The organism is Neobacillus sp. NPDC093182 (assembly GCF_044754045.1).
On the sequence record NZ_JBIVOI010000027.1, the window covers coordinates 1 to 57,671 of the forward strand.

Consider the following 57,671-nt stretch of genomic DNA (forward strand, 5'->3'; position numbering starts at 1 on the left):
TGGGTTCATTAAGGTAAACTGTTGATTCTTATTTGTCGAAATCTGTTTATCCTTATTTGTGGAAAACTGTTGATTCTAGTTTATCGTTTACACTGAGGCTCAGGATAATTCCACAGCAATGGAAACTGTTGTAACTGCTAGAATATATTTAACAGTTTCCGCCAACGGTTTGTTTTCCCCTAATTACAACGGTAAAAAATTCCCCAATTTCAGGGTTCAACCTTAAGTTGGTTGAACGCCTGCCCGTTGTTTTTTCTCTTAATCTATATGATTGCCCTTTAATATTAAACGATGTAGATTGATGAAATAAACGGTCGAGGAAGGCCATTACTAAAACGTCATCTCAAAATATCTTTCCCCATTCAACGTAGGATTTATTGGATGTAGCGATGATTGATTCATGCTCATATCTTTTTGAATGATTTGAAACAATAAGTTTGTACTAAGTTCATCAAATGGAAAGTATCCCATTTCATCAATAATTAAAACATCAGGGGTTGATAATTTATTTACCAAGCGACAGTAGTTCCTCGCTGCTTTACCTTTCTACACGATAAAATAAAATCATCGCATCTTGTGTAATAGGCTGTATTTCCTTGTTCAATTGCTTCTATGGTTAAACCAATTGCTAAGTGAGTTTTGCCGTTATGGAAAGCTTTCCATAAGGGGAAGTCTCATCTGGTAACGGGACTCGTCATTTAAACGACTATAAGGTTAAGTTTTTCTCGGCTGCAGAATTAGTAGAAGAACTCCTTTTGGCTAATGAACACAAGCTAGGTGCATTGGATAAAAGGTGGCTCAAATTTGATTTGATCATCATAGACGAACTCGGCTACGTGCAATTCTCAAAAATTGAATCTGAGCCCTTGTTCCAATTCTTTGCCGGACGTTACGAACGAGCGGCTAGCGTTATTGATAACTACTAATCTTAAATTTACGGAATGCACGTCGATATTGGAGATGAAAAAATGACTGCATCCTCCTAGTCGACCAACCCCTAAGGCTCATATCCTCCTTAATGGAGAATCGTATCGATTTAGTCAAAGTATCGAAATAAAAATTAATATTGACAAATACAGGTGATGTATCAATTATGGCAGCGTTAATTTTATGAATGTAACTATTCTTATTAAAATTGTTTTTTATTTAACTTATATTTATTAAGGTAATAATTTCCCATCAACTATGTTATTTTGGATTATTTCCTTTCCATTAGTACTAATAGTAGATTTTTGTAAAATGTTATTTCTAATTACTATTAATGGATTATTTATAGTAGAGTTCTGTATACCAACCTGATTGGAATTTTTTGTAGTAAAAGTGTTACTTTCGATATTGATTAAATTCCCGGAAAAACTAGGCTCTAGTAGAACTATTGGTCTTGTTAAAGTATTATTGATTACTTTAAAATTGTTATTGATTAGTTGTAATTCATCTGTGATGTTTTGTATTTTTATTAATGTATTATTTGGTTTTTCTATATAACAATTTTTTATTATTAAAGATTTAATATTATTTACTGTAATTAAGCTATTATTCAGATCTTTACTAATAATATTACAACTTGAAAGTTCAAGAATATCGGAATCCTTTGAGAAAACTGTAAGCAAATCTATATCCTTAAAAGTACAACTTCTATAAAATCCTGCGAGTAATGCAGGATTTTTCACGTTTTGAAAAGTTGTATTCTCAAATATCCATCCACCATTAAATGTAGTATTCGTGGTATAAGTTAAATAGTATACATCTAGTCCTTGAAAAGAACAATTTAAGATACTTTGGGGCTTATTCTTAAGTTCCAAAGTCCATTGGAGATTAGAAAATGCATTTAATTTATCAGAATCATTGTAAAATCTACACCCATTGATTTGTACTAGATAAGAGAATGGATTGTCAATAATTAACTTACAATTATGAAATAAATTATCAGTTACATTTATTGGTCTATTGTTGTATTCTCCCAAAATACTTACCTGAGTTGCATAAAGGTTATTATTTGAGAACAGGATATTGCCAGCCAGTATTACTTTAGCTATATGAAAGTCATTATTATACACTGTAACTTTGTCAGCTCCTGCATTTACAGCTAATGAAGCTCCACCACTTAGAGTATTAGAAAATCTATTATTTTCTATAAAAATTTTTTTTCCATTAACAACAATTACATTATAAGAGCGATTATCATGAAAGTTATTTTGTGAGATATAAATATATTGATTTAAATCATATCCATCTTCAATATCAATTGCTGCTTGTGGCGGTGTGCCATCAATATGATGAACGTGATTATTTCGTAAATATATATTTTTTGCACCTGCTATTGTAATCCCTTGCCTTCTGCAGTGGTGTAAATTACATTTTTCAATAAAAACATACTGGGAAAACGATGGAACTCTTACGTTTATTAGACAATTATTACTTCCTGGTAGATTACTTTGATGTAAAACAATTCTTGCAAAGTTTGCCCCAATGGGAACTTCAACTTCTTCAAAAAACTGCACTTGAGCTCTAGTTGAAAGGAAAGAGTTGTCACTTTTGTAAAAAATAATATCATAAAAATCAGAAATAATGTCTGAACCAAGGTTTCCAAATCCATTTCCGTATAATCCGAAATAGCCATACTTAATAATAGCAGGTTGGTTCATTTCAATTTTTAGCTTTGACCTAATTTTATTTGGGTTATTCGTCAAGGTACCATTAGTAGTGCTAATACCACCTGTTTCCCATGAATTAGCAAGGCTTACAGGGGTAGGGAAAATTTGACCAAAAGTACTATTCAAAGATATAGCATCACCAGTACAATTGAAAATTTCCAGGTTATCAATGGATATATATTTAGTATTATTTCCTCCATTTGCTGGGGGAGTAAAGCTACCTATTTGAATACCATACCCACCTTCATGAGTTCCTCCTATAGAATAATCATGTGTATATCTATCGCCTTCGATTTTACCATTGGTTATCCTTGAATATTGTTGATTGTTTTGGAAGGATATCACCGAATACCCTTGTAAACTATTATCTCTTATTCTTAAGGTTGATCCGCCTAAATTTAACGTCATATTGCTTTGTGGTTTGATTGGATTATTCTCATCTATTAAATATTTACCTTTAGGAAATATTACTTCTAAATATCCTTCGTGAGAAGCCCAATCCAAAGCATTGTTTATGCCAAGTGAAGTGTTAATTGCATCAGTTCCATTATTATTAATTTTCCAACGATCTAGTTCAAGAACGTATGAACCTCCTACCATATTGGCTCACGAAATTTTCTGAAATATGAAAAATCAACAAAAACAAGTGTTAAGGTACTAATTTTCATATAAGTAAAACCTCCATTTAGTAAAATTTTTAATCCAAGTATATTTTTTGAATAGGCTTGTACTCGAGTATGATAATAATTTCGGACTGAAATAGCATAGTGATTAAATGTCCTTTTGAATTTATTCCTATGGTATAAGTTATTCATTAATATTAGTTACGGAAGGGCAAGTATCTATGCATAATAATTAAAGATTGAATAAACGAAGGGGTTATTATTAAACGAGATGAAGAGTTGGATTGTGATCTTCAATGAGACTATAATATCAAAACTATTATTCGAATTCGGTCAATTACGGGCATTTATTGCAGGCAGTGAAGCAGTTACTTTGTTTTTTGTACCCATTGGTAAATACGTTGGCGTAGCTTGGTAAATTCTTGGAAAACAGTGGTAAAAAACATGGCGAGTGTGGTAAAATCTCTTGGCCGTAATCAGATTGGACAAGTTTACTAAAAAATAATTATTTGAACTTCTACTTTTACGTAAATTTATAATTTAGGTGGATTGAGCCAGATTTTATAGATTTATGAATAAATGTTCTTTAAAAAGAACATTATTTGTATTATAATATTTAATTAGAAGAGAATATTTACCTTATTTATTTAACTTGTATTTTTTTTGATTATAAAGTTCTTTATTAGGAACGATTTTGAGGAGGTATTTTGTTTATGGCAATACTAGTTACAGGAGGCGCAGGCTATATTGGATCTTATACCTGTTTAGAATTATTGAATGCAGGACATGAAATTGTTGTGCTGGACAATTTCTTAAATAGTAAACCTGATTCATTAAAACGGATTTCCAAAATTACGGGAAAGGACTTCAAATCTTATGAAGTTGATCTACTTGATTACTCTGCAATAGAGTCTGTTTTTCTTGAAAATGATATTGAAGCTGTGATTCATTTTACGGATTAAAAGCAGTTGGAGAATCAGTGACATACCATTACATTACTATAATAACAATATAGTAGGAACTTTAAATTTATGCCGAATTATGGAGAAATATAAGGTATATAACTTAGTTTTTAGTTCTTCAGCAACTGTATATGGATTTCAAGAACAGGTTCCTTTAAGTGAAGATTTACCGCTTCAAGCAACGAATCCTTATGGGCGAACAAAACTTATGATTGAGGAAATATTACAGGATTTACATATTTCCAATAACAACTGGAGTATTGCCTTGTTACGTTATTTTCATCCTGTTGGTGCTCACAACAGTGGCCTTATTGGGGATGATCCTAATGGTATTCCAAATAACTTGGTTCCTTTTATAACTCAAGTAATAGTTGGGAAATTATCAGAACTTAAGGTGTTTGGTGGAGATTATCCTACGCCTGATGGGACAGGTATTAGGGATTATATTCATGTCGTGGATCTAGCAGCTGGACATTTAAAAGCACTCGAAAAAGTAATGTCAACAAAGGTTGTGAATGCCTATAACCTTGGTACTGGGGTTGGCTACAGTGTGTTAGACATGATTCATGCTTTTGAAAATGTGATTGGGATCATATTCCTCATAAAATTGTTAATCGAAGACAAGGAGATGTCGCAATTAGTTACGCTGATGCAACAAAAGCATACAAAGAATTGAATTGGTTCACTCAAAGCAGGAATTTATGAAATGTGTGAGGACTCATGGAGATGGCAGGTAAATAATCCTAATGGATATGAAGAGGATGGGGCATATAAGAAGTTTGAAACTATCAAATAATTAATAAATGTAAGGATTGGTACCAAGGATGTATATAATTGGTCGTTTTTTAATTTCTATTTTACCAGTCTTCTATATGTACCTGATATGGCTCCAAACAAGCCACTTTGACCCAGAATCTGTTAGTAGTTTATTAGAGGTATTAAACCCCTTTGTGATACTGGCGATTGGTGCTGTATTAGAACTAGGACATCTTTTTGAATTTGGTATTCTTTACTTTTTGCTTATACTGGCATTACTAAGTTATGGCCATTTGAAGAAGTGGAAGGAGATTATAGTTTTAATTTTTTCCCTTTCATATGGAGTGATGGATGAAATTCATCAACTTTATGTACCTTTTAGGTCTTTCTCAACCATAGATTTATTAAAAAATGCTATAGGTGTGTTTGTAGTTGCCATTCTTATTCATAAGAAATATTTTAATGGTAACCGATCAAGTATTGGATTATTTTTAAGAAGCAGCACTGCTTTTTTTAATAAGGATAAAAAAAGTTTGGTTTCTAATAATAAAAAGTTTTCACAGACTAAAGAGTAGATTTTTGTCGAATGGTTGTTCTTTAAAAAGAAATATTTTTGAATTATAATATTTTTAGGTAAGGACATATCTAAGTCTAGTGAGTATTTTAATCAGTTTTATATGTAGAGGCGGTTATATTTTTTTGAATACTACGTTCTTTATAATGAACAATTAGTTGGTAAGGAGGTGATAAGAGTGATTACAGAAAAAGTTTATACCCGTCCGATTGTTTTAAGTCATCAAATGATTCGCTTTGAAACAGCACAAAGTTGGAATCCAGGTAAAGGAAAACATGATCATCCTGGGACGGGAAACGACGGAATTAAATTTCCGGTAGAAACAAATCCAAATCCACAGCCATGTGGTGCGGGTACAGCAGGTAATGGAAACAACAACGGGAACGGAACTGGGAATGGAAATATTGGTGTAGGCCAATGTAATCCAAATGTAAACTAATTTTCGTTATACGACGGGAAGGTTAATGAGGAAAGATCATTGACTTTCCTTAAATAAAATTTTTTAGGAGACCAATATGAAAATGTTAAAAACGAAAATTGGCGACTTTTTCATTCATATCTTGTGTGAACCCAAAAATCTTCGGACCATGATTGGAAAAAATTTCCACTCATACATAGCATCTGAAAATATACAGCCTGATATTGTCATTAAAGTGGAAGATGGATTTGGTGTGTCCTTCCAAAATTATCATGTTGATATCAGTAAAGACAACAACCAAATTCTCTATCGTCGAGCTGATTACGAAATAAAGGTGGATTCAGATTATAAAACTGCTTCTATTTCTGTCCACGATGAGCTAGCCCTTAAACATGCTCTAATGAACCTATTTAGTTCCTTCATTGTTTATCATAATTGGGGTCTGTTGATCCATTCTTCCTGTGTAATTGAAAGTGGAAAGGCACATATTTTTGCAGGACAATCCGGAGCAGGTAAATCGACTGCGGCCAAACTATCCTATCCTCGTAATCTCCTCTCGGATGAAGCAACCCTTGTAAAAATCACGGAAGAGGATGTACAGATATATAATTCTCCGTTTCGTAGTGAAATTGAGGCAGACTCATTTAGCGGGAATCTTTCATTAGCCAGTGTACAAATTCTTTTTCAAGCACTTCAAAATAAGCGGGAAAAGGTTGCCAAATCCGACGCTCTTTTTCAATTAATGGATAAGGTTTTCTTTTGGCCCCAAAGCCAAGAAGAAACTAGTAGAATTATGAAGCTATTGACCCTTTTGGTAAAGCAAGTGCCAGTTTATGACCTTCATTTTCAAAAAAATAATTCATTTTGGGAGTTAATATCATGATGACTCATTTTATTCAAAAAGGAAATGTAGAAGCTACTGAATTAGATGGTGAATGGATCATCTTAAATACAGAACAATATACCATTACGAAATTAAATGGAGCGGGAGGGCTTTGCTGGTCCTTGCTTAATAAAATCCAAACTGTTGATACTCTTACAAATTCCTTGGTTAAGGAGTATAAAGCCGTCCAAAACAAAGAACAAATCAAACAGGATGTCGAAGAATTTCTGTCTAATCTTACCGAGTGTGGGTTGATTGAACATGTTAATCGACTATAGCACGTATCTATTGTTAAAAACCACGATTGAAAAGGATGGCTGTCTCGAGCTCCCTTCTGTTGGTAATAGTATGTATCCTTTTATTCAAGAAGGAAATCTTTGCCGGTTTGTTAACTGTCAAACGACACTCTTAAAAAAGGGTGATGTTATTTTATTCTATACAAAAACCGGTCAATTGATAGCCCATCGTCTAGTTTCTATAAATATAGTAAACAATCAACGATTCTTTCAGCTAAAGGGGGATACTAACCTCGGATTTGACCAATTAATAGGTGAGGATCAGATACTTGGTAAATTAGTGAGTGTCCAAAAGAAACATAAAATATTAACCCCAGAAGGTCGTTTTGCAAGGTTTTGGGGAAAAGTTATCCTTACCTTTCCCGCCCTTTCAGGTATTCTTCGAAGATATCTTAATAGAAAATTGCAATTTTAATAACGAAGTGTGGAGTGTACCTTATGAAAGCAAAGCTAGAATTGCTAATAAAACAATATATTACCATAAAGGATTTACGTAGGACTTTTTCATTTGTGAAGCCTTTTATCAGGAAACAGTGGAAGGCCTATTTGTTTATTATTCTTTTATTAGGGCTGGATATATACTTAACAATTGCCTTTGCAAAGTTCTTTGGTGAGATTACTGACTCCGCTATTCATGGGGGATATAAGGAAATCCTTTCATTCATTCCATATGGAGGACTGCTTATTGTATTAAGTATTTTCTCAAGTGTTTTCTATACTTACTGTGAAACTTTTGCAACCAATGGCGTGAAAATGGATATGAAAAACCATTTATTTAACCATGTACTCCGATTGCCGGCTGGTGATGTTTCTAATTATCGCTCTGGTGAATTAATGTCCCACTTTTCTAACGACATACATGGTGTTGACGGTGTAATTGGCAGCAATCTCATTAGTTTAATTAGATTACCGATTATTTATATTGTTGTCTTTGTATACTTAGCAAATATCAATATGACACTGTGTTTGATTAGTTTAATTGTTGCACCGATTGTGGCAATATCAGGTGTAGTGTTTGGTTTATTACTTCGGAAAAATGGGAGATTGATTCACAGTTTAATAGGTAATATTAATAGCCTCTTAAGTGAAACGTTTCACGGATTTCAGGTTATTCGTTCCTTTACATTGGAAAAGCTTTACTATCATAAGTATGTTAATCAGAACAAGGAACTGCTTGATTTAGAACTGCAAAACGCGAAGCTCAGATCTTGGTATAATACAGGCGGGCAAATCATAGGTTCGATTACTTTTATGGTAAATCTGTCTATTGGCGCCTTGTTCGTATCAAATGGTGAACTAACTGTTGGTGCTCTCTTGACATTTTTAAATTTAGTTAACCACTTGTTTTATCCCATTACCGGATTCGCGGGGCTTTGGGCTGGTTTTCAACGGTCTGTGGCTGCTCTTGAAAGAGTGCTAGACATATTAGAAAAATTACCAGATATAAAGGAACTTCCATCTTTTTCTCCAACAATAAAGGATGTTGATTCAATTGAATTTGATGATGTTACCTTTAGCTATGGAAATTATAATGTTTTAGATGAATTTAATCTAAATATACCGACTGGAAAAATGATCGCATTAGTCGGTCCAACTGGTGCAGGGAAGAGTACCCTTTTTAACCTATTGCAAGGTTTTTATAAGCCGCAAGCAGGGGAAATACGTCTATCGGGTAAATCCGTTAAAGAGTACTCTGTTTCCGAATTAAGAAGTTCGATTGCTCATGTTCCGCAAGATACTTTTTTATTTGCAGGCACTATCCGTGAAAATCTGCTGCTTGCACGCCCAGATGTGACGGAGAAAGAAATGGTTGAAGCGACAGTCAGTGCTGAGATACATGATTTTATCCTATCACTGCCAAAAGGGTATGACACTCAAATTGGTGAAAATGGTGTCAAACTTTCTGGTGGTCAAAAACAAAGAATTGCAATCGCGCGGGCTATTATTAAAGATGCCCCAATCCTCTTACTAGACGAGGCAACATCAGCCTTGGATGGGGAAACGGAGTTTCATGTTAAGGAAGCACTCGAGGAATTGATGAAAGGCAGAACAACGATTGTTATTGCACACCGATTGTCTACCATTCAAAATGCAGACCTTATTTTAGTTATGAAAAATGGGAAAATTGTTCAAAGAGGGACTCATAATGAGTTAATGAATCAGAATGGACTATATCAGAAGCTCAATAAAGCATCATATAACTCAAAAAAAGGAAGCCCATTAGCTTTGGTCTCAAAATCTTAAAGGGGAGGTGAGTGCCATGAGTTTTGATTTTGTTTCAGCCTTATATAAGTCTCAAGTACCAATGCCACTCGATGATCATTACTATCATAATGTTCTTAGAGATATTGAGCACGATGGAATCCAATCACAGGTTTACTTTTTATTAAAGCAGAATGGCATGCTCACACAAACTCCGACCTTTTTTCAAGCCTGTTTAAAAGAAAACTATGATACAGGACTTTTTCAAAACCTATATATAAAAAATCAGACAGATTTACTGTTAAAAAGGTTTGAAGAACAAGGTATTGATGTGATTCCGCTTAAAGGAGTTTATTTTGCTGAAAAATATTTTGGGCATATTGGGGCGAGAGCAACCTCCGATATCGATTTATTAGTCCGGTTTCAGGACTTAAATCATGCCATTGAGTCAGTAAAAGCTTTAGGGTTCTCGGTTGAAGAAGAGCCCATTCCTGGACATTTCCATTGCAGTTTTAGTAAAAGGCTCCCTCATTCTCCCATACCATTAGTAGTAGAATTGCATTGGGGGCTTGTAAAAGAAGAAACATCAAGATTTGATATTAATGACATTTGGAATGAATCTAAGGTCATTGGTCAATATTCACATATCAGAGATCTTTCGCATATACATTGCTTTTATATGATTTGCCTACACGGCTGGAGGCATAATTTAGAATCTCTGAAATATTTTATAGACATTATCCAAATGATTCACCAATATAGGGATGTATTAGAGTATGAAGAACTTTTTAAAATGGCTGAAACTCACCAAACGTTAAAAAGGCTGACTAGGACTTTGTCCATTGTTTATGAACAGTTTCCGCATTTAGATTATGTAGTAAAGCTTCCTTTTAAAAGAAAAACGTTATGGAGGCATAGTAAAGTCAAAGGCCTTAAACAATATATGGACTTCTTTGACTACCAATTTCTTAGCTATGATAGCCTCAAACACAGTATGATAGAAATCCGTCATTGGATATGGCCTTCAAAATTTGAACTCTCTTGTGAACTAGGGGAGATTCAGCAAGAAAGCTCTACCATTAAAATGTACATATCATTATACAAAAAAAGGATTACAGGACTGGTAAAGGTGATTTTTTAATATAAGTTCATAATCAAAAATAGAGCACATAAGGGATTAGTTCCCTTACGGTGCTCTATTTTATTTATAAAGGAAAACCTTTAAGTTGTCTTTTTGATCAATGGTTGCTAGCAGCACGTTTTTAATATTTGTATGATATAAATTTTCTAGCTTTTCAACAACCCAGACCTCATCTTTGTTCACTTGTTTTAATACGTTAGAATAAATGGTACCTTCCTTAATAATTGTTTTTGGAAGGTCAAATGGTTCAGTTTCCATTTTATATGTTGCAGGTGTAATAGGGTTATATTTTGGATCCAAAAAAACGGATACTTTCCCATCAGCTTCCCACAATGCTAATGCAACTTTTTTAATATCCTCAACTTTTTCTTCCCGTAATTCTTCTAACAAAATATCTATTGATATTCGAGCTTTATATAATCCTTTATAGATAATCTCTCCGTCCCTAACAAGTGTGATGGGAGGAGGAGTAATTAGGTTTCTTATTCGTGGAAATTTTAAAATGGTATAAACACTGCCTATATACAATACCACCAACACCACTGTAGTCGTAATAGAACCTTTTAGTCCAAGATGTTCATCTGATAATGGGTGAGCTATAATGTTTCCGATTATTAGAGCAATTGCGAAATCAATCAATCTTAGCTGTGCAATGGAACGCTGGCCCATCACCTTGGCTACAAGAATCAAAAAGAAATAGGCTACGACTGCTCGAAGTATCCACTCAAATGTTGTTAGTGTTTCCTGACTATGAAAGAAATCCACCGTTAACACATCCTTAGAGGTAAGTGCTAATTTCTTATAAACTTAACACAAACCGGGTGTGGTACCTTAATATCTGATTGTAAGAGAGTCAATCTTCCAGTGCTCTCATCCCTTGAATATAGAACTATATTGCTCGATTCTTGGTTTGAAGCCACAATGAATTTTTCAGAAGGGTCAATCTCAAAATCCCTTGGCCAATCCCCCTCTGTTGACGTGTGTTCCACAAAGCTTAGTTCACCTGACTCTTGATTAACTTGAAACAGGGCAATACTGTTGTGACCGCGGTTACCAGCATAAACAAAACGGCCGTCCGCTGAAATATGAATGGCACTTCCTTGGTTATTTTCTTTAAAATCTTCCGGGAGAGTTGAAACATATTGTATTTCCGTAAAATGACCGTTTTCCGGATGATAGTTTAACGCTATTACCTCTGAGCTAAACTCGGTCATAATATAAGCATATTTGCCATTAGGATGAAATGCGAGATGCCTAGGACCACTGCCAGCTTTTAATGGCAGCAGGTTAACCTTTTCAAGTGAGCCGTTTTCACCGACTTTATAGGTAATCAGCGCATCAATTCCCAATTCAACAACGGTTAAATATTTTTCGTCTGGTGTTAATCCTGCATAATGTGTATGCGCTTTTTCCTGTCTAGGGTCTGGACCTGAACCTTCGTGTTTAATAATCGAAACAGCAGGTTGCACGGAGCCGTCTTCTTTATTAAGCAAATAGGATTCAACGCTTCCTTTATGATAATTAGCGCTAAATACATATTTGTTTTTAGTGTCTACACTTACATGACATGGTGGTGATCCTTCTGAAAATTGACCGTCTACTGCTGTTAACTCGCCGTTATCATTAATAGAAAAAGCAGCTAATCCTCCTAATCCTCCTTCTTTTCCTACTGAATATAAGTATTGATTATCAGAGCTAATTGTTAAATAGGTTGGGTTTTCTAACCTAGCTGCCACCTTAACGTCAACGATCGTCCTTTCATCCGTGTCTAGTGTGAAAGAATAGATTCCTTCGCTTTCACCTTTTGTGTATGTTCCAATATAACCTGTAAAATGTTTTTTTTCAGTCATCATTTAAACTCCTTCAATGAAATATCATCATTTTATTTTATCAAACTACCCAAAAAATTATTAACCACTGTATCTGGAATAAAACATGTGGTTGTATGTTTTATGATTACAATAAAAGACAGAATAATACAAGTAATAAGTATCACTAGCCTATTTCAACTTTTAATCATTTTACTGTCTATCTCCGACCTTCTCCATGATATTTATTATCTAGAACCGTTTCCTATTAAACTGGAAACTATACTTTATAAAGAACTTTCCTGTAATATTAATATTTATATTATTAGGAACTTACTCATAGGTGAAGATAACTGTATTTTTGTATAATTTAACATTTTGATTATTCTTAATACCTAAATTTACTTTATTATGTTTCTTTTTTTTTTAATTGTAACAGACGTTTGGAAGAAATGTAAAAAAATGTCGATATTTTTAGAATTATTTATGTTCGATATAAAGAATAAATGTGGTACTATTTGCTTATGAGTTTTATAACTTTAATTAGATAAAGGCAAACCTATCGAAAGATTGGGACGCAAAGCTACAGGTCTAAAGTGCTAAACTATGACGGCTGAGCTGCCTAAAAACTAATATTTTAGGAGGACACCCAGTACCATGTTAACCACTCCATTAGATGAAAAAGAAGTAGATAAGGAATGGCTAGAACTCATTTTAGAAGCTCGAAATTTAGGAATTACTGTTGATGAAATTAAGGACTTCCTAAAAGACCCTTCTAATACATAACCATGTCCTCCTTTGATTAACCTGCGTCTTAGACTGCCTTCTGCCGCAAAGGGATTATGAAAAAAGAAATTGCCTAACAAAAAATGTCCATTAAAATGGGCCTTTTTTCGTTATTGGGATAATCTAATAATACGTGTTCTGTGCCTAGGCATTTTTATTTTCATTACAGTATAAGTTTAGTAAAATTTAATCTAACATTACAGATTCAAAGTTAAAACTATCACATAATTAAGGAGTTTGATTATGGCTCAACGAAAAAATAGTACTAAAAAAGGAACGACGAAACCGCAATCCTCTTCATCAAAATTTGTTTTTTGGATTATTGGATTGATTGCAATAGCTATTATCGGGTTTATCTTTCTAGCCAATAACCAGAAAGCTGATGATAGTGCTAAAGAAGAGATTGATTATTCAAATCAGCCTTTTCTCGGTGAAGAATCAGCCCCTGTTTCAATTGTAGAATTCGGCGATTATAAGTGTCCCAATTGTAAAAACTTTGCTGACAATGTGGTACCACTAATAGTAAAAGAATTTGTTGATACGGGCAAAGCTAAATTTTATTATTTCCATTATCCATTTATTAATGTTGATTCAGAGCGGACAGCTAAATTCTCAGAGGCAGTCTATCATGAGTTAGGCAACGAAAAATTTTGGGAGTTTCATGAACTTATTTATGATAAACAGCCGGAAGATACTCGATATGAAACGATTGATGTTTTTACAGAGGAATTTTTAACTGAAACATTAGAAGAAATGGCTAGTGAAGAAGAAGTTAAGAAGGTAGTTGCTTATTTTGGTACGAAAGCTCCAGAAGACGCTTGGGAAAGTGATGAGTCTCTTGGGGGGAAATTAGGAGTTAGTGGAACACCAACCATTTTTGTTAATGGAAAGCGATTTGATGGACAAACGATGGACGATTTAAACAAATTAGTAGAGGAAGCCGCTAAGGAGAAAGGGAATGAATAAACCATTACTGCTTGCATGGGTTGCAGCACTTATCGCGACCATTGGGAGTTTGTATTTCAGTGAAGTTCTCCACTATATTCCCTGTACGCTTTGCTGGTATCAGCGAATTTTTATGTATCCATTAGCGATCATTCTAGGAATTGCCTTTTACCGGAATGATGATGATATTGTGAAATACACATTACCATTGTCGATTATTGGAATGCTTATTTCAGGCTACCATACGGCTTTACAAAAGATTCCTTATTTGCAGCAATTTGAAATGTGTAAAAGTGGTGTACCTTGCTCAAAAGATTATATTAATTGGCTTGGATTTATCACGATTCCAATCTTGGCGTTTACCGCCTTCACGATTATTACCATCTGCTTAGTTTTCATTGCTCGATACCGAAATAAATAAGACTCAGCATTTGCTGAGTCTTATTTATTTCTATTACATTTAAATCGATTTGCCAAGGAATGCTGTTAACATCCATACATGTTTTTCTAAACCGGAATGAATGGCAAGGAGCATATCACCTGTGGTTTCATCGTCCTTTTCTTCGGCAAAGCTCATACCTTCTTTTAATTCACCAATAATAATTGAAAAATCATTTATAATGGTTTGAACCATTTCTTCAGCAGTTTCGCTTCCTTGTGCTTCTTGAATAGATGAAAGTTCAAGACATTCTCTCATCGTTGCAACTGGATTTCCACCGATTGCAAGTAATCGTTCTGCTAATTCATCGACATGCAATCCCGCTTCGTTATAGAATTCTTCAAATTTAGCGTGTAAGGTAAAAAACTGACCACCCTTCACATACCAATGGTAATTATGTAACTTGATATACAATACAGACCAGTTTGCAATTTGTTTGTTAAGTATGTTCACTAACTGACTATCCATTTAAAAAACCTCCATCATTTTGTCTTCTATTATATTATTACCAAAGATTTAGGGAGAAACCTGTGAAAAATTGAGGGATTTTTTGTCATTTTAGTGAAGATTGTCATTATTACATTGTTATTTCATGAAATAGGCCTGAAATAGTATGTAATAATTTTTCCACGGTTATCCATTAGTGGATTGATTATGGAAATGATAATTAGTTGGTTACTAATTCCATTTACTAGATAGATGCTTTCATAGCAGGAGCCATTTGTGTTATTTAAGCACTGGTTTTTTTTGGTTAATGATTAAGTATGTTACAACTGATAGCCTTATTAGTAGAGAAAACAACCAGAATACTAGGAGGCCATTAAACATGAATAAACTAAAAAAACTTGTTATTGCAGCAGGATTAATTTTGTCAATGTCAGCATTTACAGGTATCACTAAGTCCGAAGCAGCAACAACTCACAAAATTCAATACGGTGAGACATATTGGAAAATAGCTAAAGGATTTGGTATTCCTATTAATAGCTTAATGAGTGCAAACAATAGTAAACCTCTTATTGCAGGTCAAAATATGATTCTGCCAAACTCTCCAATTTCAGCGGCAGATGAAGAATTAATGGCGCGATTAGTTCGTGCAGAAGCAGTTGGCGAGCCATATGCTGGAAAGGTAGCTGTTGCGACTGTTATTCTTAACCGAGTGAAAAGTCCAGACTTCCCTAACACAGTTCGTGGAGTCATTTATCAAATCTCAAATGGACACTATGCATTTACACCTGTTGCAAATGGCGAAATCAATAAGCCAGCTGACGCAGAGTCTAAAAGAGCAGTTAATGAAGCAATCGCTTTGATGGGTAAAGGAAATGGTTCTTTATTTTTCTATAATCCAAAAACAGCTTCAAGTCAGTGGATTTTTTCACGTGAAGTAACGGTAACAATCGGAAATCATCGCTTTGCGCGGTAATTAGGGGACGCTTGGATACATATCCAAGCGTTTTTTCTTATGTAAATGGTAATTAATCATACGATTCTTTTTAAAATAAACCTTCATCATAGGATAGTGATTAAAAGAGCAAAATAGCTTTGTTAGACAAATTGCTAAAATAGTTAAGGAGGTTTAAGAATGGATCAAGAAATGTCCTATGGCGGTGATTATAAATTTATTCCAACAACTTCAATAGGAAGTGGTATTGGAATAGAGGTACTGCCCGATTTATATAGCCATACCATTCAAATTGTGAATATTTGTTTGGTTGGAAATCCAGAAACTAAGAATTTTGTTTTAGTTGACGCAGGGATGCCTGAATCAGCTAACGAAATAATTTCAGTTACTGAAGAACGTTTCGGTGCTAATAGGCGTCCTCAAGCAATCATTTTAACACATGGTCATTTTGACCACGTGGGAGCAATTATTGAATTAATTAATCATTGGAATGTTCCTGTATATGCACATGAGTTAGAGTTACCTTTCCTGACTGGAAAAATGAGTTATCCAGAGCCAGATCCTACTGTGGAAGGTGGTTTGGTTGCTAAAATGTCCCCAATGTTCCCAAATGAACCAATTAATTTGGGGAATCATATTCAAAAACTTCCTTCTGATAGAAGTGTACCGCATTTGCCAGGTTTTCGCTGGGTACATACCCCTGGGCATACTCCAGGACATGTGTCGCTATTTAGAGAAGAAGATCGGGCTCTACTAGCAGGAGATGCATTTGTTACCGTTAAACAAGATTCTCTTTATAAGGTTCTTACACAAGAAATGGAAATAAGTGGACCACCGAGATATCTTACAACAGATTGGCAAGCAGCTTGGGAATCAGTTAGAACAATAGAAACTCTGCAGCCAACAGTTGCTGTAACTGGTCACGGAATGCCTTTGTCAGGTGAAATACTGGCAAAAGGCCTTAAAAAGTTAGTTAGTGACTTTGAGCAAATTGCTATTCCAGACTACGGTAAGTACGTAAATAAAAATAAACATTAGCAAGGGACTATTTTCTAACTGAATAAATCACTAGCCGATTATTTATTATGGTTTTTATCAAAAAAGCAGTGGACTCGTAAATAAAGAGTACACTGCCTTTTAGGTTTATTTAATTTTTAGCGCAACGAGGCTGGCAAAATCATGGATGATAGTTGCAGCGAGTAAGGAGGTAATCTGGGTTGGGTCGTATGGCGGTAAAACCTCAACTAGATCAAAACCAATAAAATTAAAATCTGTTAGGGAACGAATGATTTGTAAGGTTTCAAAGCTGTTTAACCCGCCAACCTCAAGCGTCCCTGTTCCGGGAGCACAGGAGGGGTCAACAAAATCGATATCAAAACTGAGAAAACATGGTGTATCCCCAATTTTTTCTTTCATTTCCCTCACAACATTTTCATATCCGCGTTCCTTTAATTCAGGAGTTGTAATCACATGATATCCTAAATCACTACTTGAATCGATATCTCCAGGATGATTAAGGGTTCCGCGTATACCAACCTGAAAAACCTTATCGGGAATTAATAAATTTTCTTCATATGCACGAATGAATGGTGAGCCATGCCAATATTTTTCTTCATAATAAGTATCCCATGTATCTGTATGGGAATCAAAATGAATTAACGCTACAGGACCGTGGATTTTGGCCGCTGCTCTAAGATTTGCTAATGTGACGGAGTGGTCGCCGCCTAGCCCGATTGGGATAATCCCTTGCTCCATTAACTCCATCACCGCTTTTTCCATTACCTGATAACTTCGATGGATATTATGAGGAATAACCGATACGTCGCCAATATCAATGGCGTTGCATGCCTCAAATGGATACACCTTATGAATAGGATGGTAGGGGAATAACGTCATGGAAGCTTGACGTATTGCTTGAGGTGCAAAGCGGGCCCCTACTCGGAATGAAGCAGCTGTGTCAAACGGTAAGCCGACAATCGCTAATTTAGCATTCTCTCTGTTTGATGGTAACCTCATAAAGGTTCCTGTTGTACAAAATTCTGGTTTAACATCGGGTGTTAAAGGATATTGCATCGTTTTTTCCCTCATTTCCTATTTTCCTTTTTATTAATGCAATTTTTGTGCCATGAACAAAATCCTCATATGCCATTCCCTCGTGACAAGTAGCTATTTATTATGGAATAATGTATGCAAAGTTGAATAATTCCCAAGATTCGAAACCTTCTATCATTCTTCTTTATCGCCATTATTTTTTTAAGAAACAGATAAACACAACGCTGTTTTTATGAAAATAAATTTTGGCATATTAATTGCATAAATACAGAGTGAATTTAGAAAGTAGAGGGGGAATAAAAAATTTATTGTAGACAAAGGGGTACCATCAGAATGAAAACGCTTTAATTTAAGAGGGGGAATGATATGTGGAAAATGGCGTAAAGTTGAAAAGATCGTTAAAGTTATGGCAGGTTGTCATTATGGGTTTAGCATATATGACACCCATGGTAGTATTTGATACATTTGGAATTGTTTCTGGTGAAACAAATGGGCATGTACCTGCCGCGTATGTCATTGCCTTGATTGGCATGCTTTTCACTGCGGTTAGCTACGGGAAGCTGGTACGGGTTTTCCCACAGGCTGGGTCAGCCTATACCTATACCCAAAAAGCGATGAACCGGCATCTCGGTTTTCTTGTTGGCTGGTCTTCTTTACTTGATTATTTATTTTTGCCAATGGTAAATGCGTTGTTAACCAAACTTTACTTAAATGCTTTGTTTCCGTCCGTTCCAGATTTTATTTGGGTATTATTATTTGTTGGCATTGTTACCCTCCTTAATTTACGAAGCGTCCATGCTCTGGCAAATTTCAATACACTTTTTGTTCTTGTACAAATACTAATCATGGTTGTCTTCATCATCCTAGTTATTAAAGGTCTTAATGCAGGAGAAGGAATGGGAACGGTTTTTAGCATGCAGCCGTTTTTTGTTGAGGGTATGAACATTCCAATCCTGATAACAGGAGCAACGATACTCTGCTTTTCATTCCTTGGCTTTGATGCTGTTACAACATTATCGGAAGAAACGCCAAATCCAGAAAAAACAATTCCAAAAGCAATTCTCCTTACAGCTTTATGGGGAGGGGTAATCTTTATCACCACCTCATTTTTTATCCAAGCATTTTTTCCAGATAATTCGAGGTTCATTGATTCAGAGGCCGCTTTACCAGAAATTGCCCTTTATGTTGGCGGGAAGCTATTTCAGTCGATCTTCTTATGTACAACCTTTGTGAATACCCTTGCATCGGGACTTGCCTCTCACGCCAGTGTTTCTCGTCTCTTGTATGTTATGGGGCGCGATAAAGTATTCCCCGAAAAATGGTTTGGATACGTACATCCAAAATGGAGAACACCTGCGATAAATGTGTTAATCGTTGGAGTCATTTCGTTATCTGCCTGGTTCTTTGATTTAGTAACAGCCACTTCACTCATTAATTTCGGAGCATTAATGGCCTTTACATTTGTTAATCTTTCAGTGATTAGTCATTTTGCTGTCCGTGAAAAAATGCACCGTACTCCAAAGGGATTTTTTGATTACGTTATCATGCCGTTAATTGGAGCGGGATTAGTTGGAGTTCTTTGGATCAATCTTGAGCTTAGTTCTTTGGTTATGGGAGGAGGCTGGTTCCTCATCGGACTTGCCTATCTAGTATTTTTAACAAAAGCCTTCAAGGTAGCACCTCCTCAATATAAGGCAGAAGAAGCTGAAGTATGATTAGATGAAAAAATACGCATTCCACCCTCAGGAATGCGTATTTTTTATGTTTATAATTTATGCAAATTTGAATAATACAGTCATTTTTTCATAATATCCATTCTATTACCCTAGAAAAACGTTAATAAATCATTTGGCACGGAACTTGCTAATTAGATTAATAACAATAATAAATGAGGTGTTATGATGGCTATCGAATCTTTAGATTTGAAAATGAATGAGGGTGTAAAGGAAAAGGATAATTCACTTGTTGAGTTTCAGGAAATTCTCAAGGAAGCTGTTGAGATACTGAACTATCCTTCTCAAGTCTTCGAATTCTTAAAGAAGCCAATGAGATTTTTAGAAGTGAGTATTCCTATTCGTATGGATAACGGGCAAACAGAGATATTCCAGGGCTACCGGGCACAGCATAATGATGCTGCAGGACCGACTAAGGGAGGTATCCGCTTCCATCCAGATGTTACACCAGAAGAGGTAAAAGCACTGGCTGGCTGGATGAGTTTAAAATGTGGCATCACGGACCTTCCTTATGGAGGGGCAAAAGGTGGGATTGTCTGTGACCCAAGGAAAATGAGTCTAGATGAGTTAGAACGATTAAGCAGAGGATATGTAAGAGCGGTCAGCCAAATGGTCGGACCAACGAAAGATATTCCTGCACCTGATATGTATACCAATTCGCAAATAATGGCATGGATGCTCGATGAGTATGACCATATTCGTGAATTTGATTCGCCAGGTTTTATTACCGGGAAACCGATCGCTTTAGGGGGATCAAAAGGCAGGGAGACAGCTACTTCGAAAGGTGTACTATATACGCTACAAATGGTATGCGAAATGAAGAGAATTCCTTTAACTGATATGCGGGTCATTATTCAAGGTTTTGGAAATGTGGGCAGTTACTTGGCTATGTATTTATATGATCTAGGGGTTAAGGTAATTGGGATTGGTGATGCTCTTGGTGGTTTATATGACGAAAATGGCTTGGATATCCCCTATCTCCTAGAAAATAGAGATTCTTTCGGTATCATAACCAATCGCCCTAAAAACAGTATCACCAATCAAGAACTGCTGGAAAAAGAATGTGATATTTTGATTCCAGCCGCCATTTCAGGCGTAATCAACAAACAAAACGCCAGCAAACTTAATTGCAATATTGTGATAGAGGCAGCTAATGGACCTACGACCAAAGAGGCCCTAAAAATTTTGGATCAACGAGAAATTCTTGTTGTCCCTGATATTCTTGCAAATTCTGGCGGTGTCATTGTTTCCTATTTTGAGTGGTGCCAAAACAATCAAGGGTATTATTGGACAGAGGAAACGGTGGATACTCGATTAAAAGAAAAAATAACAGACAGCTTTAAGAATGTGTACAACACTGCCGTAAAGTATGGAGTGAATATGAAAATTGCTGCTTATATTGAGGGAATTAAAAAGCTGGCAGAAACCTCAAGATTAAGAGGCTGGTTGAAATATTAAAATCCCCCCATTGAAAGGAGAGGAAGAAATGAAGCTAGATATTCTGTTAGAACAAAAAGACCAGCAGCTCCTGCATTACTTTTGTCTTATTTCAAATAATCACCGCTACGATTTGGCCATTGGTTACTCGAATCATTTTTATGGCAAAGCAATGGTCACTTCCATGCAAACAGGGAATATGGTTTTACTTTGCCAAGAGGATACCTATGCTTCCTATTATTGGGCTGATCGTCTAGGAATCGAAGAAGAGGATATTGCAGAAATTCAAGATTTTTTTGGCTTGGTATTACAATCAGGGCCCTTTCAGGAACAATACTAGCAATAAATTGGGGAGTGATACGATGTATTTGGGAGTGGTACTTAGTCCATGCTATGGGGTTGTTGAAAAAGTTTCAATCCAAAGTGAAACACGGATATATGAATGGGAACCATTATTTCAAATTAAAACGGCTGAAGGCAAGGTTCAAATGATTCAAACGGGTCTTAGCGGTGAGGTAGAATCGCTTGAGGTTCAAGAAGGGGACTACGTTATTCCCGGTATGGTCCTTGCATTTATAAAAGAAGATTTATTTGTAACGGGCAGTGATTAAATACCGAGAAAGAAGATGGATATCGCATCTTCTTTTTTCTATTTAAAAAATTCGAAATAGTGATAATATAAGAGTTGAAAATGGTAAAGGGGGATAAAAAGATGTTTTCCGTCGCAAAGGAGAAGATTAAGGCTATCATATCTATCACTATGGATGAAGAAGTTGTATTGAAATCGACTTTAGACCAATGCAAAGAACCCTTTATATTCTTAAAAAAACAAGGTCAATTATTTGCCTACGTAACAATCAATAATCCATTACTTGAACTGCTTGAATGCAAAAATTATTCGATAGAGGCTTTGCTAGATCAGGCCAAATCTATCAAAAGTATTTGTTTCCTGAGCAAGAATATTTCTTTCCCCTCATTGTTCCAGATTATTGGTGAACCGTTCGCGATTATAATAGGTGAGGATGGCGAACCAGTAGGATACATACGAAGAGAAGATGTTTTAGCGGAGCTTTTTAAACAGGAGAATAAAAGTGTAGATTTATTGAAAATCCTTCTTACCTCGATACCTATGGGAATTTTTGTACTAGATAAGGAGAAACAAATTATTAATTGCAATGAATCAGGCTTAAAGATGATTAAATCTACTACTGAACAGGTGCTTAATTATCCAGGTGGAACTTTTTTTAGCGCACAACAGATAAACAATGTGTTTGCTACAGGAAAAACCATTTTAAATCATCTAGAAATAACGAATGACACGGGGGTTCTCGTCGATTATTGTCCTATTTTAACCGATGATGACGAAGTTGAGGGGATGATCATTGTTGTTCAAGATTTGCCAATGGTTGAGGATATGGCAAATGAAATAGAATATATTAAGGATTTGAATCGAGACTTGAATGCGATATTATCGAGTATTTATGATGAGATTCTTGTGGTTAATGCGGTTGGAGAATTGATCAGGTACAGTGACAATATCATTCAAGATTTCTGGAAGGTAGATCTTAAAGAGCTGATTGGAAAAAATATTCTCGACCTTGAGGATCAGGGGCTTTTTACCCCATCAGTAACAAGATTAGTAATCGAAAAAAGAAAAAAAGTTTCTGTTGTTCAGGAAACAAAAACAGGCCGGAAAATTCTTGCCGTTGGCAATCCGGTCTTTAATAAGGAAAATGAGCTGGACCGGATTATCATTGCTTCACGGGATATTACGGAAACAACGCGTTTAAAAAGTGAACTTCAGGAAATTCGGAAAATAACGGAACAATATAAAAAAGAATTAGATGACTTTAAAAGTAAGGATCGCTTTTTAAAAAAGCTCATCTATTGCAGTCCTAAAATGGAAAAGATTATGAATCAGGTTAAGAAAATTGCTGACTTTTCATCAACCGTCCTCCTTAATGGCGAATCTGGTGTGGGTAAAGAGGTGATTGCTCAGGCCATCCACCAACTTGGAAAACGCTCTGGAAAGCCATTCCTTAAACTGAATTGTGGTGCGATCCCTGAAAATCTGTTAGAAAGTGAACTATACGGGTACGCAAAGGGTTCGTTTACAGGTGCAGACAAAAATGGAAAAGAAGGTTATTTTAAACAAGCGGATGGCGGGATATTGTTTCTTGATGAAATAGGTGAAATGCCGCTGCATCTTCAAGTAAAGCTTTTGCGTGTTCTCCAGGAGCAGGAGGTTATCCCAATTGGCAGTACTGTGCCTATTAAGGTAAATGTCCAAATCATTGCTGCCACCAATAAAAGGCTTGAAAAAATGGTGGAAAATGGGACCTTTCGGGAAGACCTATTCTACCGGTTAAATGTTATCCCGATTCAAATTCCGCCGCTCAGGGAACGGACGGAGGATATCTCGTTACTTGCCTTTCATTTTTTACAGCAGCTGAATGAAAAATATGATCGAAATTATCATTTAACACCAGATGCGATTAATGTGCTTGAATTTTATTCGTGGCCGGGAAATGTCCGTGAGCTACAAAATATTATTGAAAGATTAGTGGTTACCGCTGATCATCCTTCCATTAATGCTGAGTTTGTCAGTCAGTTTTTATCACTGGGCTTTGATAATAAAAAGATAAAGCCTATGATTACTAGAGTTATTCCTTTACAAGAGGCAATAGAACATGTGGAGGAGCAGCTGATTGTTCTGGCTATGAACCAATACAAAACAACCACCAAGGCTGCCAAAGCATTAGGAATCAGCCAATCTTCGGTTAGCAGGAAATATCAAAAAATCCTAAATGAGAAAAATATTAAAATGGAAAACTTATCTTCCCTTTAAAAAAAGCTGTTTCAGATTACATTCTGAAGCAGCTTTTTTGTCTATGCAAATTTAAATACAGTTATGCAAATTTGAATAACTAAAAGTCGCTTATTTTAAAAACACACGATAAAGACGACTTTTCTACTTTGGCACAGTTCTTGCAACTATAGATAGTAAGAGAGAATAAAGGAGGATTTGATAATGGTCGAGATCAAAAACCGCGTTGCTAACCTTAAGATGTTCATTGATGGTGAATGGAAAGACTCTGAAACACTGGAAACACGTCCAGTCATTAATCCTGCAAATGGAGAAGTGATTTCATTTGCCCCTGAAGGAACAGTCGCTGATGCACGAGCTGCAATCTTTGCGGCACGGAGGGCTTTTGAAAAAGGAGTCTGGTCAGAATTATCAGCCCAGGAGAGAGCCTCCTGCTTATTTAAAATCGCAGACAAAATTGATGAGTATGCTGATGAGTTAACGCAGCTTGAAACGATGGATAATGGAAAAACATTAAGAGAAGCTGGATTTGATGTCGGTGATGCGGCAGCGTGCTTCCGCTATTATGCAGGACTGATTACAAAGCCAGACGGCTATACCTATCATGTAGCCGATCCGATGCAGGCAATGGTTGTCCGTGAACCGGTTGGTGTCTGCGGTCTGATAGTTCCATGGAACTATCCCCTGTTAATGAGCGTTTGGAAAATCGCTCCAGCTTTAGCAGCAGGAAATACAATTGTTTTTAAACCTTCAGAGGTAACGCCGGTTACGCCGAAAAAGCTATTCGAAATCTTTGAAGAAGTAGGACTGCCAAAAGGAGTCGCCAATATGGTCATGGGAGCCGGTCCTGTTGTTGGTAATGAAATTGCTTCCCATCCTGAAGTAGATATGATTTCGTTTACCGGCGGTACGAAAACAGGTAAACATATTATGAAGACGGCAGCGGACACGATGAAAAAGGTGTCATTGGAATTAGGCGGTAAATCGCCAAACATTATTTTTGCTGATGCAGATTTTGAAACCGCAGTCGACTATGCTCTGTTTGGCATTTACGCTGGTGCCGGTCAGGTATGTTCGGCGGGGTCAAGAATTTTAGTAGAAGAAAGTATTTACGATCAATTTGTCACCCGTTTTGTAGAAAGAGCGAAGCAAATTAAAGTAGGACCGGGGCATGACCCTTCAACAGAGATGGGGCCGCTTGTAAGCAAGGAACATTTGGAAAAAGTCCTTCATTATATTGAGTTAGGAAAACAGGAAGGTGCAACGATTGCCTGTGGGGGGCACCGAATCGTAAGCAATGGACTTGATAATGGCTACTTTGTTGAGCCTACAGTGTTCGTTGATGTGAAGCAAGAAATGAGAATCGTGCAGGAAGAAATTTTTGGACCAGTCGTAGTCATTCAAAAGTTTAAGGATGAAGAAGATGCAGTAAAGCTTGCTAATGGGACCGTTTATGGACTTGCTGGCGGTGTTTTTACTAATGATGGAGCAAAGGGCTTACGAGTCATTAAAAAGTTAAGATCTGGTATTACTTGGGTAAATTCCTATCACCCAACCTATAATGAAGCACCATGGGGCGGTTATAAGCAAAGTGGAATTGGGCGAAGCCTTGGAACATTCGGGCTTGAGGAATTCCAAGAAATTAAACAAATCAATATTAATTTACAAGTAGAGCCAGTTGGCTGGTTTTCCAACTAATAGACGATGAGGAGCGATCATATGAGTATCGATTTAACACGAGAGACAAAGAGTGAGCAGAATCAACAAGTAAGCGAATACATTAATAAGGTTTTGAGTTTAATAGAAAAAGAAGAAATTAATAAGGAAGAAGCAGCGTGGATCACAAAGCAAACGGTTGATGGCTTCCGTGAACACGTTAATCCAGGATTTCTTGCTTACCGTAAAACCGTTACAAAGGATGGACAATTTGCTGCCGTTGAATGGTCAGATAATGGTGCCTGTTTTAAGGATGTAAATGGCAAGGAATATATTGATTGTCTTGGCGGCTTCGGTATCTATAATGTTGGCCACCGCAATCCCAAGGTCGTAAAGGCAGTAACAGATCAGTTAAAGCGTCAGGCGCTTCACAGCCAAGACCTGCTTGATCCGTTGCGTGCGATGCTAGCGAAAATATTAGCAGATATTACTCCTGGTGATTTGAAATATGCCTTTTTTACCAACAGTGGAACGGAAAGTGTTGAAGCTGCATTGAAGCTAGCGAAAATGTATAGCGAGCGAACGACCTTTATTTCAACGACGCGTGCTTTCCATGGAAAAAGTCTTGGGTCATTATCAGGTACTGCCAAAGGAATGTTCCGTAAACCATTCCTGCCGTTAATCCCAGGCTTTCGTCATGTACCATTTGGTGATATCGACATGATCAGAAAAACATTCGAAGTCTGTGCATCGGTAGGCGAAGATGTTGCGGCTGTTATCTTGGAACCAATTCAGGGGGAAGGCGGAATTATCCTGCCTCCAGAGAATTACTTAAAACAGGTTCGTGAGTTATGTGACCAATATGGTTCTCTGTTAATTTTTGATGAGGTACAAACGGGTATGGGACGGACAGGAAAAATGTTTGCAGCTGAATTATATGATGTAGTCCCGGATATTATCTGTCTAGCAAAAGCGTTTGGCGGCGGTGTAATGCCAGCAGGAGCGATTGTAGCGAGGGAAGAAGTGTTCAAAAGCTGGTTCCCGAACCCATTTATGCATACAACGACATTTGGGGGCAATCCATTAGCATGTGCAGCTGCTATTGCCACCATTGGTGTTTTAATCGAAGAGAATTTACCAGAAAGAGCCGGAGTAGTTGGGGAGTATTTCCTCAAAGAGCTAAAAGAAGCAGCAAAAGGACATGAAGACAAGATCCTTGAAATTCGCGGCCAGGGATTAATGATTGGCATTGAATTTCATAAGGATGAAATCGGCTATGAAGTTTCAAAAGGGATGTTTGACCGCGGTGTCCTTGTGGCAGGAACATTGATTAACTCCAAGACGATACGAATTGAACCAGCATTAACGATTGGCTATGAAGAAGTCGATATGGTAATCGGCACCTTTAAGGAAGTATTAAGTCTAGTAAAAGCATAACGATTTATGTTTAAAAGGGGGGAGCACGGAATTGGAAAAGAAATTTGTTAAGCAGCTTACAGAGATACCCGGGCCAAAATCAAAAGAAATATTGGAGCGGAGAAATCAATATGTCCCAAAGGGAATCAGCAATAATTGTCAGTCCTTTGTAAAAAAAGCGCATGGTTCTCTAGTTGAAGACGTGGACGGTAATATTTTTATAGATTTTGCTGGAGCGATTGGAACATTAAATGTTGGCCATTCCCACCCGAGAGTGGTCAGGGCACTGCAGGAGCAGGCAAGTCAATTTATCCATACGGGCTTTAATGTCATGATGTACGAATCTTATATTAATCTTGCAGAAAGGCTTTGCCAGCTTGCGCCGGGAGATTTTAAGAAGCAGGCAGCTTTCTTTAACAGCGGTGCCGAGGCTGTTGAAAATGCCGTTAAAATCGCAAGAAAATATACAAAACGCCAAGGAATTATTTCCTTTACACGAGGCTTCCACGGCAGAACGTTAATGACGATGACGATGACGAGTAAAGTCAAGCCATACAAGTTCGGCTTTGGACCGTTTGCTCCCGAAGTTTACAAGGCGCCATATCCTTATGTATACCGCCGACCTGAAGGAATGAGCGAAAAACAATACAGTAATATGGTTATAGAACAATTTGAGACATTTTTACTTGCTGAAGTAGCACCTGAATCGATTGCTGCGGTTGTAATGGAGCCGGTTCAGGGTGAAGGAGGATTTATCGTTCCAGATAAAGCGTTTGTTCAAAGAGTCAGAGAAATTTGTACACAATATGGAATTCTGTTTGTTGCAGATGAAATTCAAACGGGATTCGCCCGCACAGGGGAATATTTTGCGATTGAACATTTTGGAGTGGAGCCAGATTTAATCACCATTTCAAAATCAATGGGAGCAGGAGTACCGATTAGCGGTGTTATTGGCCGGGCGGAAATTATGGAAGCTGCAGATATTGGCGAGATCGGCGGAACCTATTCTGGAAGCCCGCTAGGCTGCAGGGCAGCGCTTACCGTCCTCGATATCATTGAGAGTGAAAACCTTAATGAAAGAGCTCAAAAAATAGGTATGAGGGCTGTGGAAAAAATGAAAGAGCTTGCTGAACGTTTCGATAGCATTGGAGATGTCCGTGGTCTCGGGGCCATGTGTGCTATGGAAATCGTTAAAGACCGTCACAGTAAAACTCCTGATAAAGAGGCAGTTGGAAAAATAGTAATAGCAGCAAGTAAGCGGGGGCTTATGTTATTAAGCGCAGGGCTATATGGAAACGTGATCCGCCTTCTAATGCCGTTAACCATCACAGATGAGCAGCTGGAGGAAGGATTACAAATTTTAGAGGAAGCCTTTGAAGCGGTATACATGAATAATCCTGCTGTGTCGGCTGGGAGGTAATGTAATGGACATTGTAGAGCAGAAATATCAAATCCATCCAATGTATTTAGATGGAAAATGGATTGGCAATGATTATGAGGTTTTTACCGAAATTATTAATCCAGCAACAAAAGAGGTTATAGGAGCGGTGCCAACTGGGGGTGCTTTTGAAGCGGAGCAGGCCGTTGATGCCGCCCATAAGGCCTTTAAAACTTGGTCGAAAAAAACAGCTGACGAACGCTATCAGCTTTTGATGAAATGGTATCATTTGATTGATGAGAACAAACATGAAATTGCCAGGATTATGACGATGGAGCAGGGTAAACCTTTAAAAGAAGCATTGGGTGAGGTCCAATACGCCAATGGCTTTATCTCATGGTATGCGGAGGAAGGGAAACGAATCTATGGAGAAACGATTCCGGCATCCCACCCTAATAAACGAATTCTTGTTAGAAAAGAACCGGTAGGAGTGGTTGCAGCGATTACACCTTGGAACTTCCCTGCAGCCATGATTACGAGAAAAGTCGCACCAGCACTTGCAGCAGGGTGTACTTGTGTGGTAAAACCAGCCAATCAGACACCGCTTACCGCATTAAAAATGGTGGAGCTCGCCCATGAAGCAGGAATCCCTAACGGCGTAATCAATGTCATCACCGGCAGGTCAGCAGAAATCGGCGAAACATGGCTGAAGGATCACCGTGTAACCAAGATAACCTTTACCGGGTCGACTGAAGTAGGGAAAACGTTGATGCGCGGTGCTGCTGATAATGTTAAAAAGGTATCGCTGGAGCTTGGAGGAAACGCTCCATTTATTGTCATGGATGATGCCAATCTAGTGAAGGCTGCAGAGGGGTTAGTACAATCAAAATTCCGAAATGCAGGTCAGACGTGTATATGTACGAATCGTGTATATGTGCAAGAAGGAATAGCTGATCAATTCATTGAGCTTTTCCAGGCGGAATTAGAAAAGCTTAAGGTTGGAAACGGTCTTGAGGAAGGAACCGACATCGGACCATTAATTGATAAAGCAGCTTATAAAAAAGTAGAAGCTCTTGTGAATGACGCAATTAAAAAGGGAGGAAAAGTCACTTACAGCGGGCTAAAACCTGCTGAAGAGAATGGCTACTTCTATGCCCCAACAATATTAACCGCTATCGACGACGATATGGAATGTATGAAGGATGAAATCTTTGGTCCGCTGGCACCGATTTCGACCTTCAAAACTGAGGAAGAAGTGGTTGAGCGGGCAAATAATTCCCGCTTCGGTTTAGCTGCTTATGTTTATACAGAAAATCTAAGCCGCTCCTTCAGAATCACAGAACAGCTCGAATACGGAATCATTGGTCTTAATGATGCCCTGCCATCAGCAGTTCAAGTTCCATTTGGCGGCTTTAAAGAAAGCGGTCTTGGCCGTGAAGGCGGTCACTTCGGAATTGAAGAATTTTTAGAAGTAAAATATATTTCAATCGGGTTAGATATTTAGTCTTCAGTTTGTAACGAAAAAGGAAACTGCCAAATTCGTTTCATCCTCCATCCAGGGGAAGATTCACGAATAAATGCCAGTGAAACTTTCAGTGACTTTATTTGTCATTGAAAGATTTCACTGGCTTTTTTAAAATTCTATAAAAAATGAGGTGGGGCAGGAGTGCCGGGACCATTAAATGGAATGAAAGTAATCGATTTATCCAGAGTTTTAGCCGGACCATATTGCACGATGATCTTAGGAGATATGGGGGCGGAAGTAATAAAGATTGAAAGTGTTGATACAGGAGATGAAACGAGGGGATGGGGACCACCTTTTGTAAGCTTTCAATTAAATCATTCACATTGAATTGTACATTATTTAATTTAAAACAATTAAGTACGTTGTGAACATTACATGTTATTTACTTTAAATATAGGTCTTCACTATGTTACGATAACGGAATAAAGTAGCCTGGGAGAAGAGGGTGTTTAGATGATTGGCACAATATTATTTGATGTTGATGGAGTTTTGTTAAGTGAGGAGCATTACTTTGATGCTTCAGCCTTAACCGTATGGGAATTGCTAATTAGTAATAATTATTTGGCATTGTCACCCGAAAAATACAAAACGGATTATAGCCCAAAAGAGATAAAGGTAATACGTGAGACTGTGTTTGGAAAAAATGATGAGGTCCTTAAGCTCATGAAGTCAAGGGGGCTTAATGCAAATTGGGATATGATTTATTTATCCTTTGGTCACCAATTAATCCATCTTTTATCTCAAATAAAAGAACAAGAAAATAGTAGAATTAACGGCTGGCTGCAGGAACCCATTAATAGAGAAGTGCTGCTAGAGATAGGAAGTGTGTTACATAACTATCCAGTAAACACTGATTTCAATTTATTTGTTGCTGATTTTAAATCCTCAACGGAAACTAAGCAAGAATTGTTCGATTATCTAAATCAATTAGCAGAAGAGAAGCTTGGGGTTAAAACTGCCATCTTTAGTGGAATCAGTGCACTTTGGTTAGTATGTGAGCATGTCTGTCAGGAATGGTACGTTGGTGATGAGAATGTAGAAAAATCCACTGGAAGACCTTCTGTGCAGCTGGGAAAGAAAGGCTTTTTAGCAAACGAAACCACATTAGCAGCTAAAGCAGAGATAGAAGCACTCTTCTCATTCCTTAAGGAATCTGGTGTAAAAATAGGAATTGGAACGGGGAGACCTGAACTTGAGACCATACAGCCGTTTCAACATTTGGACTGGCTAAAACATTTTGACCTTAATCATATTGTCACAGCAGACGATGTGTTAAAAGCAGAAAAAGAACTGGTTGAAAGACAGCCATTATCAAAACCAAATCCGTTTACTTACATTATGGGACTTAAAGGAAGGGATACCTCGGTTATAGATTGTTTAAATACCCACTTGCCAATTGATCATGGTGAAGAGGTACTAGTTGTGGGGGATTCATTGGCCGACCTGCTGGCTGCTAGAAAAATGGGCTGTCAGTTTGCTGCCGTGTTAACAGGATTATCAGGAAAAGATGCGAGAAGTGACTTTGAAAAGCACGAGGCAGATTATATCCTTGATAATGTTCTCGATATAAAGAATCTTATCGTTAGAAAATAAGAGGGATTGCAAGTGCAATCCCTCTTATTTTCTATTTAACTTTTTCTAGCTCCGGTTTTCCTGGATAAAAGGAATCTACATTGGACAATTCTAGTGATTGAGCTTCGTTTAAACCATTAATTTGTGTAAGAGCACGGATAACCTCTGGAGTAATCTGCTTATCAAGTGTTAACACCATGATGGCTTCTCCGCCAACAGCGGTTCTGCCTACTTGCATCGTTCCGATATTAATCTGATAATCCCCAAGAAGAGATCCAACCTTACCGATCATACCAGGCACGTCCTGATGTTTTACAAGCAAGAGGTGGCTTTCAGGTCTTACATCAATACGGTAGTCGTTGATTTTCACGATTCTTGCACCATAGCCGTTTAATACGGTTGCGCCAATTTTAGCTGTTTCCGAGCCTTTAGTAATGGAAAGTTCCATATAATTGGCAAAACCTTTATTCGTGGCATTTTTTTGCACATTATAGGAAACACCTTGCTCTTTTAAAAGATGAAGAGCATTAATTAAATTAACAGAGTCACTTAAATGATGAGATAGGACACCTTTAATCATGGTTCGAGTTAATAGTTCAGTATCTTCTTCAATTAAGTCTCCATAATAATTAATTTCGATTTTAGAAGGAGCATGTTTTAATAGTTGAACTACCAGCTGTCCCACATGTTCTCCAAGTAATAAGTATGGCTGCATTTTTTGCTGTGTTTCACCTGACATTTGCGGCATATTCACCGCATTGCGGATGGACTGTGTTTCAAGGATTTCAATAATTTCTTCACTAACCTCTTGTGCTACTTTTTCCTGCGCTTCTACAGTAGAAGCCCCCAAATGCGGAGTAACAATAATATTTGGATTATCCAGCAATTCTGGATCAGCAACAGGTTCCTTTTCAAAAACATCGAGTGCAGCACCTGCAACATGGCCTGCTCGAATCGCCCTTACCAGCGCCTTTTCATCAATAATTCCGCCTCGTGCAACGTTGATAAAGCGTACTCCCTTTTTTGTCTTGCTTAAGTATTCGTCGTTTACTAAACCTTTTGTATCATTTGTAAGTGGTGTGTGAATCGTAATGAAATCTGATTCACGAGCGATTAAATCGAGACTAGCTTTTTTCATTCCTAGTTTCTCGGCTCTTTCCTCAGTTAAATATGGATCGTAACCTAAGATATTCATCCCAAAGCTCTTAGCACGCTTTGCTACTTCGGTTCCGATTTTACCCATTCCAATGACACCAAGAGTTTTTTTGTATAATTCTACTCCCTTGAAAGAATTTCGGTCCCATTCTCCGCCAACCGTTTTCTTGTGAGCTTGGGGAATCATTCTGGCCATAGAGAGCATCATCGCTAATGTATGTTCTGTAGCGGCAATTGTGTTGGCACCAGGAGCATTGATGACGATGATTCCTTTACCTGTAGCAGCATTCACATCGATATTATCTACACCTACACCGGCTCTAGCAATTACCTTAAGACGGTCCGCGTATTGAAGAAGTTCTGCTGTTACTTTTGTTTGACTGCGTACAATTAGCGCCTCGTAATCTCCTATAATATTCTTTAGCTCTTCGAACTTTAATGTAGGCTGGCGCTCTACAATAAAATTAGGATGGTCAAACAAACTCTTTAATCCAGTATCACTAATGCCGTCTGTTACAAGTACCTTAAACATTTTTTAACTCATCCTCTCATTTCTAATTTAAAAAAATAAATAAAAAGTCCCCCATAACAGGACAGATTTGTCTTGTTATGAGGGACGTGATCTACGTGGTGCCACCCTCGTTTGCTGCTTAAGGACGCAGCCTCAATAGGTTAACGGGATATCCCGGGCATTCCTACTAAAATTTCAGTCTGCCAGTTCAGAAGGGCTGGGCAAAAATTTAAGAAATTGCACCGGTTCACAGCATCCACCGGCTCTCTGAAGCATTCTCTTAATGCCGTCTTCATCATCACTTTTAATTTGGATATTTACCTGAATTTAAAGAATATTCTACATCGATACCTTTAATATTGTAAAGGGTTAAAATGAATAATTTTTCGATTATTCAAATTTAAAATTTTTTTAAAAAAAGCGAGGCCAATACTGATACGGCATTAAGCGATTACATTGAATTTTTTAAAAAATTAGTCTATTGTAAATATATTGAGAGAATAATATAATGTCTACTATATAAAGACAATTGTACGTATGTGGTAGACAGAGCGGGAGGGACTATTATGAAAGCAATCCAAATTGGGTTACTCGGTTTAGGAACAGTTGGTTCAGGGGTTGTAAAAATTATCAAAAATCACCAAGATAAATTAATGCATCAGGTCGGTTGTCCTGTTGTCATCAAAAGAATCCTGGTCCAAAATATACATAAAACAAGACCGGCTGAAGTGGATCCAGCGTTGTTAACATCTACCCCATCTGATATCCTGCATGATCCTGAGATTGATGTTGTGATTGAAGTGATGGGCGGGGTCAACGAAACAAAGGAATATTTGCTTAGTGCCCTCCGTCAAGGAAAGCATGTGGTAACGGCAAACAAAGATTTAATGGCTCTTCATGGATCAGAATTGTTAACTGTGGCTTCTGAAAACAGCTGTGATTTGTTTTATGAAGCCAGTGTAGCTGGCGGTATTCCCATTTTAAGAGGGCTGGTTGATGGTCTTGCCTCTGATCGGATTACGCAAATGATGGGTATTGTAAATGGTACTACCAATTTTATTTTAACAAAAATGAGCCAAGATGGGTTAAATTATGAAGATGTTCTGAAAGAAGCACAAGAGCTGGGCTTTGCAGAAGCAGACCCTACTTCAGACGTTGAGGGGTTAGACGCCGCTCGTAAAATGACCATTTTAGCAACTTTAGGATTTTCAATGAATATAGAGCTTGATGATGTACAGGTTAAAGGGATATCCAACATCACAGAAGAAGATTTACGATACGGTAAACAGTTAGGCTATACAATGAAACTGTTAGGATATGCCCACCGAGAAGGGGAAAAAGTAGAGGTAAGTGTTCAGCCTACATTCTTGTCCGACAACCATCCATTGGCTTCGGTTCAAAACGAGTATAATGCTGTTTATGTCTACGGCGAAGCTGTTGGTGAAACAATGTTTTATGGACCAGGTGCAGGAAGCCTGCCAACTGCGACAGCTGTTGTTTCAGATTTAGTCGGAGTAATGAAAAATTTACGACTAGGAGTGAATGGACGCAGTGCAGTTACACCACAGTATCCTAAGCGCTTAAAGGATGATAATGAAAAGTACTCTAAATACTTCTTGCGAATCCATGTACAGGATGAGGTTGGTGTATTTGCTGAACTTACCTCCATTTTCGCGAAGTATGGTGTCAGCTTTGAAAAAATATTACAGCTTCCAGTTAAGAAAAACGAAACTTCAGAAATTGTCTTGGTTACACATAAAGCGTCACTTACCAATTATGATGCAATTCTTTATGAATTAAATGATTTATCAGCGGTTAAAGAAATTAAAAGTGCATACAGAGTGGTGAGAAAATCATTATGAGATGGCCAGGATTGATTGAAGCATATAAAGAATTTCTACCAGTAAGGAATGAAACACCTCGTTTAACATTAAATGAAGGAAATACCCCGTTAGTAAAATTAGAGCGGCTTTCAAAGGAATGGGATGTTGACCTTTACGTTAAGCTTGAAGGAGCAAATCCGACGGGGTCTTTTAAAGATCGTGGAATGGTTATGGCGGTAGCAAAGGCGGTAGAATCCGGAAGTAAAACAGTAATCTGTGCTTCAACAGGAAATACTTCTGCCGCAGCTGCTGCCTATGCAGCGCGGGCAGGATTACGCTGTATTATTGTTATTCCTGAAGGTAAAATTGCCTTAGGAAAGCTTGCCCAAGCCATGATGTACGGAGCAGAAATTATTTCAATTGAGGGCAATTTTGACCAAGCATTACAAATGGTTCGTAATATTAGTGAGGAAGAACCAATAACCTTAGTGAATTCAGTCAATCCATTCCGTTTAGAGGGACAAAAAACCGCAGCGTTTGAAGTATGTGATCAGCTGGGGTCTGCACCCGACATTTTAGCGATACCAGTTGGAAATGCTGGTAACATTAGTGCTTATTGGAAAGGCTTTAAAGAATACGCAGCTCATAAGGGAACGGGACTTCCGAAAATGTATGGATTTGAAGCAGCAGGGGCGGCAGCACTTGTTCATAATCGCGTATTTGAAAACCCAGAAACCATTGCAACAGCGATACGAATTGGAAATCCGGCAAGCTGGGACTTAGCGGTTTCTGCAGTTGAAGAATCCAAGGGTCTATTTGATGAAGTCAGTGATGATGAAATCGTAGCCGCCTATAAAAAAATTGCCGCTTCTGAAGGAATCTTTGCTGAACCAGCTTCATGTGCGTCGATCGCTGGTGTGATGAAGTCTTTACAAAAAGGCAAAATTGAAAAAGGATCAAAAATCGTTGCTGTTCTAACGGGAAATGGCTTAAAAGATCCGGATACGGCAATTCAAAGCAGTCTCGTAGATGTGAAAAAATTGCCGAATGATGAGCAAGCAGTGACACAGCATATCAAGGGAGTTGTCAATCGATGACTCTAAATGATGGGAAGTTCGTAATTAAAGTTCCAGCAAGCTCTGCTAATCTTGGTCCAGGTTTTGATTCAATTGGTGTTGCACTTACACTATATTTAAGTTTAGAAGTAGAGAAAAGTGAGAAGTGGGAATGCTATTCCACATCAGAGGAGTTAAAGGATCTGCCATCAGATGAACAGCATTTTATCTGTCAAATTGCTCTGCAAACAGCCGCTAAGTTTGGAAAGGAATTGCACCCTTGTAAGATAAAGGTAGAGAGTGACATTCCACTGGCACGCGGCCTTGGTTCAAGTGCATCAGCTATTATTGCCGGCATTGAGCTTGCTGATTATGTTGGAGAGTTAGGATTAACAAAACAAGATAAGCTATTACTTTCTACAGAGATTGAGGGTCATCCAGATAACGTTGGCGCATCTTTATACGGAGGCCTTGTCATCGGCAGCTATCAGCAAGGTGAGGTAGATATTATCCCTATCACAGCGGTTTCTTTTGAAATGGTTGCTGTAATCCCGAAAGAAAGCTTATTAACGAAAGATTCGCGTGGTGTCTTGCCAGCGGAATTTTCGTATTCAAATGCTATTCAAGCTTCCTCTACCGCTAATGTTTTAGTTGCAGCACTTCTCAGTCAAAACTGGGAATTAGCAGGTAAAATGATGGAAATAGACCTTTTCCACCAGCCTTATCGGAAACCGTTGATTCCTTTTTACGGTGATGTAGAGAATGTTGCTAAGTCTGAAGGGGCGTTCGGTGTTGCCTTAAGTGGGGCAGGTCCAACCGTTTTATGTTTTTGTGAAAAAGGAAAAGGTCAATCGCTGGAACAATCCATTCGATCAGCTTTTCCTGACATGACAGCTAAACTGCTTAGCATAGACTATACAGGAAGCAACGTATCCAAAGTCAATAATTGAATAGTGAAATAGGGCCGAGGTAGACTCGGCCCTTAAATTATTTGTAAATAAATACTACCCTTTAACTCCTTGCAGCCACTCCTGATAACATTCATCACAAAGGATCTCATCTCTTTCAGTGTTGGAACTTAAAAATGTAACATAATGATGTTGTTTTTCCTCGATTTCATTTACACAATAGAAACATTTTTCCTGCATATTCCTTTCTCCTTTTCCTAGAGATTTCCTTAGTTTTTCTTGAAAATTATTTTTGTTACATAGAAAAATTCCCCACTTTATTAACAGTTGAGTGATTTAATAAGATAAACTACAAATAACCAGAATGAAAAGGTGGATTAGCATGAATTTTATTAATAAAGTAGTCGTTGTAACTGGGGCTGCAAACGGAATTGGACGCGGCATTGCTGCTGCTTATGCCGAAAATGGAGCAAAAGTATTGCTTGCTGATGTCGATGAAACTGCAGGTAAACAGACAGAATCTGAACTTAATCAAATGGGGGAAGATATCCTTTTTGTAAAAACAGATGTTAAAGCAGAGGGTGATATCATTAACCTTATGGAAACAGCAAAAAAGACCTTTGGCCGGATAGATGTGTTAATCAATAATGCTGGCAAAGGGTTATTTAAATCACTGTATGAAGTAACGGTTGAGGAATGGGATGATATTATCCAAACAAATTTGAGAAGTGTTTTCCTATGTTCACGGGAGGCAGCAAGGTATATGCGTGAGAATCAAGAGGGGGGAGCCATTGTTAACATTGCTTCGACTCGAGCAATCATGTCTGAGCCAAATTCAGAGGGCTATGCAGCGACAAAGGGAGGAATTGTTGCGATTACGCATGCTCTAGCCTCATCTCTTAGCAATGACAAGATTACTGTAAATGCCATTTCACCCGGCTGGATTCACACAGGCGACGACTCACAATTAACAGAAATTGATCATAATCAGCATTTTTCTAAACGTGTCGGTAAGCCAGATGATATTGCGAGGGCATGTTTGTATTTAACAGCAAGAGAAAATAATTTTGTAACGGGGATTAATCTAGTAGTAGATGGTGGTATGACGAAAAAAATGATCTATGAGGAATAAGACCTGGTGAATTTTGAAAAACGTATTCTGCCACTGGGGTCTATTATATGGTAAAATAGTGTAAAAATTGAAAAAATAGAAAGGAGGATAATAAATGAAGCTGCCTATTATTCAAACAAAACTGCGAATCCCGGTTGTTAAAGACGAATTTATTAGACGGGCAAAACTTACTAGGAAAATGAAGAAAATACCTGAGTTCCCTTTGACCATTATTCATTCGGGTGCTGGTTTTGGAAAAAGTACGGCACTGGCTTTGTTTATGAGGGATGAAAAAATCCCGGGCTGCTGGTACTCCATCTCATCAATGGATGACGACATCCTTCCATTCCTTTCCTATATCATTCATTCGATTAGAGGGTGGGTCCCTGAATTTGGCCAGGAAATTGAAAAATATATCGAAACCATGGACCGATACATAAGGGAAGAGGATTTGAGTTATTTATGCACCTTGTTTATAAATGAAATCCTTGAAATGAATTCTGATATTACGTTAATTTTGGACGACTATCATCAAATCGAGCACTCCTATACGATTAACAGTTGGATTGAAAAATTACTGCAGCATATTCCTGCTAATTTACACTTAGTGATTTCGAGCCGCAGCCGGCCAGGCTGGAAGCATTTGACGAAAATGAGGGTGAACGGGCAGTTATTAGAAATTACACGAGAAGATTTAGTGCTCACTATTGAAGAAATGGAGTTATTATTAACCGACCTTTATGGGCTGGAAATAGAACCTGCTCACCTGCAAAGTATCTATCAATTAACAGAAGGCTGGATTATTGCATTGTGTATGATTGCACAGCAGATTCCACTTACTGGAGATATCTCCGCCCTTTTTGAACATTCTACCTATTCACTTCAGGACTTATTCGACTACTTAGTCATGGAAGTCTTTTCAAAACAGCCGCCAATCATTCAGCAATTTTTGGAACAAACATCTATCTTAGATGTAATGGAAGAAGAGCTTTGCGATGAAGTAATTGGAATTCATGGTGCTTCTAACATGCTCGAACAATTAAAGGAAAGAAATTTGTTTATCCAAAAGATTGGATTAAAGCATTATCGCTACCATGCCCTTTTTAAAGAGTTTTTAGAAAACGCTTTCCTGAAAAATAACCCCGCTGCCTATTCGACACTGCATGAGAAATGTGCAAGATTCTATGAAAAAAGATTGTTGTGGGAAGAGGCCCTCTATCACTATAAAAAGATTAGTCATTTTAAAGCAATCGCATCCATTTTGCAGGACCATGGTGTTAACATGCTTGAGGACGGGAAGCTAAAAAGCTTGTCTGATCATTTAATGTTGATCCCTGTAAAGGAGTTGGACACTTATTATCTACTCTGGTTTTTAAAAGCAGAGGTACACCGATATCGATCCCATTATAAAGAGGCAGAGAAATGTTATGATAAAACCTACTTAGAGGCCGAGAAGAGGAAGGATTATCTCGGGATGAGCAAGGCATTAGAAGGAAAAGCAAAAATATATTTAGATACTATCCAGCCTCATCAAGCAGAACAGTTATTATATAAAGCCATTGAATCCAGAGAAAAAAGTATGTGTCCCGAAGAGGAAAAGGCGAAGCTATATTATTTGCTCTCTGAAAATCTTCTGAACGCTGGAAAATCAACCAACGCGGAAAAATGGCTCCAAAAGGCAAAGGAGTCCAGCCCGTCCATATTGGATGGAAATATGGAAGCAAGATTGTATTTAAGAACAGGCCGGTTTGAGAAAGCAAAAAAGGTTCTTTACAATCAAAAAGAAGAATTATCAGTACAAAATGGTACCGCTCTACCGAAGTCACACAGAGAAACCGATTTGTTATTGTCCTTAATAGAAGCCTTTACGGGTGAAGGATTAAATGCAAAGGATTTAGCACAAGCAGGCATACAACAAGGTATTAGTTTAAAAGCACCTTTTGTGGAGGCGTGCGGCTGGATTCGGATGGGGCATGCTGTCCAAATTCTTAATAAATATGATTCTGATTTAGCTGAACAGTGCTACAATACAGCTTTGGATATTATGGATACGCTTAATGTAGAGAGGGGAAAAGCCGAGCCATTAATGGGGCTTTGTATCCTGTATGGAACAAGGGGAGAATACGAGCGTGCCCTAGAGGCAGGAAAAAAAGCATTGCTGGAAACGGAAAAAGTACAGGATATCTGGCTTTCCGCTTTTATCAGTCTGTGTATGGGGATTACTTGTATTTATAATGAAAGAGTAAATAAGGGACTAGATTACTTAGAAAAAACAAGAGCATTATTTTATCAATGTGAGGATTCTTTTGGACAAATGTTATCCAGTTTCTGGCTCGCCTATATTTACTTTCTAGAAAAAGAAGAAGATATGTTTAGACACACAATCGATAAGTTTTTATCTATGATTCAAACCTATGAATACGAGTTCTTTTTCCATAAGGTGTCATTATTTAGTCCAAGGGATTTGCAAATGGTCGTTCCATTGTTAATAGAATGTTCAAAAGGAGACATTCAACGTTCATATGCTATAAAAATCCTTCAGGATATGGGGATTACAGGCTTGGAATCACATCCTGGATATTCAATCAGAGTTCAAACACTGGGACATTTTAAAGTTTGGCTTGGGGAAAAGGAAGTTGGCGAAAAAGATTGGCAGCGTGAAAAAGGCAAGGAATTGTTTCAGCTCTTTATTACCAATTACGAACTTATTTCTAAAGAGGAGATACTCCAAATTCTTTGGCCGAATCAAGACACAAAAAATGCAGACCGTGATTTTAAAGTTGCATTAAATAGTCTTCATCATGTTCTCGAGCCAATGCGGAAGGCCAGGGCAGCTCCCTTTTTTATTATAAGAGAAGGAATGTTTTATGGCTTAAATCCTCATGCAAAAATTGAATTAGATACCACTCAATTTCAAACATTGATCCAAAACGGGCTAAATGAAACATCCCAAGAAAAAGTGATTCCCCTTTTGGAAAAAGGCTTAAAACTTTATCAAGGGGAATACCTGCCGGAACGTAGATATGATGATTGGTGTATAAGTAAAAGAGAAAGTATGCTGGTTTATTTCTTACGAGCTGCTGAAAAAATTGCACAAATCATGGTCCGTCAAGAAAATTATGATCATGCCATTTATTGGTGTGAAAAGATACTTAAGCGCGACCGCACTTGGGAAGAAGCCTATCGATTATTAATGTATTGTTACTATCGGAAAAACAATCGTCCACAGGCCATGAAATGGTTTCAAAAATGCAAGGTGGTGTTAGAAGAAGAATTAGGCGTATCGCCTCTAGAACCAACGAAACAAATGCACGAGATGATACTCGAATCAGAAAAGTATTTAGATCAAATTGAACAGCCTTAATGGAGGGCTGTTTTTTTGTTTCTTTGTCTAGCTCCAGCGCCTAGCCCCTCGAGGTCGCTTCGGTCCTGCTGATGAAGTCCAAAAGCGTGACTTCATCAACAGGCCCACCAGCGCTTGTCGGGGCTGAACGAGGCGCTTCCGCTTTTCCTTGTAACTTCGCTGTAACTCTAGTTTTCTATTATTAACTCAAAGCTTTGCATGTTTTTATTTTAAATTACAAGGGGGAAAAGAAGTGAAGGCATTTCGTGGAAAAGGGGTTTTGTTAGGATTTCTTATTTTTATTATGATTTTTGCTACAGCATGCAGCTCAGACAAGACTGAGGGAGATACAAGTGGTAATGGAGAAAAGGCCGAGAATAAGGAACCAATTAAAATAGGTGTTCTTGCTTCTACAACTGGTGCTCTTGAGTCTTATGGTAAACAAACATTAAGAGGTTTTGAACTTGGACTTGAATATGCAACGGAAGGAACCATGGAGGTTGCAGGCAGAAAAATTGAGTTTGTGGTTGAGGATACAGAAACGAAGCCAGAAGTTGCTGTCCAAAAAGCAACCAAGCTATTAGAAGAAGATGAAGTGGACTTCTTAGTAGGATCATCCAGCTCTGCAGATACATTAGCGGTCCTGCCGCTTGCTGAAGAATATCAAAAGATTATGATTGTTGAACCGGCAGCAGCCGATAGTATTACTGGCTCCGAGTTTAATAAATACATTTTCCGTTCAGCGCGAAACTCCTCACAGGATGCCGTTGCGGGTGCAGCTGCGATTGCTGGTAAAGGTGTAAAAATTGCTACCCTGGCTCCAGATTATTCATTTGGACGTGATGGTGTTGCTGCCTTCAAAGAAGCGGCTGAAAAGCTAGGTGCAGATATCGTATTAGAAGAGTATGCTGATCCAGCTGCAACCGATTTTACTTCAAACATTCAAAAAATCATTGATGCTAAACCTGATTATTTATTTGTTGTTTGGGCGGGTGCAAACTCTCCTTGGAAGCAGATTTCTGATATGAAGGTACAAGACAAGGGTATCAAAATTTCAACAGGTGCTCCGGATATTGCAGCTTTAGCTACTATGGAACCACTTGTTGGCATGGAAGGCTTTACCGTTTATTATCACGATCTGCCAAAAAATGAAATCAACGATTGGCTGGTTGCAGAACATAAGAAACGATTTAACGGAGAAGTACCTGATTTATTCACACCAGGGGGTATGAGTGCTGCGATTTCGATTATAGAAGCATTGAAGAAAACCGAAGGCGACGCCGATGCCGATAAACTAATTGAAACGATGGAAGGCATGAGCTTTGAAACACCAAAAGGAAAAATGACTTATCGCCCAGAAGATCACCAGGCACTTCAAGCACTATATGCCATCAAACTAGAAAAGAAAGATGGCGTACCTTACCCAGTCCCAGTACTAATGCGAGAATTGACACCAGAAGAAACAGCACCTCCAGTACGAAATTAAAAGGTGTTATTTTTAAAAAATATGAGGGTTCGACCTGTTGTTTTCGGTCACCCTCTTCCTTATTTCTATCTACAAGATTGGTGGTGAAAGCATGACAACCTTAATTGAAACAGACAATTTAACCATTACCTTTGGTGGACATACAGCCGTTGATTCCGTCAGCATTTCTGTTCCTGAAAAACACTTTAAATCAATCATTGGTCCAAATGGTGCCGGCAAAACAACATTCTTTAATCTTTTAAGCGGTCAATTAAATCCTACAAATGGAAAGATTTATTTTCGGGGAAAGGATATCACAAAACTTTCTTCAACGAAGCGAACGAGAGAAGGGATAGGTCGTTCTTTTCAAATTACCAATGTATTTCCTAATTTAACTGTCCTTGAAAATGTAAGGCTGGCAGTTCAATCTAGAGCCGGAGTTCGCTATCAGATGGTATTTCATTATAAAAAATATCGTGAATTTGAACAAAAGGCACTAGAATGGCTAAGGCTCGTGCTTTTAGACGATAAAGTGGACTCATTGGCGAGCAACTTGGCTCATGGGGAAAAGAGAAAGCTCGAAATGGCAATGCTCCTTGCACTTGAAACGGAGGTTCTTCTATTAGATGAACCGACGGCAGGTATGTCATTAGAGGATGTTCCGGCAATATTAGAAGTCATTAAAAGAATAAAGGAACAAGGAAATAGAACGATTATTTTAATCGAGCACAAGATGGATATGATCTTGGACTTATCAGATTCTGTAATGGTGTTATTTAATGGCAGGCTGTTGGCGGATGGAACACCAGAGGAAATTATGAAAAATGAAACAGTCCAATCTGCATATTTAGGAGGGATCAGCTTGTGAGCGAGCTGCTGAAGCTTAATAATATCGAGACGTATATTGGACAGTATCATATTTTACAAGGTGTTTCTGTTGAAGTGAAAAAAGGTGAGGTAACGGTACTGCTTGGAAGAAATGGCGCAGGAAAAACGACAACATTACGGACCATCATGGGCCTGAATCCAGCTTCAAAAGGAAGTATTGTCTACAAAGGGGATGATATCCAGTCCTTGCCAACGTATACCATTGCCCAAAAGGGAATCGGGTATGTTCCAGAGGACCAAGGAATTTTTGCTGGATTAACAGTCGAAGAGAATATGAAAGTAGCGATTCAAAAAGAAAACGAAGAAACAAATAAGCGGCTTGATTATATCTTAAATTTGTTTCCTGACCTAAAAAAGTTTTGGAAAAAGCCTGGCGGGTTACTGAGCGGAGGGCAGAAACAAATGCTTTCTATCGCCCGAGCCTATGTAAATGATAACGAACTGTTATTAATTGATGAGCCTAGTAAAGGTTTAGCCCCTATCGTCGTTGAAAAGGTGATGGAGTCTATCCTGCAAATGAAGGATCAAACCACCATCGTCTTGGTAGAGCAAAATTTCATGATGGCAAGTACCATCGGTGATTGTTTTTACATTATCGATGATGGCAGAACGGTAAGCAATGGAAGTATGAAACAACTAAAAGAGGATGAGGAAATGAAACGAAAGTATTTGGGAATTGCGTAAGAAAGGAGGAAAGGCTGGATGGAGCTTTTATTCAATTTAACTTTAAATGGATTGGCAACTGGCATGCTAATCTTTTTATTAGCAGCAGGATTAACGCTTATTTTCGGTTTGATGGATGTCCTTAACTTTGCCCATGGCGGTTTGTTTGCCTGGGGTGCTTACAGCGGTATATGGATTTATACCACTACAGGCAGTTTCTTAATCGGTATTCTTGGGGCGATAATCACTGGTTTTTTACTAGGGATTATTACGGAAAAGTGGATTATCCAACCCGTTTACGGCAACCACGTTCAGCAGATTTTAATTACTCTTGGATTAATGTTGGTTTTATCTGAGATGTTAAAAGTAATTTGGGGACCCAATCAATTAACAGCTAATCCTCCAGATTATTTACAAGGAAGCTGGGAAATAGGCAGCATGATTATTATTAAATATCGAGTATTTATCATCGTTGTTGGGCTGCTCGTTTTTGCAGGAGTACAATATTTGTTAAAAAATACGAAAATAGGTCTGGTGGTTCGGGCTGGAGTTATGAATAAAGAAATGGTTCAGGCATTGGGAATTAATATAAAGAAGGTATTCATGTTTGTATTTATGATCGGTTCTGGAATGGCTGCACTAGGAGGAGTACTTTTCGGACCATACTCCGGAGTCATTCACGCCGGTATGGGTATGGAATTTGCGATTTTAGCTTTTATTGTAGTTGTTATTGGTGGCATGGGAAATTTTACAGGATCTGTTATGGCCGCGATTTTAGTTGGATTATCAGGTTCGTTCATGGCGTATTATGTACCGGAATTATCCTTAGCAGTAAATATGCTTTTAATGGCAGTAGTGTTGATTGTTAAGCCACAAGGACTATTTGGCGGGAAGGGGTGAGCGTATGAAGTGGATTGTAAATAATCGAATGAATACTATTTATTTTATCATCGCTGCTTTTTTGCTTATCCTGCCCTTTGTCTACGAATCTAGGAATATGCTCATTCTTTTGACTCAGATTTTTGTATTTGCCATCCTAGCGATGAGCTATGATTTATTATTAGGCTTTACAGGAATTGTCTCCTTTGGGCATGCGATGTTTTTTGGCATCGGAGCCTACTCGATTGGGATATTCATGAAGCGTTTTGAACCTACAATGCTTCATTTCATTTATGCAGTACTGGCAACCGTTTTGATTACTGCAATCGTTAGTTTTATTGTTGGCTTGCTTACACTAAGGTTGAAAAGTCATTTTTATGCGATGTTAACAATGGCATTGGCGGGTTTATTTTTAGTCTTAGCCGAAAAGTGGCGGACATTAACGTTTGGAAATGATGGATTTACTTTTCGAGTACCGGAAGTTTTTATTGATCGCACTAACTTTTACATCATTTGTTTAGTCTCCATGATAGCTGTATTTATGATCCTAAAACGCTTTACGAATTCCCCGCTTGGGAGAGTGCTGCAGGCCATTCGAGAAAATGAACAACGAACAGAGTCTTTAGGTTATCAAGTATTACATTATAAGATTGCGGCTAGTGTGGTTTCTGGCGTGTTAGCGGGAATTGCCGGTATCTTTTACGCGATGTCCCTTCGATATGTGAATACAAGCGTATTCGCGATGGATATTACCTTAGATGCATTATTAATGACCATCATCGGTGGTGTTGGTACCTTAGTTGGCGCCATTATTGGTGCTGGACTAATTGAATTTGCTCATGATGGGTTAACAGAACTGGCAAAGGAGCACTGGATATTTGAGCGTTGGATTATTTTCTTTGGCATTATTTATATTCTAGTTGTCATTTTCTTCCCACTGGGTATTGTGGGAACATTAAGGAAATTCACATGGAAACGAAGAAAACAGGAATCTGCTAGGAAAAAAGAAAATTTAGCGGGTTAGGGGGAGGCTATATGGAATCATTACAAATTGCATCCTTCGTCGTTCGTTTTCAACTAGCGGCCGTTGAAAAAGAAACAGGTAAAAAACAATGGAGAATTAAGGTGACCCATGTGCAAGAAGAACGGGAAACATTATTTGAAACAATTGAACAAGCGACTGCTTTTATGATGTCGATGGTAGAAGACTCTTAGTTTAGGAGGTGAGAGTTTTGGGAATAGGAATTGTTAGTACGGGTCTTTACCTTCCAGATGAATATATGACGGGCAAAGAGATAGCAGAAATGGCAGGTATCCCAACGCATATTGTCGAAGAAAAGATGGGGATTAAGAAGAAACATGTACCGGGCCCTAACGATCATACCTGCGAAATGGGGATTATTGCTGCCAAGCAGGCCATTGAAAGAGCAGGTATAAATCCCTTGGAAATTGATGTTGTCATTTATATTGGCGAAGAGCATAAAGAATACCCACTTTGGACGGCTGGAATCAAACTCCAGGAAGCAGTTGGGGCCTTAAATGCATGGGCGTTTGATGTTGCTTTACGTTGTGGAACTACTGTAATGGCGCTTAAGGTAGCGAAAAGCTTAATGATCGCAGATTCAACGATTAAAACGGTACTGCTGGCAGGCGGTTACCGAAATGTTGATTTCATAGACTACCAGAATCCGCGGACTCGCTTTATGTTTAACTTAGGTGCGGGCGGTGGTGCGATTTTATTGAAGAAAGACCATAACGAGAACGTCTTGTTAGAAACGGAGCTAATCACGGATGGTTCTTTTTCCGAGGATGTTGTGGTTGTTTCTGGAGGTACAAAACATCCCATAACAAAAGAAGCAATAGAGCAGCGCTTAAATAAGTTGGATGTCCTTGACCCTGAGGGAATGAAACATCGATTGGAACAAAAATCAATGGTCAATTTTATTAAAGTAATCAAGGAATCCGTTAGAAAAAGTGGTTATAAAGTAGAGGATATTGCTTATATTTCCATGCTCCACATGAAAAAGTCTGCTCATGAATATGTATTAAAAGAATTAGGATTATCCCCGGAACAATCAATCTATCTTGAGGAATACGGGCATATCGGTCAAATTGACCAAATATTATCATTAGAGCTTGCACTAAAAGAAGGAAAGGTATTAGATGGTGGCCTAGTCGTTTTTGTTAGTGCTGGGATTGGTTATGCATGGGGAGCATCTGCAATCAAATGGGGGAAGGTGAGGTAAATGGCTATTGTAACGATTAAAGAAGTACAGTTAGCAAATGGGGAAACAATCGCCTATCGAGAGCGGCAAGGCGGGGGAAAAAAGGTGCTGTTAATTCATGGAAACATGACCTCTTCTAAGCACTGGGACCTTGTTCTAGATAATATGTCTGATGAATATAAGTTATTTGCTTTGGATTTACGCGGGTTTGGATTATCAAGCTACAATAAACGTATCACATCCATTAAAGATTTTTCAGATGATGTTAAGCTCTTCGTGGATGAGATTGGCTTGAAGGACTTTGCCATTGTCGGCTGGTCAACTGGTGGTGCAGTCGCCATGCAATTTGCTGCCGATTACCCTGGTTATTGCAATAAGCTTATATTATTAGCATCCGAATCTACTAGGGGCTATCCATTTGACGGAAAGCTGAGTGAGAACGATGTGCCACGGAGATTTTCATCTTATGAAGATATTAAACGTGATTTAATTCGAACCTTACCCGTTCAGGCGGCCTATGACACAAATAATGTTGAATTATTGAAACTGATTTGGAACGCTGTCATCTACACAAAAAATCAGCCGGCTCCAGAGCTTTATGATGAGTATGTTCAGGATATGAGAACACAGCGAAACTTAGCAGAGGTACATCATTCTAACAATACATTTAATATAAGTCATCATCATAATGGACTTGTTGAAGGAAACGGACTAGTGGATAAAATCAATGTCCCTGTTCTAGTATTAAGAGGAGAACGTGATCTTGTGGTAACAGCAGAGATGACAAGAGAATTGGTAGAGGATTTAGGACCAAAAGCTACATTCGTTGAGTTGAAGGATTGTGGTCATTCACCACTTGTTGACGACTTACCGCAATTATTAAAAGAGGTTACTAATTTCCTAAATACTGAGGTGTTCAAATGAGATTAAAAGATAAAGTGGCCATCATAACCGGAGCAGCTAACGGGATTGGATTCACTGCAGCTGAAACCTTTGCTAAAGAAGGCGCAAAGGTTGCCATGGCTGACTTTAATGTGGAACAAGGTGAAAAAAGGGCACAGGAATTAAGAAAAAAAGGCTATGAGGTGACCTTTTTCCAAGTAAACGTTGCACAGCGTTCAAGTGTGGATAACATGGTTGAAAAAGTCCGCGAAACGTACGGAAATATTAGTATCCTTATCAATAATGCAGGGATTACAAAAGATGCCATGCTTTCTAAATTAACTGCTGAGGATTTTCAAGCAGTTGTGGATGTTAATCTTACGGGGGTATTTCATTGTACACAAGCGGTTTTACCGTCGATGATTGAAAATGGAAAAGGAAAGATTATTAATACTTCTTCTGTTTCAGGTGTGTATGGCAATATTGGTCAAACGAATTATGCAGCAACTAAAGCTGGTGTGGTTGGGATGACGAAAACATGGGCAAAAGAGCTTGGGCGTAAAGGAATTAATGTGAATGCCGTGGCACCTGGTTTTATCGAAACTGGAATGACTGCGAAAGTTCCGGAAAAAATATTAGACCAAATGAAACAAATGGTACCTTTGGCACGGCTTGGGAAGCCAGAAGATATCGCAAACGCCTACCTGTTTTTAGCTTCTGATGAATCAAATTATATAAATGGAACTGTCCTCCATGTAGATGGTGGAATCATGATGTAATCACAATACGACCTTTTTTAAGGGTCGTTTTTTTTGATTCTATGTCTTGTAACTATTCTGTAACTACATTTAAGTAAGATGGTTTCATCTAGTTGTGAAGGAGCGATTGTTCGGTGAGGTGGGAACTTGATTGGCTGGAAAATAGAGCAAGGTTATCGCCAAATAAGAATGCAGTAATTCTTGAAGATAATAATATGAAATGGACCTATAGAGAATTAAATAATCGTTCATCCGCAGTGGCTGGCTGGTTAAAAAATCAAGGTGTGAAAAAAGGCGATCGAGTAGCACTATTGTCGCCGAATGATATCAGTTATTTTGATTTGCTCTTTGCCTGTGGGAAAATTGGTGCCATTTTTGTTCCGCTCAATTGGCGTCTGTCAGTACATGAATTACATGAAATTTTGTTGGATTGTACACCCGTATTGCTTGGAGTTCATCAAAAGTTTGAGAATATGTTTACTTCCTTGGAAACAGCTGCACCCCAATCTTTTTATGTTGGGGGGACTAAGTACGATGAGATAGTGAACCGAAAATATGATCATACATTTTTCGTAAATATTTCTGAACATGATCCATTAGCAATGATCTATACAGGAGGAACGACGGGCAAACCAAAAGGAGTTGTATTAAGCCACCAATCCTTTCAATGGAATGCGATAAATACCATTCTCAGTTGGAACTTATCTGAAGAGGATGTAACTATCAACTACATGCCGATGTTTCATACAGGCGGACTAAATGCCTTATCACTGCCAATATTAATGATTGGCGGAACAGTCGTTATGGGAGACCAATATACAGGACAAAAAGTGGTCCATTCAATACAACGATATAACTGTACGATCATTCTTCTTGTACCAACCATGTACCATCTACTCATTCAAACAGAAGAGTTCCGGAGAAGTGATTTTCCTTCTATGAAAATTTTCTTATCAGGAGCGGCACCTTGTCCATTACAAGTATACGAAGCCTTTCAGAAAAAAGGATTGGCCTTTAAAGAAGGGTATGGTTTAACAGAAGCAGGACCAAATAATTTCTTTATACATCATGAAGATGCGCTGGTGAAACGGGGTTCAGTAGGAAAACCAATGTTATTTAACGCTATTAAACTTGTGAAGGAAAATGGTCAAGAGGCAAAAGTAAATGAAGTTGGAGAACTTTTAATTAAAGGAAAACATTCTTTTTCGCATTATTGGAATAACGAATTGGCAACGCTAGAAACGAAAAAGGAAGGCTGGATTCATACCGGAGACTTAGCAAAGAAGGATGAGGAAGGATTTCATTATATTGTCGGCAGAAAGAAGGATATGATTATCACGGGTGGTGAAAATGTCTATCCTCTTGAAATCGAACATTGGCTTGCCGAACACCCTGGGGTTGATGAAGTGGCAGTGATTGGACTGCCAGATGAGAAATGGGGGGAACTTGTTACAGCTTTTATCGTGGCTAAACCTTCTTATGTGATTGAGGAAGAAGAGCTTAACCTTTATTGTGAAAAGAAACTAGGAAGGTATAAAATTCCCAAAAAGTTCATTCAACTAACAGAACTTCCAAAAACACATGTTGGAAAAATCGATAAAAAGAAATTAAAAGAATTTAGTAATCAAACCTAAAAGGAGAACCCCCGCGGTTCTCCTTTTCATTACTTTTGGGCAAGTTTTAAGGCAGTATCAGAAACTGTCAAATCAACCTGAAGCTGTTCACTTAAGTCATGAGGATGATAAAAACCTCTTGCAATCATATAATTCGTTATTTTTTCATGGGTGGCAATGGCGGTATTTAATTGTTCCCTTAGAGCAGCCTTTAATTCCGGTGTACCGGTCTCCGTAATCGCGACAGCATAATTTCTTACCCCTGCTTTAGCAGAAATGAGGAAATCTGTTGCAATCACCTGGTCTGTCATACCGCCCATCCCCATTAAATTTTGAATGAGTTGATTCATTCGTTATCACTCCTATCTGTTAAAAACTTCTGGAGCTTCTGTATATGCTGTGTGCCAATGGCAGCATCTTCAGAAAGAATGGCCTTCAATTCTGGATCCTGAGCCAAGACACTCATTGTAGTAGCTTTTGTTAAACATAGATTTTTAAAGGTTAGTAATTCATGAAGGTCAAGCGTCTCGTGAAGACCAAGATATTTTGTCATTGTTTTCCCTCCAAAACGTACAGAGTTAATCCTTTTTATATTTTCTAAGACTAATGTCGATTATTCATTTTGCATAAAAGGAAAAGTAAATTGGGGAAAATACAACTATTACTTGGAGGTGAGTGTGTTGGTCAACGAAACCTTAGCCTTACATGAAACAATGGAAACGCATGAGATTCTTAATTTTAAAACAGTTTGTTTACTTCGTTCAAAACTAATGCAGGGAATCTGTTTTGATAATGAGTTAAAAGCACTTATGGAAAAGGATGTTCAGCAATCTATTAAAGATGTTAATGAACTCGTAAGCTTTTATAAACAAAGTCAATTGCTACAATAAGTGAGGTGGAAGGTATGGAAGATTATTTAGATCCGAGAAACGCGGAGGGTATGCCAAGCCTGGCTGATTCTGCTTTCGCTATGGATTTTTTATTATCTGTCAAAAATGGCATACGCAATTATGGTTTTGCGATTACAGAGACTGCCAACCCAGAACTTAGAAGGATTTTTCACAAGCAAATGGAGGCAGCTATCGATTTGCATACAGAAATAGCAGATTTAATGATTAAGAAAGGCTGGCTACACCCACATAACTTTAAAGAGCAGTATCCGGTTGATATGAAGGCAGCAGAGACAGCAGTCCAGATTGCTAAACTAAACCTTTACCCTAACGATACGGATCGTCAAGGGCTGTTTGCAACGCCAAACCAGTAAAAGGAGGGGATTCAGATGAAGGCTGTTACATATCAAGGAATTAAGAATGTAGAAGTGAGAGAAGTCAAAGACCCAAATATAAAAAATCCAGATGATATTATCGTTAAAATTACTTCCTCAGCCATTTGTGGTTCTGATTTACATTTGATTCATGCGATGATTCCAAATTTGCCAACAGACTTTGTGATCGGTCACGAGCCTATGGGAATTGTCGAGGAAGTGGGTCCTGAAGTAACGAAATTAAAAAAAGGGGATAGAGTCATCATCCCGTTTAACGTTAGCTGTGGTCACTGCTGGTATTGTACTCACGACCTAACCAGTCAATGTGACAATGGTAATCCTCATGGTCAAGGAAGTGGTTTTTTCGGTTATTCGGAAACGACTGGCGGCTATGCCGGCGGACAGGCTGAATATATGAGGGTCCCTTTTGGGAATTTCACTCCATTTAAAGTTCCGGAAAATTGTGAAGTAGAAGACGAGAAACTTGTCCTCCTTGCTGACGCAGCACCTACTGCCTATTGGAGTGTGGACCATGCCGGGGTAAAGCCTGACGATACGGTTATCGTATTAGGATGCGGCCCAGTAGGGTTACTTGCACAAAAGTTTGCCTGGTTAAAAGGTGCGAAAAGAGTCATAGCGGTTGATTATATCAACTATCGTCTCCAGCACGCAAAACGGACAAACAAAGTCGAAATTGTTAATTTTGAGGACCATGAAAATGTCGGGGACTATCTGCTGGAAATGACTCAGGGTGGAGCAGACATTGTCATCGATGCTGTCGGAATGGATGGCAAAATGACCCCAATGGAGTTTTTAGCAGCGGGACTGAAACTGCATGGTGGTGCAATGGGAGCCATTGTAATTGCCAGCCAAGCAGTGCGGAAAGGTGGAACCATCCAACTAACAGGCGTTTATGGGGGAAGATATAATGCTTTTCCACTAGGTGACCTCTTTCAACGTAACATTGATATTAAAACAGGACAGGCGCCAGTCATTCCTTACATGTCTTTTCTCTATGATATGATTAACCAGCGAAAGATTGATATAAGTGACATCATTACTCATGTATTGCCGTTAGAGCAGGCAAAGCACGGATATGAAGTATTTGATACAAAGACGGAAGATTGCATAAAAGTTATTCTTAAACCTTAAAAAAGGAGGCTGGAGAATTTTCCAGCCTTTTTATTTTTAATGCTAAACAGGATTAATCAGCTCTTGTGCACTCTCTATAAACAATTTGGATAACATTGATTGTGTTTTATTTTGGTTATAAACCAGATAGAAATATCGTTCATCATTGAAATCTTTAATTTCGTGAATCATTAATAAATTTCTGTCATAGTATTCCCTTGCTGCCATTTCCGAAATAATCGCGATACCGATATTCTGGAGTACAAACTGAATTAAACTTTGCCCGTTTTCGGTATACGCCACTATATTCATTTGATCCTTTGATATCTTATTTTTTTTCAGGAATTTTTCAATCAGTGAGTTGGTTCCTGAGTCAGAGTTTCTCATAATGAATGGATAACTTAAAAGGTCTTGGATACTCACAGGTCCGACAATGTCAGTTTGCTTTGATGTGATCAGCACCAGGTTTTCTTTGAGTAAGGGAATGTAACATAGCTTTTCATTTTCGTATTTTTCACCTAATAATCCGAAATCGACTGATCCGTTTAGGACCTTATCAGCGACATTTTTAGATGATGATTGATTTATATGAAATGTGGCTTGTGGGTATTGTTCTCTAAATTGCTTAACCATTTTTGGGATCATAAATTGCCCAGGTACGGAACTGGCACCGATTCGAATCATTCCTCTTAGCTCTGTCGCTCCCTCCTTTAAATCCAGCATAGCCTGATCCTTTAGTAATAAAAGCTTTAAAGCCCATTGATACAAACGTTCTCCAGATGGGGTAAGAATGATTTCTCTCCCAACACGATCAAATAGATTTACATTTAGATTTCTTTCTAATGCTTGAATATGTGAACTAACCGTTGATTGACTTAAAAAGATATCTTCAGCGGCTTTAGAAAAGCTCTTATGTTCAACTACTTTCGTAAACACATACAATTGATGTAAATCCATTCGTTCTTCCCCCTTTACTATTTAAAAAATCGATTTAAAATCATTGATAGAATAGATAAATTGAATTTACCTCATCATATCATTTTTTTATAATGAAAGTAATACTGTGATCGGGAGCTGAATGGATGTCACTTCAATATGTACCGGACCTTATCTATGATGCAGGCAAAACCGGATATGAAGAGCTCGTAATTAACCTATCCTCCACTATGAAGAAGTTGAACAAGGGACATATACTCGAAATCATATCCACTGAACCAGGTTTGAAAGAAAGACTGCCATCCTGGTGCAGAATAGAAACACATTTATTGCTTGATCGGAAGGATTATGGTGAAAGTAGCTATTACTATATAGAAAAACGCTAAAAGACCTTTCTTTGATAAGGTCTTTTTCTTTTAAAAAGAATATTTGCCTTTTCGTTGTTAAACACTCAATATTAATAAGACAAAATAATGTTATGGATAGAGAAAGTAGGGATTTTGTTGCCTGATTTTAAATCATTAGGTATTTCTGAGTCAATTGTAAATAAATTAAGAAGCTACGGTGTAGCCCAACCGACACCAATCCAAGAAAAAACCATACCAATTGTGATGGATGGAAAAGATGTGATTGCACAAGCCCAAACAGGAACAGGAAAGACATATGCGTTCATACTGCCAATTCTAGAAAAAATAAATCCGCACGCCTCACATGTACAAGCTCTAGTTGTTACCCCGACCAGAGAATTGGCTTTACAAATTACGGATGAATTTCAGAAGTTGACGGATGATATTCCAGGAGTAGATGTACTTGCTGTCTATGGAGGGCAGGATGTTGATAAACAGCTAAAGAAGTTAAAGAAAAATGTTCAGATTGTAGTTGGCACCCCGGGAAGGCTGTTAGATCATATTGGGAGAGGAACGGTAGAGTTATCGGAAGTATCCTTTCTAGTTCTTGATGAAGCCGACCAAATGCTCCACATTGGTTTTCTGAATGAAGTGGTCGATATTGTCAGTGAAACACCTAAAACTCGTCAGACCATGCTTTTTTCTGCGACTATGCCAGAAGAAATAAGAACGTTAGCTAATAAGCATATGCGTAAACCACAATATATCCAGGTAGAAAAAACGCAGGGTCCTGCTGAAAATGTTAAACTCATTGCCATTCACACGGTTGATAGAGCTAAGCAAGCGACCCTTATTCAATTGGTGGAAACACATCGACCATATTTAGCTGTTATTTTCTGTAGAACAAAACGAAGAGTCTCAAAACTATACGAAGTGTTAAAATCTCATAAATTTTTATGTGATGAACTGCATGGTGATTTATCACAAGCTAAAAGAGAGCAAGTGATGAAACGTTTCAGAGATGGGGAAATTCAATTATTGATAGCAACAGATGTGGCAGCAAGAGGGCTTGATGTTGAAGGAGTAACACATGTTTTTAACTATGACATTCCACAGGACGCTGAGAGCTTTATCCATCGAATCGGAAGAACAGGAAGAGCTGGCACGAAGGGCATGGCCATCACTTTGTATTCGTCAGATGACCGCCTAACCCTGGATATGATCGAAAAAGAATTAAATATTACTATTCAAAAACAAAACATCGGTAACACGGGAAGTAATCAAAAAAATAATCAAGAACCATCTAAGCAAAAGACTTATCAAGGAAAAAAAGGTGAAAAACAGAGAGCTGCTAGTGGAACAGGGAGAGATAGTAAGCCTAAAGCTTCGTCTAGAAATAGCGGCAAGTCAAGATCGGTTAAGGGGAAGCAATCTATCTCCAATCAGCCAGGCGGAAGAAGAGATAGGAACACTGCCACTACGGGATTAGCGAAAAGTAAGCGAAGCAAATAAACAAGGGACTGAATTTACTTTCAGTCCCTTGTACGTTATTATTGGCCAATCCCGAGGTTAGATTTAACTAACACTTCATCATATTTCTTCAAGTCAGCTTTCTGGCCGGAGAGTTTTGTTCCAAGGTACCCTGCAATAAATCCTAACGGTATAGATACAATACCTGGTGTCGTATATGGGAAAAGTGGGTTCCCTACGAAAATGGCCTTTCCTACTTCAGGACTGAAAACATTAGGGCTGATTATGACAAGTCCAATAGCTGAGATAAGTCCAACCACCATGGCCCAAATTGCTCCAGTAGTGTTAAAACGTTTCCAGTAAATCGTATAAATAATAACTGGTAAATTTGCACTGGCAGCTACAGCAAATGCCAGTGAAACAAGGAAGGCTACGTTAAGGGTTTGAGCCCCTAAAGCTAGGACAATTGAAAGAACAGACACACCAATTGCTGCCCAGCGTGCCATACTTACCTGTTGTTTTTCAGTGGCTTTTCCTTTTTTTAGAATTTCGTTGTAGAAATCATGTGCAAAAGCTGATGCTGCTGTGAGAACAAGCCCTGCTACGACTGCAAGTATAGTAGCAAATGCTACTGCAGAAATAAATGCGAACAGCATATTTCCGCCAAGTGCCTGCGCCAAAAGTGGAGCTGCCATGTTTCCAGCTGCATTTGCAGCAACTATATCAGCAGTACCAACAAATGCCGCAGCACCAAAGCCGAGGAATATTGTCATCACATAAAATATCCCTATAATCCACGTTGCATATACGACTGAACTTCGAGCCGTTTTTGCATCTTTAACCGTAAAGAAACGTACAAGAATATGAGGCAGCCCGGCAGTACCTAAAACTAGTCCCATATTTAAAGAAAGGGTGTCTATACCATCCTTGTATTTTACCCCTGGATTTAAGAACGCTTCCTTTAACGGAGTTGCCGTTTTCATTTGATCGAACATATCCGTAATACTAAAGTTAAATTTAGCAAAAACCACAATTGAAATTAAGAAGGTACCTCCCATTAAAAGGACAGCTTTAATAATTTGGACCCAGCTTGTTGCGTGCATACCGCCAAAAATAACGTAAACGGTCATTAATACCCCAACAATTAAAACAGATGTAGTATATTCCAATCCTAATAATAACTTAATAAGTGCACCAGCTCCAACAAGCTGTGCAATCATATAAAAGATAGAAATAGTTATGGTGTTCATGGCAGCAAAACCACGAACCTTTTTGGCATCAAAGCGCGCTGCGATCATATCAGCAAATGTATATTTTCCTAGATTACGCAGTGGTTCCGCAACCAAATATAAAACAACCAGATATGCCACTAGGAAACCAATACTATAAAAGAATCCATCAAATCCTGTTAATGCGACGGCACCAGCAATACCAAGAAATGAGGCAGCAGACATATAATCACCTGCGATAGCCAGTCCATTTTGCCAGCCAGTAAGGCCTCCTCCTGCAGTGTAAAACTCACTTGCGTTCTTTGTACGTTTCGAAGCGTAATATGTAATTACCAACGTTATGAAAACGATACCCAGAAACATGGTAAAAGCAGCAGTATTCATTCGTTTGTTCCTCCTTCTCTGACAACCTTTTCGGCTAAATCGTCAAATTTAGCTGCCTTTTTGGAGTAAAGCATACATAATCCCCATGTCATAACGAATTGAAGAAAAGCAAATACCCATGCCCAAGAAATACTGCCGATGAATTTGTT

General features: G+C 38.1%; 57 protein-coding genes, 3 pseudogenes, 1 riboswitch and 1 other annotated feature (1 of these 62 running past the window's edge). Of the genes and pseudogenes, 46 read left to right on the forward strand and 14 right to left on the reverse strand.

Going from position 1 to position 57,671, the window contains the following annotated elements; translation table 11 throughout:
* Window positions 1–148 precede the first annotated feature (148 nt).
* Together ACIQAA_RS32440 and ACIQAA_RS32445 are read right to left on the reverse strand one after the other, a co-directional pair.
* Entirely contained in the window at window positions 149–328 is a 180-nt protein-coding gene (locus tag ACIQAA_RS32440) for a hypothetical protein (protein ID WP_483874199.1), read from the reverse strand.
* Between the two features lie 2 nt (window positions 329–330).
* Window positions 331–626, reverse strand: a pseudogene (locus tag ACIQAA_RS32445) (ATP-binding protein).
* Window positions 627–755: 129 nt separating this feature from the next.
* Here ACIQAA_RS32445 and ACIQAA_RS30600 point away from each other — a divergent pair.
* A complete protein-coding gene (locus ACIQAA_RS30600; protein WP_402627192.1) occupies window positions 756–926 on the forward strand; it encodes an ATP-binding protein in 171 nt (56 codons plus the stop codon).
* 234 nt (window positions 927–1,160) lie between these two features.
* Here ACIQAA_RS30600 and ACIQAA_RS30605 read toward each other — a convergent pair whose 3' ends face one another.
* The gene (locus ACIQAA_RS30605) at window positions 1,161–3,254 is read right to left on the reverse strand and encodes a right-handed parallel beta-helix repeat-containing protein (RefSeq protein ID WP_402627195.1); all 2,094 of its coding nucleotides are present in this window, start codon (window positions 3,252–3,254) and stop codon (window positions 1,161–1,163) included.
* Between the two features lie 294 nt (window positions 3,255–3,548).
* On the opposite strand from ACIQAA_RS30605, the gene ACIQAA_RS30610 reads away from it, so the two are divergent.
* From ACIQAA_RS30610 to ACIQAA_RS30650, 9 genes and pseudogenes are all read left to right on the forward strand, one after another.
* A complete protein-coding gene (locus tag ACIQAA_RS30610) occupies window positions 3,549–3,695 on the forward strand; it encodes a hypothetical protein (protein WP_402627197.1) in 147 nt (48 codons plus the stop codon).
* 295 nt (window positions 3,696–3,990) lie between these two features.
* Window positions 3,991–5,035, forward strand: a pseudogene (galE, locus tag ACIQAA_RS30615) (UDP-glucose 4-epimerase GalE).
* Between the two features lie 28 nt (window positions 5,036–5,063).
* The gene (locus tag ACIQAA_RS30620) at window positions 5,064–5,570 is read left to right on the forward strand and encodes a VanZ family protein (RefSeq protein WP_402627200.1); all 507 of its coding nucleotides are present in this window, start codon (window positions 5,064–5,066) and stop codon (window positions 5,568–5,570) included.
* A 177-nt stretch (window positions 5,571–5,747) separates the two neighbouring features.
* A complete protein-coding gene (locus tag ACIQAA_RS30625; RefSeq protein WP_402627203.1) occupies window positions 5,748–6,008 on the forward strand; it encodes a hypothetical protein in 261 nt (86 codons plus the stop codon).
* 76 nt (window positions 6,009–6,084) lie between these two features.
* Entirely contained in the window at window positions 6,085–6,870 is a 786-nt protein-coding gene (locus tag ACIQAA_RS30630; RefSeq protein ID WP_402627205.1) for a ribosome small subunit-dependent GTPase A, read from the forward strand.
* Window positions 6,867–7,148 (forward strand): PqqD family protein, encoded by a 282-nt coding sequence (locus ACIQAA_RS30635; RefSeq protein ID WP_402627208.1) that lies wholly within the window; start codon window positions 6,867–6,869, stop codon window positions 7,146–7,148. Before ACIQAA_RS30630 ends, ACIQAA_RS30635 begins: the two co-directional genes overlap by 4 nt.
* A complete protein-coding gene (locus ACIQAA_RS30640) occupies window positions 7,132–7,581 on the forward strand; it encodes a signal peptidase I (RefSeq protein ID WP_402627210.1) in 450 nt (149 codons plus the stop codon). The genes ACIQAA_RS30635 and ACIQAA_RS30640 overlap by 17 nt, the downstream gene beginning before the upstream one ends.
* 23 nt (window positions 7,582–7,604) lie before the next feature.
* Window positions 7,605–9,410, forward strand: coding sequence for an ABC transporter ATP-binding protein (locus tag ACIQAA_RS30645; RefSeq protein ID WP_402627212.1), 1,806 nt, complete (start codon window positions 7,605–7,607; stop codon window positions 9,408–9,410).
* A gap of 16 nt (window positions 9,411–9,426) precedes the next feature.
* A complete protein-coding gene (locus ACIQAA_RS30650) occupies window positions 9,427–10,509 on the forward strand; it encodes a nucleotidyltransferase family protein (protein WP_402627215.1) in 1,083 nt (360 codons plus the stop codon).
* Between the two features lie 60 nt (window positions 10,510–10,569).
* Here the strand turns inward: ACIQAA_RS30650 and ACIQAA_RS30655 are convergent, their stop codons facing one another.
* Window positions 10,570–11,274 (reverse strand): DUF421 domain-containing protein, encoded by a 705-nt coding sequence (locus tag ACIQAA_RS30655; protein WP_402627218.1) that lies wholly within the window; start codon window positions 11,272–11,274, stop codon window positions 10,570–10,572.
* Between the two features lie 26 nt (window positions 11,275–11,300).
* A complete protein-coding gene (locus ACIQAA_RS30660) occupies window positions 11,301–12,359 on the reverse strand; it encodes a lactonase family protein (protein WP_402627221.1) in 1,059 nt (352 codons plus the stop codon).
* A 500-nt stretch (window positions 12,360–12,859) separates the two neighbouring features.
* Window positions 12,860–12,943, forward strand: a riboswitch (cyclic di-GMP riboswitch).
* A 31-nt stretch (window positions 12,944–12,974) separates the two neighbouring features.
* Here ACIQAA_RS30660 and ACIQAA_RS30665 point away from each other — a divergent pair.
* The 3 genes from ACIQAA_RS30665 (at window position 12,975) to ACIQAA_RS30675 (ending at window position 14,469) form a co-directional block, all read left to right on the forward strand.
* Entirely contained in the window at window positions 12,975–13,103 is a 129-nt protein-coding gene (locus ACIQAA_RS30665; protein ID WP_402627224.1) for an anti-repressor SinI family protein, read from the forward strand.
* Window positions 13,104–13,346: 243 nt separating this feature from the next.
* Window positions 13,347–14,069: a DsbA family protein gene (locus ACIQAA_RS30670; protein WP_402627227.1), complete on the forward strand. Its 723-nt coding sequence runs from the start codon at window positions 13,347–13,349 to the stop codon at window positions 14,067–14,069.
* The gene (locus tag ACIQAA_RS30675) at window positions 14,062–14,469 is read left to right on the forward strand and encodes a disulfide oxidoreductase (RefSeq protein WP_402627230.1); all 408 of its coding nucleotides are present in this window, start codon (window positions 14,062–14,064) and stop codon (window positions 14,467–14,469) included. The genes ACIQAA_RS30670 and ACIQAA_RS30675 overlap by 8 nt, the downstream gene beginning before the upstream one ends.
* A 39-nt stretch (window positions 14,470–14,508) precedes the next feature.
* On the opposite strand, the gene ACIQAA_RS30680 is transcribed toward ACIQAA_RS30675, so the two are convergent.
* Window positions 14,509–14,955 (reverse strand): Dps family protein, encoded by a 447-nt coding sequence (locus tag ACIQAA_RS30680; RefSeq protein ID WP_402627233.1) that lies wholly within the window; start codon window positions 14,953–14,955, stop codon window positions 14,509–14,511.
* A gap of 358 nt (window positions 14,956–15,313) precedes the next feature.
* Between ACIQAA_RS30680 and ACIQAA_RS30685 the strand changes: the two genes are divergently transcribed.
* The gene (locus ACIQAA_RS30685) at window positions 15,314–15,907 is read left to right on the forward strand and encodes a cell wall hydrolase (RefSeq protein WP_402627236.1); all 594 of its coding nucleotides are present in this window, start codon (window positions 15,314–15,316) and stop codon (window positions 15,905–15,907) included.
* A gap of 159 nt (window positions 15,908–16,066) precedes the next feature.
* Window positions 16,067–16,924 (forward strand): MBL fold metallo-hydrolase, encoded by an 858-nt coding sequence (locus ACIQAA_RS30690; RefSeq protein WP_402627239.1) that lies wholly within the window; start codon window positions 16,067–16,069, stop codon window positions 16,922–16,924.
* Window positions 16,925–17,029: 105 nt separating this feature from the next.
* Here ACIQAA_RS30690 and speB read toward each other — a convergent pair whose 3' ends face one another.
* Window positions 17,030–17,959 carry an agmatinase gene (gene speB, locus ACIQAA_RS30695; RefSeq protein WP_402627351.1) on the reverse strand — a complete coding sequence of 310 codons (930 nt, stop codon included), beginning with the start codon at window positions 17,957–17,959 and terminating at the stop codon, window positions 17,030–17,032.
* Between the two features lie 347 nt (window positions 17,960–18,306).
* Here speB and ACIQAA_RS30700 point away from each other — a divergent pair, with 347 nt between their 5' ends.
* From ACIQAA_RS30700 to ACIQAA_RS30750, 11 genes and pseudogenes are all read left to right on the forward strand, one after another.
* Window positions 18,307–19,653: an APC family permease gene (locus ACIQAA_RS30700; RefSeq protein ID WP_402627242.1), complete on the forward strand. Its 1,347-nt coding sequence runs from the start codon at window positions 18,307–18,309 to the stop codon at window positions 19,651–19,653.
* A gap of 186 nt (window positions 19,654–19,839) precedes the next feature.
* Window positions 19,840–21,129 carry a Glu/Leu/Phe/Val family dehydrogenase gene (locus tag ACIQAA_RS30705; protein WP_402627245.1) on the forward strand — a complete coding sequence of 430 codons (1,290 nt, stop codon included), beginning with the start codon at window positions 19,840–19,842 and terminating at the stop codon, window positions 21,127–21,129.
* A 28-nt stretch (window positions 21,130–21,157) separates the two neighbouring features.
* Window positions 21,158–21,448, forward strand: a complete 291-nt coding sequence (locus ACIQAA_RS30710) for an SAV0927 family protein (protein ID WP_402627248.1) — start codon at window positions 21,158–21,160, stop codon at window positions 21,446–21,448.
* 22 nt (window positions 21,449–21,470) lie between these two features.
* On the forward strand, window positions 21,471–21,719 hold the full coding sequence (locus tag ACIQAA_RS30715) for a biotin/lipoyl attachment domain-containing protein (RefSeq protein ID WP_402627251.1): 249 nt from the start codon (window positions 21,471–21,473) through the stop codon (window positions 21,717–21,719).
* Between the two features lie 101 nt (window positions 21,720–21,820).
* Window positions 21,821–23,956: a sigma 54-interacting transcriptional regulator gene (locus ACIQAA_RS30720; protein ID WP_402627254.1), complete on the forward strand. Its 2,136-nt coding sequence runs from the start codon at window positions 21,821–21,823 to the stop codon at window positions 23,954–23,956.
* Window positions 23,957–24,139: 183 nt separating this feature from the next.
* Window positions 24,140–25,633: an aldehyde dehydrogenase family protein gene (locus ACIQAA_RS30725; protein WP_402627257.1), complete on the forward strand. Its 1,494-nt coding sequence runs from the start codon at window positions 24,140–24,142 to the stop codon at window positions 25,631–25,633.
* Between the two features lie 21 nt (window positions 25,634–25,654).
* Window positions 25,655–27,028 (forward strand): putrescine aminotransferase, encoded by a 1,374-nt coding sequence (locus tag ACIQAA_RS30730; RefSeq protein ID WP_402627260.1) that lies wholly within the window; start codon window positions 25,655–25,657, stop codon window positions 27,026–27,028.
* A 31-nt stretch (window positions 27,029–27,059) separates the two neighbouring features.
* The gene (gabT, locus tag ACIQAA_RS30735) at window positions 27,060–28,427 is read left to right on the forward strand and encodes a 4-aminobutyrate--2-oxoglutarate transaminase (RefSeq protein ID WP_402627263.1); all 1,368 of its coding nucleotides are present in this window, start codon (window positions 27,060–27,062) and stop codon (window positions 28,425–28,427) included.
* A 40-nt stretch (window positions 28,428–28,467) separates the two neighbouring features.
* On the forward strand, window positions 28,468–29,889 hold the full coding sequence (locus ACIQAA_RS30740; RefSeq protein WP_402627354.1) for an NAD-dependent succinate-semialdehyde dehydrogenase: 1,422 nt from the start codon (window positions 28,468–28,470) through the stop codon (window positions 29,887–29,889).
* Between the two features lie 162 nt (window positions 29,890–30,051).
* Window positions 30,052–30,210 (forward strand): annotated as a pseudogene (locus ACIQAA_RS30745) (CoA transferase); the annotation flags it as partial.
* A gap of 153 nt (window positions 30,211–30,363) precedes the next feature.
* Window positions 30,364–31,503: an HAD family hydrolase gene (locus tag ACIQAA_RS30750; RefSeq protein ID WP_402627266.1), complete on the forward strand. Its 1,140-nt coding sequence runs from the start codon at window positions 30,364–30,366 to the stop codon at window positions 31,501–31,503.
* A gap of 31 nt (window positions 31,504–31,534) precedes the next feature.
* Here ACIQAA_RS30750 and serA read toward each other — a convergent pair whose 3' ends face one another.
* Entirely contained in the window at window positions 31,535–33,169 is a 1,635-nt protein-coding gene (serA, locus tag ACIQAA_RS30755) for a phosphoglycerate dehydrogenase (protein WP_402627269.1), read from the reverse strand.
* Window positions 33,170–33,246: 77 nt separating this feature from the next.
* Window positions 33,247–33,456 (reverse strand) — a binding site (T-box leader).
* Window positions 33,457–33,714: 258 nt separating this feature from the next.
* Here serA and ACIQAA_RS30760 point away from each other — a divergent pair.
* Genes ACIQAA_RS30760 through thrB form a run of 3 tightly spaced genes read left to right on the forward strand, consistent with a single transcriptional unit; the run spans window position 33,715 to window position 36,976 of the window.
* Entirely contained in the window at window positions 33,715–35,010 is a 1,296-nt protein-coding gene (locus tag ACIQAA_RS30760; protein ID WP_402627272.1) for a homoserine dehydrogenase, read from the forward strand.
* Window positions 35,007–36,068 (forward strand): threonine synthase, encoded by a 1,062-nt coding sequence (gene thrC / locus ACIQAA_RS30765; RefSeq protein WP_402627275.1) that lies wholly within the window; start codon window positions 35,007–35,009, stop codon window positions 36,066–36,068. Before ACIQAA_RS30760 ends, thrC begins: the two co-directional genes overlap by 4 nt.
* Window positions 36,065–36,976 (forward strand): homoserine kinase, encoded by a 912-nt coding sequence (gene thrB, locus ACIQAA_RS30770; RefSeq protein WP_402627278.1) that lies wholly within the window; start codon window positions 36,065–36,067, stop codon window positions 36,974–36,976. Before thrC ends, thrB begins: the two co-directional genes overlap by 4 nt.
* Window positions 36,977–37,030: 54 nt before the next feature.
* Here thrB and ACIQAA_RS30775 read toward each other — a convergent pair whose 3' ends face one another.
* Window positions 37,031–37,174: a hypothetical protein gene (locus tag ACIQAA_RS30775; protein WP_402627280.1), complete on the reverse strand. Its 144-nt coding sequence runs from the start codon at window positions 37,172–37,174 to the stop codon at window positions 37,031–37,033.
* 142 nt (window positions 37,175–37,316) lie between these two features.
* Between ACIQAA_RS30775 and ACIQAA_RS30780 the strand changes: the two genes are divergently transcribed.
* The 12 genes from ACIQAA_RS30780 to ACIQAA_RS30835 all read left to right on the forward strand — a co-directional run bounded on the left by ACIQAA_RS30780 (window position 37,317) and on the right by ACIQAA_RS30835 (window position 50,782).
* Window positions 37,317–38,066 (forward strand): glucose 1-dehydrogenase, encoded by a 750-nt coding sequence (locus tag ACIQAA_RS30780; protein ID WP_402627283.1) that lies wholly within the window; start codon window positions 37,317–37,319, stop codon window positions 38,064–38,066.
* Window positions 38,067–38,160: 94 nt separating this feature from the next.
* Window positions 38,161–41,409, forward strand: coding sequence for a winged helix-turn-helix domain-containing protein (locus tag ACIQAA_RS30785; RefSeq protein ID WP_402627285.1), 3,249 nt, complete (start codon window positions 38,161–38,163; stop codon window positions 41,407–41,409).
* 283 nt (window positions 41,410–41,692) lie between these two features.
* Window positions 41,693–42,874, forward strand: a complete 1,182-nt coding sequence (locus tag ACIQAA_RS30790) for a substrate-binding domain-containing protein (protein ID WP_402627356.1) — start codon at window positions 41,693–41,695, stop codon at window positions 42,872–42,874.
* A gap of 91 nt (window positions 42,875–42,965) precedes the next feature.
* Window positions 42,966–43,721, forward strand: a complete 756-nt coding sequence (locus ACIQAA_RS30795) for an ABC transporter ATP-binding protein (protein WP_402627288.1) — start codon at window positions 42,966–42,968, stop codon at window positions 43,719–43,721.
* The gene (locus ACIQAA_RS30800) at window positions 43,718–44,425 is read left to right on the forward strand and encodes an ABC transporter ATP-binding protein (RefSeq protein ID WP_402627290.1); all 708 of its coding nucleotides are present in this window, start codon (window positions 43,718–43,720) and stop codon (window positions 44,423–44,425) included. Before ACIQAA_RS30795 ends, ACIQAA_RS30800 begins: the two co-directional genes overlap by 4 nt.
* Before the next feature lie 18 nt (window positions 44,426–44,443).
* Window positions 44,444–45,304 (forward strand): branched-chain amino acid ABC transporter permease, encoded by an 861-nt coding sequence (locus tag ACIQAA_RS30805; protein WP_402627293.1) that lies wholly within the window; start codon window positions 44,444–44,446, stop codon window positions 45,302–45,304.
* Window positions 45,305–45,308: 4 nt separating this feature from the next.
* Entirely contained in the window at window positions 45,309–46,307 is a 999-nt protein-coding gene (locus ACIQAA_RS30810; RefSeq protein WP_402627296.1) for a branched-chain amino acid ABC transporter permease, read from the forward strand.
* Between the two features lie 11 nt (window positions 46,308–46,318).
* A complete protein-coding gene (locus tag ACIQAA_RS30815; protein ID WP_402627299.1) occupies window positions 46,319–46,498 on the forward strand; it encodes a hypothetical protein in 180 nt (59 codons plus the stop codon).
* Between the two features lie 17 nt (window positions 46,499–46,515).
* Window positions 46,516–47,529 carry a 3-oxoacyl-ACP synthase gene (locus ACIQAA_RS30820; RefSeq protein WP_402627301.1) on the forward strand — a complete coding sequence of 338 codons (1,014 nt, stop codon included), beginning with the start codon at window positions 46,516–46,518 and terminating at the stop codon, window positions 47,527–47,529.
* On the forward strand, window positions 47,530–48,432 hold the full coding sequence (gene phaZ, locus ACIQAA_RS30825; RefSeq protein WP_402627304.1) for an intracellular short-chain-length polyhydroxyalkanoate depolymerase: 903 nt from the start codon (window positions 47,530–47,532) through the stop codon (window positions 48,430–48,432).
* A complete protein-coding gene (fabG, locus tag ACIQAA_RS30830; protein ID WP_402627305.1) occupies window positions 48,429–49,169 on the forward strand; it encodes a 3-oxoacyl-ACP reductase FabG in 741 nt (246 codons plus the stop codon). Before phaZ ends, fabG begins: the two co-directional genes overlap by 4 nt.
* 113 nt (window positions 49,170–49,282) lie before the next feature.
* Window positions 49,283–50,782, forward strand: a complete 1,500-nt coding sequence (locus ACIQAA_RS30835) for an acyl-CoA synthetase (RefSeq protein ID WP_402627307.1) — start codon at window positions 49,283–49,285, stop codon at window positions 50,780–50,782.
* Window positions 50,783–50,811: 29 nt separating this feature from the next.
* Here the strand turns inward: ACIQAA_RS30835 and ACIQAA_RS30840 are convergent, their stop codons facing one another.
* Together ACIQAA_RS30840 and ACIQAA_RS30845 are read right to left on the reverse strand one after the other, a co-directional pair.
* Window positions 50,812–51,111 carry a spore coat protein gene (locus ACIQAA_RS30840; protein ID WP_402627310.1) on the reverse strand — a complete coding sequence of 100 codons (300 nt, stop codon included), beginning with the start codon at window positions 51,109–51,111 and terminating at the stop codon, window positions 50,812–50,814.
* Complete coding sequence (locus ACIQAA_RS30845; RefSeq protein WP_402627313.1) at window positions 51,108–51,314, reverse strand: hypothetical protein; 207 nt, start codon at window positions 51,312–51,314, stop codon at window positions 51,108–51,110. Before ACIQAA_RS30845 ends, ACIQAA_RS30840 begins: the two co-directional genes overlap by 4 nt.
* 160 nt (window positions 51,315–51,474) lie before the next feature.
* Between ACIQAA_RS30845 and ACIQAA_RS30850 the strand changes: the two genes are divergently transcribed.
* From ACIQAA_RS30850 to ACIQAA_RS30860, 3 genes are read left to right on the forward strand one after another with little or no spacing between them, the layout of a single operon-like run.
* Window positions 51,475–51,651 (forward strand): spore coat protein, encoded by a 177-nt coding sequence (locus tag ACIQAA_RS30850; RefSeq protein ID WP_402627359.1) that lies wholly within the window; start codon window positions 51,475–51,477, stop codon window positions 51,649–51,651.
* Between the two features lie 14 nt (window positions 51,652–51,665).
* Window positions 51,666–52,025, forward strand: coding sequence for a spore coat protein (locus ACIQAA_RS30855; protein ID WP_402627316.1), 360 nt, complete (start codon window positions 51,666–51,668; stop codon window positions 52,023–52,025).
* 15 nt (window positions 52,026–52,040) lie between these two features.
* Window positions 52,041–53,177 carry a zinc-dependent alcohol dehydrogenase gene (locus ACIQAA_RS30860; protein ID WP_402627318.1) on the forward strand — a complete coding sequence of 379 codons (1,137 nt, stop codon included), beginning with the start codon at window positions 52,041–52,043 and terminating at the stop codon, window positions 53,175–53,177.
* Between the two features lie 42 nt (window positions 53,178–53,219).
* On the opposite strand, the gene ACIQAA_RS30865 is transcribed toward ACIQAA_RS30860, so the two are convergent.
* Complete coding sequence (locus ACIQAA_RS30865; protein WP_402627321.1) at window positions 53,220–54,113, reverse strand: selenium metabolism-associated LysR family transcriptional regulator; 894 nt, start codon at window positions 54,111–54,113, stop codon at window positions 53,220–53,222.
* 125 nt (window positions 54,114–54,238) lie between these two features.
* Between ACIQAA_RS30865 and ACIQAA_RS30870 the strand changes: the two genes are divergently transcribed.
* Entirely contained in the window at window positions 54,239–54,478 is a 240-nt protein-coding gene (locus ACIQAA_RS30870; RefSeq protein ID WP_402627323.1) for a sulfurtransferase TusA family protein, read from the forward strand.
* A 117-nt stretch (window positions 54,479–54,595) separates the two neighbouring features.
* Window positions 54,596–55,951 carry a DEAD/DEAH box helicase gene (locus ACIQAA_RS30875; RefSeq protein ID WP_402627326.1) on the forward strand — a complete coding sequence of 452 codons (1,356 nt, stop codon included), beginning with the start codon at window positions 54,596–54,598 and terminating at the stop codon, window positions 55,949–55,951.
* Window positions 55,952–55,989: 38 nt separating this feature from the next.
* Here ACIQAA_RS30875 and ACIQAA_RS30880 read toward each other — a convergent pair whose 3' ends face one another.
* Both ACIQAA_RS30880 and ACIQAA_RS30885 read right to left on the reverse strand, forming a co-directional pair.
* Window positions 55,990–57,522, reverse strand: coding sequence for a solute symporter family protein (locus tag ACIQAA_RS30880; protein WP_402627328.1), 1,533 nt, complete (start codon window positions 57,520–57,522; stop codon window positions 55,990–55,992).
* Window positions 57,519–57,671, reverse strand: partial view of a DUF485 domain-containing protein gene (locus tag ACIQAA_RS30885; protein WP_402627331.1) — the final stretch only. The gene runs 177 nt beyond the window's last position; 153 of the gene's 330 nt are visible here — the last part of the coding sequence; its start codon lies off the right edge, out of view; its stop codon occupies window positions 57,519–57,521. The genes ACIQAA_RS30880 and ACIQAA_RS30885 overlap by 4 nt, the downstream gene beginning before the upstream one ends.

Excerpts from the sequence above, each read along its gene's own strand:
- ACIQAA_RS32440 (WP_483874199.1), bottom strand. The coding sequence starts at position 328 with ATGGCCTTCCTCGACCGTTTATTTCATCAATCTACATCGTTTAATATT.
- ACIQAA_RS30605 (WP_402627195.1), bottom strand. The coding sequence starts at position 3,254 with ATGGTAGGAGGTTCATACGTTCTTGAACTAGATCGTTGGAAAATTAAT.
- ACIQAA_RS30610 (WP_402627197.1), top strand. The coding sequence starts at position 3,549 with ATGAAGAGTTGGATTGTGATCTTCAATGAGACTATAATATCAAAACTA.
- ACIQAA_RS30620 (WP_402627200.1), top strand. The coding sequence starts at position 5,064 with ATGTATATAATTGGTCGTTTTTTAATTTCTATTTTACCAGTCTTCTAT.
- ACIQAA_RS30630 (WP_402627205.1), top strand. The coding sequence starts at position 6,085 with ATGAAAATGTTAAAAACGAAAATTGGCGACTTTTTCATTCATATCTTG.
- ACIQAA_RS30635 (WP_402627208.1), top strand. The coding sequence starts at position 6,867 with ATGATGACTCATTTTATTCAAAAAGGAAATGTAGAAGCTACTGAATTA.
- ACIQAA_RS30640 (WP_402627210.1), top strand. The coding sequence starts at position 7,132 with ATGTTAATCGACTATAGCACGTATCTATTGTTAAAAACCACGATTGAA.
- ACIQAA_RS30645 (WP_402627212.1), top strand. The coding sequence starts at position 7,605 with ATGAAAGCAAAGCTAGAATTGCTAATAAAACAATATATTACCATAAAG.
- ACIQAA_RS30650 (WP_402627215.1), top strand. The coding sequence starts at position 9,427 with ATGAGTTTTGATTTTGTTTCAGCCTTATATAAGTCTCAAGTACCAATG.
- ACIQAA_RS30660 (WP_402627221.1), bottom strand. The coding sequence starts at position 12,359 with ATGACTGAAAAAAAACATTTTACAGGTTATATTGGAACATACACAAAA.
- ACIQAA_RS30665 (WP_402627224.1), top strand. The coding sequence starts at position 12,975 with ATGTTAACCACTCCATTAGATGAAAAAGAAGTAGATAAGGAATGGCTA.
- ACIQAA_RS30670 (WP_402627227.1), top strand. The coding sequence starts at position 13,347 with ATGGCTCAACGAAAAAATAGTACTAAAAAAGGAACGACGAAACCGCAA.
- ACIQAA_RS30675 (WP_402627230.1), top strand. The coding sequence starts at position 14,062 with ATGAATAAACCATTACTGCTTGCATGGGTTGCAGCACTTATCGCGACC.
- ACIQAA_RS30680 (WP_402627233.1), bottom strand. The coding sequence starts at position 14,955 with ATGGATAGTCAGTTAGTGAACATACTTAACAAACAAATTGCAAACTGG.
- ACIQAA_RS30685 (WP_402627236.1), top strand. The coding sequence starts at position 15,314 with ATGAATAAACTAAAAAAACTTGTTATTGCAGCAGGATTAATTTTGTCA.
- ACIQAA_RS30690 (WP_402627239.1), top strand. The coding sequence starts at position 16,067 with ATGGATCAAGAAATGTCCTATGGCGGTGATTATAAATTTATTCCAACA.
- speB (WP_402627351.1), bottom strand. The coding sequence starts at position 17,959 with ATGCAATATCCTTTAACACCCGATGTTAAACCAGAATTTTGTACAACA.
- ACIQAA_RS30705 (WP_402627245.1), top strand. The coding sequence starts at position 19,840 with ATGGCTATCGAATCTTTAGATTTGAAAATGAATGAGGGTGTAAAGGAA.
- ACIQAA_RS30710 (WP_402627248.1), top strand. The coding sequence starts at position 21,158 with ATGAAGCTAGATATTCTGTTAGAACAAAAAGACCAGCAGCTCCTGCAT.
- ACIQAA_RS30715 (WP_402627251.1), top strand. The coding sequence starts at position 21,471 with ATGTATTTGGGAGTGGTACTTAGTCCATGCTATGGGGTTGTTGAAAAA.
- ACIQAA_RS30720 (WP_402627254.1), top strand. The coding sequence starts at position 21,821 with ATGTTTTCCGTCGCAAAGGAGAAGATTAAGGCTATCATATCTATCACT.
- ACIQAA_RS30725 (WP_402627257.1), top strand. The coding sequence starts at position 24,140 with ATGGTCGAGATCAAAAACCGCGTTGCTAACCTTAAGATGTTCATTGAT.
- ACIQAA_RS30730 (WP_402627260.1), top strand. The coding sequence starts at position 25,655 with ATGAGTATCGATTTAACACGAGAGACAAAGAGTGAGCAGAATCAACAA.
- ACIQAA_RS30740 (WP_402627354.1), top strand. The coding sequence starts at position 28,468 with ATGTATTTAGATGGAAAATGGATTGGCAATGATTATGAGGTTTTTACC.
- ACIQAA_RS30750 (WP_402627266.1), top strand. The coding sequence starts at position 30,364 with ATGATTGGCACAATATTATTTGATGTTGATGGAGTTTTGTTAAGTGAG.
- serA (WP_402627269.1), bottom strand. The coding sequence starts at position 33,169 with ATGTTTAAGGTACTTGTAACAGACGGCATTAGTGATACTGGATTAAAG.
- ACIQAA_RS30760 (WP_402627272.1), top strand. The coding sequence starts at position 33,715 with ATGAAAGCAATCCAAATTGGGTTACTCGGTTTAGGAACAGTTGGTTCA.
- thrC (WP_402627275.1), top strand. The coding sequence starts at position 35,007 with ATGAGATGGCCAGGATTGATTGAAGCATATAAAGAATTTCTACCAGTA.
- thrB (WP_402627278.1), top strand. The coding sequence starts at position 36,065 with ATGACTCTAAATGATGGGAAGTTCGTAATTAAAGTTCCAGCAAGCTCT.
- ACIQAA_RS30775 (WP_402627280.1), bottom strand. The coding sequence starts at position 37,174 with ATGCAGGAAAAATGTTTCTATTGTGTAAATGAAATCGAGGAAAAACAA.
- ACIQAA_RS30780 (WP_402627283.1), top strand. The coding sequence starts at position 37,317 with ATGAATTTTATTAATAAAGTAGTCGTTGTAACTGGGGCTGCAAACGGA.
- ACIQAA_RS30785 (WP_402627285.1), top strand. The coding sequence starts at position 38,161 with ATGAAGCTGCCTATTATTCAAACAAAACTGCGAATCCCGGTTGTTAAA.
- ACIQAA_RS30790 (WP_402627356.1), top strand. The coding sequence starts at position 41,693 with ATGATTTTTGCTACAGCATGCAGCTCAGACAAGACTGAGGGAGATACA.
- ACIQAA_RS30795 (WP_402627288.1), top strand. The coding sequence starts at position 42,966 with ATGACAACCTTAATTGAAACAGACAATTTAACCATTACCTTTGGTGGA.
- ACIQAA_RS30805 (WP_402627293.1), top strand. The coding sequence starts at position 44,444 with ATGGAGCTTTTATTCAATTTAACTTTAAATGGATTGGCAACTGGCATG.
- ACIQAA_RS30810 (WP_402627296.1), top strand. The coding sequence starts at position 45,309 with ATGAAGTGGATTGTAAATAATCGAATGAATACTATTTATTTTATCATC.
- ACIQAA_RS30815 (WP_402627299.1), top strand. The coding sequence starts at position 46,319 with ATGGAATCATTACAAATTGCATCCTTCGTCGTTCGTTTTCAACTAGCG.
- phaZ (WP_402627304.1), top strand. The coding sequence starts at position 47,530 with ATGGCTATTGTAACGATTAAAGAAGTACAGTTAGCAAATGGGGAAACA.
- fabG (WP_402627305.1), top strand. The coding sequence starts at position 48,429 with ATGAGATTAAAAGATAAAGTGGCCATCATAACCGGAGCAGCTAACGGG.
- ACIQAA_RS30840 (WP_402627310.1), bottom strand. The coding sequence starts at position 51,111 with ATGAATCAACTCATTCAAAATTTAATGGGGATGGGCGGTATGACAGAC.
- ACIQAA_RS30845 (WP_402627313.1), bottom strand. The coding sequence starts at position 51,314 with ATGACAAAATATCTTGGTCTTCACGAGACGCTTGACCTTCATGAATTA.
- ACIQAA_RS30850 (WP_402627359.1), top strand. The coding sequence starts at position 51,475 with ATGGAAACGCATGAGATTCTTAATTTTAAAACAGTTTGTTTACTTCGT.
- ACIQAA_RS30855 (WP_402627316.1), top strand. The coding sequence starts at position 51,666 with ATGGAAGATTATTTAGATCCGAGAAACGCGGAGGGTATGCCAAGCCTG.
- ACIQAA_RS30860 (WP_402627318.1), top strand. The coding sequence starts at position 52,041 with ATGAAGGCTGTTACATATCAAGGAATTAAGAATGTAGAAGTGAGAGAA.
- ACIQAA_RS30865 (WP_402627321.1), bottom strand. The coding sequence starts at position 54,113 with ATGGATTTACATCAATTGTATGTGTTTACGAAAGTAGTTGAACATAAG.
- ACIQAA_RS30870 (WP_402627323.1), top strand. The coding sequence starts at position 54,239 with ATGTCACTTCAATATGTACCGGACCTTATCTATGATGCAGGCAAAACC.
- ACIQAA_RS30880 (WP_402627328.1), bottom strand. The coding sequence starts at position 57,522 with ATGAATACTGCTGCTTTTACCATGTTTCTGGGTATCGTTTTCATAACG.